The organism is Rhizobium rhizoryzae (genome assembly GCF_011046895.1).
GTDB classification, from domain to species: domain Bacteria; phylum Pseudomonadota; class Alphaproteobacteria; order Rhizobiales; family Rhizobiaceae; genus Neorhizobium; species Neorhizobium rhizoryzae.
This window is the reverse complement of the sequence record NZ_CP049250.1, coordinates 2609666-2666575: the sequence shown is the minus strand read 5'-3', so window position 1 is coordinate 2666575 and position 56910 is coordinate 2609666. Positions and strand designations below refer to the sequence as shown.

Annotated in this window: 55 protein-coding genes and 1 tRNA gene (2 of these 56 only partly in view); 14 read left to right on the top strand and 42 right to left on the bottom strand. The window is 58.6% G+C overall.

Annotated features, from left to right (window positions below):
• Window positions 1–705, top strand: partial view of an HWE histidine kinase domain-containing protein gene (locus tag G6N80_RS18680; RefSeq protein ID WP_165135991.1) — the 3' end only. 1848 nt of this gene lie to the left of the window's left edge; the window shows 705 of its 2553 coding nt (coding positions 1849–2553); the start codon falls outside the window, past its left edge; it ends in the stop codon at window positions 703–705.
• A 48-nt stretch (window positions 706–753) separates the two neighbouring features.
• On the opposite strand, the gene parE is transcribed toward G6N80_RS18680, so the two are convergent.
• Window positions 754–2817, bottom strand: a complete 2064-nt coding sequence (gene parE, locus G6N80_RS18675; RefSeq protein WP_062554484.1) for a DNA topoisomerase IV subunit B — start codon at window positions 2815–2817, stop codon at window positions 754–756.
• A 207-nt stretch (window positions 2818–3024) separates the two neighbouring features.
• Here parE and G6N80_RS18670 point away from each other — a divergent pair, with 207 nt between their 5' ends.
• The 4 genes from G6N80_RS18670 to pyrG all read left to right on the top strand — a co-directional run bounded on the left by G6N80_RS18670 (window position 3025) and on the right by pyrG (window position 7095).
• On the top strand, window positions 3025–3909 hold the full coding sequence (locus G6N80_RS18670; protein ID WP_343048809.1) for an alpha/beta hydrolase: 885 nt from the start codon (window positions 3025–3027) through the stop codon (window positions 3907–3909).
• A 148-nt stretch (window positions 3910–4057) separates the two neighbouring features.
• The gene (tpiA, locus tag G6N80_RS18665) at window positions 4058–4828 is read left to right on the top strand and encodes a triose-phosphate isomerase (RefSeq protein ID WP_165135985.1); all 771 of its coding nucleotides are present in this window, start codon (window positions 4058–4060) and stop codon (window positions 4826–4828) included.
• Between the two features lie 104 nt (window positions 4829–4932).
• Window positions 4933–5331, top strand: coding sequence for a preprotein translocase subunit SecG (gene secG / locus G6N80_RS18660; protein ID WP_062554481.1), 399 nt, complete (start codon window positions 4933–4935; stop codon window positions 5329–5331).
• 135 nt (window positions 5332–5466) lie between these two features.
• Window positions 5467–7095, top strand: coding sequence for a CTP synthase (pyrG, locus tag G6N80_RS18655; RefSeq protein WP_062554480.1), 1629 nt, complete (start codon window positions 5467–5469; stop codon window positions 7093–7095).
• A 76-nt stretch (window positions 7096–7171) separates the two neighbouring features.
• On the opposite strand, the gene G6N80_RS18650 is transcribed toward pyrG, so the two are convergent.
• From G6N80_RS18650 to G6N80_RS18600, 11 genes are all read right to left on the bottom strand, one after another.
• Window positions 7172–8632: a cryptochrome/photolyase family protein gene (locus G6N80_RS18650; protein ID WP_165135982.1), complete on the bottom strand. Its 1461-nt coding sequence runs from the start codon at window positions 8630–8632 to the stop codon at window positions 7172–7174.
• A gap of 59 nt (window positions 8633–8691) precedes the next feature.
• Window positions 8692–9921 (bottom strand): molybdopterin molybdotransferase MoeA, encoded by a 1230-nt coding sequence (locus G6N80_RS18645; protein ID WP_165135979.1) that lies wholly within the window; start codon window positions 9919–9921, stop codon window positions 8692–8694.
• A gap of 9 nt (window positions 9922–9930) precedes the next feature.
• Window positions 9931–10419, bottom strand: coding sequence for a cyclic pyranopterin monophosphate synthase MoaC (gene moaC / locus G6N80_RS18640; protein ID WP_062554477.1), 489 nt, complete (start codon window positions 10417–10419; stop codon window positions 9931–9933).
• Window positions 10416–11231, bottom strand: a complete 816-nt coding sequence (gene trpC / locus G6N80_RS18635) for an indole-3-glycerol phosphate synthase TrpC (RefSeq protein WP_165135976.1) — start codon at window positions 11229–11231, stop codon at window positions 10416–10418. Before trpC ends, moaC begins: the two co-directional genes overlap by 4 nt.
• Window positions 11232–11237: 6 nt before the next feature.
• Window positions 11238–12254 carry an anthranilate phosphoribosyltransferase gene (trpD, locus tag G6N80_RS18630; RefSeq protein WP_062554475.1) on the bottom strand — a complete coding sequence of 339 codons (1017 nt, stop codon included), beginning with the start codon at window positions 12252–12254 and terminating at the stop codon, window positions 11238–11240.
• A 47-nt stretch (window positions 12255–12301) separates the two neighbouring features.
• Window positions 12302–14188: a peptidylprolyl isomerase gene (locus G6N80_RS18625; protein ID WP_165135973.1), complete on the bottom strand. Its 1887-nt coding sequence runs from the start codon at window positions 14186–14188 to the stop codon at window positions 12302–12304.
• A gap of 297 nt (window positions 14189–14485) precedes the next feature.
• Complete coding sequence (locus G6N80_RS18620; protein WP_165135970.1) at window positions 14486–15436, bottom strand: lysylphosphatidylglycerol synthase transmembrane domain-containing protein; 951 nt, start codon at window positions 15434–15436, stop codon at window positions 14486–14488.
• A 199-nt stretch (window positions 15437–15635) separates the two neighbouring features.
• On the bottom strand, window positions 15636–17153 hold the full coding sequence (locus tag G6N80_RS18615) for a tripartite tricarboxylate transporter permease (protein ID WP_062554472.1): 1518 nt from the start codon (window positions 17151–17153) through the stop codon (window positions 15636–15638).
• A gap of 10 nt (window positions 17154–17163) precedes the next feature.
• Window positions 17164–17655 (bottom strand): tripartite tricarboxylate transporter TctB family protein, encoded by a 492-nt coding sequence (locus tag G6N80_RS18610; RefSeq protein ID WP_062554471.1) that lies wholly within the window; start codon window positions 17653–17655, stop codon window positions 17164–17166.
• Window positions 17652–18596, bottom strand: a complete 945-nt coding sequence (locus G6N80_RS18605; RefSeq protein ID WP_137135964.1) for a Bug family tripartite tricarboxylate transporter substrate binding protein — start codon at window positions 18594–18596, stop codon at window positions 17652–17654. Before G6N80_RS18605 ends, G6N80_RS18610 begins: the two co-directional genes overlap by 4 nt.
• A gap of 215 nt (window positions 18597–18811) precedes the next feature.
• Entirely contained in the window at window positions 18812–19864 is a 1053-nt protein-coding gene (locus G6N80_RS18600) for an ABC transporter substrate-binding protein (protein ID WP_165137190.1), read from the bottom strand.
• Between the two features lie 142 nt (window positions 19865–20006).
• On the opposite strand from G6N80_RS18600, the gene G6N80_RS18595 reads away from it, so the two are divergent.
• Both G6N80_RS18595 and G6N80_RS18590 read left to right on the top strand, forming a co-directional pair.
• Window positions 20007–20684: a response regulator transcription factor gene (locus G6N80_RS18595; RefSeq protein ID WP_062554803.1), complete on the top strand. Its 678-nt coding sequence runs from the start codon at window positions 20007–20009 to the stop codon at window positions 20682–20684.
• Complete coding sequence (locus G6N80_RS18590) at window positions 20681–22063, top strand: sensor histidine kinase (RefSeq protein WP_165135967.1); 1383 nt, start codon at window positions 20681–20683, stop codon at window positions 22061–22063. Before G6N80_RS18595 ends, G6N80_RS18590 begins: the two co-directional genes overlap by 4 nt.
• 191 nt (window positions 22064–22254) lie before the next feature.
• Here G6N80_RS18590 and G6N80_RS18585 read toward each other — a convergent pair whose 3' ends face one another.
• The 5 genes from G6N80_RS18585 to proV form a co-directional block, all read right to left on the bottom strand.
• Window positions 22255–22392: a hypothetical protein gene (locus G6N80_RS18585; protein ID WP_162249561.1), complete on the bottom strand. Its 138-nt coding sequence runs from the start codon at window positions 22390–22392 to the stop codon at window positions 22255–22257.
• Between the two features lie 221 nt (window positions 22393–22613).
• Window positions 22614–22979: a helix-turn-helix domain-containing protein gene (locus G6N80_RS18580; RefSeq protein WP_165135964.1), complete on the bottom strand. Its 366-nt coding sequence runs from the start codon at window positions 22977–22979 to the stop codon at window positions 22614–22616.
• Window positions 22980–23067: 88 nt separating this feature from the next.
• Window positions 23068–23952, bottom strand: a complete 885-nt coding sequence (locus G6N80_RS18575; RefSeq protein ID WP_165135961.1) for a glycine betaine ABC transporter substrate-binding protein — start codon at window positions 23950–23952, stop codon at window positions 23068–23070.
• Between the two features lie 75 nt (window positions 23953–24027).
• On the bottom strand, window positions 24028–24930 hold the full coding sequence (locus tag G6N80_RS18570; RefSeq protein ID WP_062554466.1) for an ABC transporter permease: 903 nt from the start codon (window positions 24928–24930) through the stop codon (window positions 24028–24030).
• A 14-nt stretch (window positions 24931–24944) separates the two neighbouring features.
• Window positions 24945–26177, bottom strand: coding sequence for a glycine betaine/L-proline ABC transporter ATP-binding protein ProV (proV, locus tag G6N80_RS18565; RefSeq protein ID WP_062554465.1), 1233 nt, complete (start codon window positions 26175–26177; stop codon window positions 24945–24947).
• Between the two features lie 523 nt (window positions 26178–26700).
• Here proV and G6N80_RS18560 point away from each other — a divergent pair.
• Window positions 26701–26850, top strand: a complete 150-nt coding sequence (locus G6N80_RS18560; RefSeq protein WP_165135958.1) for a hypothetical protein — start codon at window positions 26701–26703, stop codon at window positions 26848–26850.
• Window positions 26851–27046: 196 nt separating this feature from the next.
• Here the strand turns inward: G6N80_RS18560 and G6N80_RS18555 are convergent, their stop codons facing one another.
• From G6N80_RS18555 to G6N80_RS18520, 8 genes are all read right to left on the bottom strand, one after another.
• A complete protein-coding gene (locus tag G6N80_RS18555; protein ID WP_062554464.1) occupies window positions 27047–27529 on the bottom strand; it encodes a DUF2938 domain-containing protein in 483 nt (160 codons plus the stop codon).
• An 18-nt stretch (window positions 27530–27547) separates the two neighbouring features.
• On the bottom strand, window positions 27548–28375 hold the full coding sequence (locus G6N80_RS18550) for an MBL fold metallo-hydrolase (protein WP_376748569.1): 828 nt from the start codon (window positions 28373–28375) through the stop codon (window positions 27548–27550).
• Window positions 28376–29161: a TatD family hydrolase gene (locus G6N80_RS18545; protein WP_165135955.1), complete on the bottom strand. Its 786-nt coding sequence runs from the start codon at window positions 29159–29161 to the stop codon at window positions 28376–28378. It abuts the gene before it with no gap.
• Window positions 29162–29169: 8 nt separating this feature from the next.
• Entirely contained in the window at window positions 29170–30729 is a 1560-nt protein-coding gene (gene metG, locus G6N80_RS18540; RefSeq protein WP_165135952.1) for a methionine--tRNA ligase, read from the bottom strand.
• Window positions 30730–30813: 84 nt separating this feature from the next.
• Window positions 30814–31842, bottom strand: coding sequence for a DNA polymerase III subunit delta' (locus tag G6N80_RS18535; RefSeq protein ID WP_165135949.1), 1029 nt, complete (start codon window positions 31840–31842; stop codon window positions 30814–30816).
• Complete coding sequence (gene tmk / locus G6N80_RS18530) at window positions 31839–32516, bottom strand: dTMP kinase (protein ID WP_165137188.1); 678 nt, start codon at window positions 32514–32516, stop codon at window positions 31839–31841. The genes G6N80_RS18535 and tmk overlap by 4 nt, the downstream gene beginning before the upstream one ends.
• A gap of 91 nt (window positions 32517–32607) precedes the next feature.
• Window positions 32608–33777: a D-alanyl-D-alanine carboxypeptidase family protein gene (locus G6N80_RS18525; protein WP_425503934.1), complete on the bottom strand. Its 1170-nt coding sequence runs from the start codon at window positions 33775–33777 to the stop codon at window positions 32608–32610.
• Window positions 33778–33842: 65 nt separating this feature from the next.
• Complete coding sequence (locus tag G6N80_RS18520; protein ID WP_246251438.1) at window positions 33843–34988, bottom strand: septal ring lytic transglycosylase RlpA family protein; 1146 nt, start codon at window positions 34986–34988, stop codon at window positions 33843–33845.
• A 413-nt stretch (window positions 34989–35401) separates the two neighbouring features.
• Here G6N80_RS18520 and G6N80_RS18515 point away from each other — a divergent pair.
• Window positions 35402–35491: transfer RNA gene (locus G6N80_RS18515), tRNA-Ser, on the top strand.
• 67 nt (window positions 35492–35558) lie between these two features.
• Here the strand turns inward: G6N80_RS18515 and G6N80_RS18510 are convergent.
• Window positions 35559–36491, bottom strand: coding sequence for a LysR family transcriptional regulator (locus G6N80_RS18510; protein WP_165135943.1), 933 nt, complete (start codon window positions 36489–36491; stop codon window positions 35559–35561).
• 198 nt (window positions 36492–36689) lie between these two features.
• Between G6N80_RS18510 and G6N80_RS18505 the strand changes: the two genes are divergently transcribed.
• Window positions 36690–37700 carry a VOC family protein gene (locus G6N80_RS18505; protein ID WP_165135940.1) on the top strand — a complete coding sequence of 337 codons (1011 nt, stop codon included), beginning with the start codon at window positions 36690–36692 and terminating at the stop codon, window positions 37698–37700.
• On the opposite strand, the gene G6N80_RS18500 is transcribed toward G6N80_RS18505, so the two are convergent.
• The 5 genes from G6N80_RS18500 to G6N80_RS18480 form a co-directional block, all read right to left on the bottom strand.
• The gene (locus G6N80_RS18500) at window positions 37591–38340 is read right to left on the bottom strand and encodes an ABC transporter permease (protein ID WP_165137182.1); all 750 of its coding nucleotides are present in this window, start codon (window positions 38338–38340) and stop codon (window positions 37591–37593) included. The two genes, G6N80_RS18505 and G6N80_RS18500, sit on opposite strands and share 110 nt — an antisense overlap.
• Window positions 38340–39275 (bottom strand): ABC transporter ATP-binding protein, encoded by a 936-nt coding sequence (locus tag G6N80_RS18495; RefSeq protein WP_165135937.1) that lies wholly within the window; start codon window positions 39273–39275, stop codon window positions 38340–38342. The genes G6N80_RS18500 and G6N80_RS18495 overlap by 1 nt, the downstream gene beginning before the upstream one ends.
• On the bottom strand, window positions 39272–40438 hold the full coding sequence (locus tag G6N80_RS18490; RefSeq protein ID WP_165137179.1) for an ABC transporter permease: 1167 nt from the start codon (window positions 40436–40438) through the stop codon (window positions 39272–39274). Before G6N80_RS18490 ends, G6N80_RS18495 begins: the two co-directional genes overlap by 4 nt.
• Window positions 40439–40512: 74 nt before the next feature.
• Entirely contained in the window at window positions 40513–41427 is a 915-nt protein-coding gene (gene osmF, locus G6N80_RS18485) for a glycine betaine ABC transporter substrate-binding protein OsmF (protein ID WP_062554455.1), read from the bottom strand.
• A 165-nt stretch (window positions 41428–41592) separates the two neighbouring features.
• A complete protein-coding gene (locus G6N80_RS18480) occupies window positions 41593–42843 on the bottom strand; it encodes an MFS transporter (RefSeq protein ID WP_165135934.1) in 1251 nt (416 codons plus the stop codon).
• Window positions 42844–43100: 257 nt separating this feature from the next.
• Between G6N80_RS18480 and dinB the strand changes: the two genes are divergently transcribed.
• Entirely contained in the window at window positions 43101–44141 is a 1041-nt protein-coding gene (gene dinB, locus G6N80_RS18475) for a DNA polymerase IV (RefSeq protein ID WP_246251513.1), read from the top strand.
• Between the two features lie 167 nt (window positions 44142–44308).
• Here dinB and G6N80_RS18470 read toward each other — a convergent pair whose 3' ends face one another.
• Together G6N80_RS18470 and G6N80_RS18465 are read right to left on the bottom strand one after the other, a co-directional pair.
• Window positions 44309–44872, bottom strand: coding sequence for a J domain-containing protein (locus tag G6N80_RS18470; RefSeq protein WP_244484738.1), 564 nt, complete (start codon window positions 44870–44872; stop codon window positions 44309–44311).
• Between the two features lie 79 nt (window positions 44873–44951).
• Window positions 44952–46172, bottom strand: coding sequence for an MFS transporter (locus G6N80_RS18465; RefSeq protein ID WP_062554453.1), 1221 nt, complete (start codon window positions 46170–46172; stop codon window positions 44952–44954).
• A gap of 220 nt (window positions 46173–46392) precedes the next feature.
• Here G6N80_RS18465 and G6N80_RS18460 point away from each other — a divergent pair, with 220 nt between their 5' ends.
• Window positions 46393–46818: a DUF4864 domain-containing protein gene (locus G6N80_RS18460; RefSeq protein WP_165135931.1), complete on the top strand. Its 426-nt coding sequence runs from the start codon at window positions 46393–46395 to the stop codon at window positions 46816–46818.
• A 22-nt stretch (window positions 46819–46840) separates the two neighbouring features.
• Here the strand turns inward: G6N80_RS18460 and G6N80_RS18455 are convergent, their stop codons facing one another.
• The 6 genes from G6N80_RS18455 to coaD all read right to left on the bottom strand — a co-directional run bounded on the left by G6N80_RS18455 (window position 46841) and on the right by coaD (window position 53047).
• Window positions 46841–47125 (bottom strand): hypothetical protein, encoded by a 285-nt coding sequence (locus tag G6N80_RS18455; RefSeq protein ID WP_165135928.1) that lies wholly within the window; start codon window positions 47123–47125, stop codon window positions 46841–46843.
• 1957 nt (window positions 47126–49082) lie between these two features.
• Entirely contained in the window at window positions 49083–50204 is a 1122-nt protein-coding gene (gene tgt, locus G6N80_RS18450; protein ID WP_165135925.1) for a tRNA guanosine(34) transglycosylase Tgt, read from the bottom strand.
• Window positions 50201–51289: a tRNA preQ1(34) S-adenosylmethionine ribosyltransferase-isomerase QueA gene (queA, locus tag G6N80_RS18445; RefSeq protein ID WP_165135922.1), complete on the bottom strand. Its 1089-nt coding sequence runs from the start codon at window positions 51287–51289 to the stop codon at window positions 50201–50203. Before queA ends, tgt begins: the two co-directional genes overlap by 4 nt.
• 122 nt (window positions 51290–51411) lie before the next feature.
• Window positions 51412–51927 (bottom strand): peptidylprolyl isomerase, encoded by a 516-nt coding sequence (locus tag G6N80_RS18440; protein WP_062554448.1) that lies wholly within the window; start codon window positions 51925–51927, stop codon window positions 51412–51414.
• Window positions 51928–51960: 33 nt separating this feature from the next.
• The gene (locus tag G6N80_RS18435; protein WP_062554447.1) at window positions 51961–52527 is read right to left on the bottom strand and encodes a peptidylprolyl isomerase; all 567 of its coding nucleotides are present in this window, start codon (window positions 52525–52527) and stop codon (window positions 51961–51963) included.
• Window positions 52528–52552: 25 nt separating this feature from the next.
• Window positions 52553–53047, bottom strand: a complete 495-nt coding sequence (gene coaD / locus G6N80_RS18430; protein WP_165135919.1) for a pantetheine-phosphate adenylyltransferase — start codon at window positions 53045–53047, stop codon at window positions 52553–52555.
• 423 nt (window positions 53048–53470) lie between these two features.
• Here coaD and G6N80_RS18425 point away from each other — a divergent pair, with 423 nt between their 5' ends.
• A complete protein-coding gene (locus tag G6N80_RS18425; protein ID WP_244484722.1) occupies window positions 53471–53626 on the top strand; it encodes a hypothetical protein in 156 nt (51 codons plus the stop codon).
• 33 nt (window positions 53627–53659) lie between these two features.
• The gene (locus tag G6N80_RS23510; protein ID WP_280139178.1) at window positions 53660–53794 is read left to right on the top strand and encodes a hypothetical protein; all 135 of its coding nucleotides are present in this window, start codon (window positions 53660–53662) and stop codon (window positions 53792–53794) included.
• A 67-nt stretch (window positions 53795–53861) separates the two neighbouring features.
• Here the strand turns inward: G6N80_RS23510 and G6N80_RS18420 are convergent, their stop codons facing one another.
• From G6N80_RS18420 to G6N80_RS18410, 3 genes are all read right to left on the bottom strand, one after another.
• Window positions 53862–55268 (bottom strand): YncE family protein, encoded by a 1407-nt coding sequence (locus G6N80_RS18420; RefSeq protein WP_165135916.1) that lies wholly within the window; start codon window positions 55266–55268, stop codon window positions 53862–53864.
• Window positions 55269–55352: 84 nt separating this feature from the next.
• Entirely contained in the window at window positions 55353–56129 is a 777-nt protein-coding gene (locus tag G6N80_RS18415) for a 2,3-dihydro-2,3-dihydroxybenzoate dehydrogenase (protein WP_165135913.1), read from the bottom strand.
• A protein-coding gene (locus G6N80_RS18410) for an amino acid adenylation domain-containing protein (protein ID WP_246251436.1) crosses the window boundary here: on the bottom strand, window positions 56129–56910 show its 3' end. The gene runs 3121 nt beyond the window's last position; only the last 782 of its 3903 coding nucleotides appear in the window; its start codon lies off the right edge, out of view — the gene reads right to left on this strand; it ends in the stop codon at window positions 56129–56131. Before G6N80_RS18410 ends, G6N80_RS18415 begins: the two co-directional genes overlap by 1 nt.

Here is a 56910-nt window from a genome sequence, read left to right as displayed (position 1 = left end):
ATGTCTACGAATGCGGCCAAGTATGGATCCCTGTCCGAAGTCGGCGGTCGGCTCGACGTGAACTGGAAGCGCACCGAGGCGGGAGATCTGGAGATTTCCTGGCGCGAGTCTGGCGGACCACTGGTGAGAAAGCCCAGTCGCGCCGGTTTCGGTACAGTTCTGATCGAGCGTAGCATTCCGTACGAACTCTCTGGCGACAGTTCGGTTGAATATCTGGAAGGTGGACTAAACGCGCGGTTTCTGGTTCCTGCAAAGCACGTTCAGGGCGGCGAGGGTGCCGAGACGGTCTCGGATGCGGATCTCAACTCCGCCTCGACGCGAGAGATCAATGACACCTTGCAGGAGATCGAAGTTCTGCTGGTTGAAGACCAGATGCTGGTCGCTGCTGACGTCGAGATCATGCTGGCAGAGAACGGTGTGCACAACGTCACGACCGCACCCTCGGTTGATGAAGCGATGAAGCGGCTGAAGAATTTTACGCCGGATGTCGCCATTCTCGACGTCAATCTCGGTACCGGTACCTCGCTTCCCATTGCAGAAGAACTTGAGCGGCGTGGCGTGCCATTCATCTTCGCCACGGGCTACAGCGATCGTTCCGTCGTTCCGGCCAGCTTCTCGGCTCCGGTCGTGCGCAAGCCTTACGAGGCGACAGCTCTTGTCGGCGCGGTTCTGCGCGTTCTTGCGGCACGAGACAATGTTCACTAGGTCCGTATCGGGTTGTTGAAACCCGATACGGACGTTTTCACGAAATCATCAGATATCGAGATTGTCTGCGAAGGCAGCCCGCTCCTGAATGAAGCGGAAGCGGGCGTCCGCCTTGGTACCCATCAGGTTATCGACGGCTTCGCGTGTACCTTCAAAATCTACCTCATCGATCGCCACGCGCAGCAACGTGCGTTTGGCGGGGTCCATGGTGGTTTCCTTCAACTGGGCGGGCATCATCTCGCCAAGGCCTTTGAAGCGACCGATTTCCACCTTCTTGCCTTTGAACACGGTCTCCATCAGTTCCGCACGATGCACGTCATCGCGGGCATAGACTGTCTTCGCACCCTGACGGATCACGTAAAGCGGCGGCACCGCGAGGAACAGGTGTCCACCGCGCACCAGCTCCGGCATCTCCTGATAGAAAAAGGTAATCAGCAGCGAGGCGATATGGGCGCCGTCGACGTCCGCATCGGTCATGATGATCACGCGCTCGTAGCGAAGATCCTCGTCCCGGTATTTGGTTCGAGTCCCGCAGCCCAGTGCCTGAATGAGATCCGCGATCTGCTGGTTTGCCGATAGCTTTTCGCGGCTGGCGCTACCCACGTTTAGGATCTTGCCACGCAGCGGCAGAATGGCCTGGTTCATGCGGTTGCGGGCTTGCTTCGCGGAACCGCCAGCCGAGTCGCCCTCGACGATAAACAATTCCGCACCTTCCGCCGTGTTCTGGGAGCAATCGGCCAGTTTGCCGGGAAGGCGCAACTTGCGAACGGCGGTCTTGCGGTTGACTTCCTTTTCCTTGCGGCGACGCAGGCGCTCTTCCGCGCGCTCGATGACCCAGTCGAGAAGTTTGGCTGCTTCGCCGGGATTGCCTGCGAGATAGTGATCGAAGGGATCGCGCAATGCATTTTCGACAATCCGCTGTGCTTCTACGGTGGCAAGCTTGTCCTTCGTCTGGCCAACGAATTCCGGTTCGCGGATGAACACCGAAAGCATGCCAACAGCCGAGATCATCACGTCGTCGGTAGTGATGTCCTTGGCACGCTTGTTCTGCGTCAGTTCCGCGTAATTCTTCAGACCCTTGAGAAGAGCAATGCGCAGGCCCGCCTCATGCGTGCCGCCTTCGGGTGTTGGAATCGTGTTGCAGTAGGAGTGGATCTGCGGGTCGCCGCCATACCAGGTAACCGCCCATTCCAGTGCACCATGACCACCGGTCTTTTCCGTCTTGCCTGAAAAGATCTCACGGGTGACGGTAAAGTCCTTGCCAAGTGTCGCGGAGAGATAATCCTTCAGCCCGCCCGGAAAATGGAACACGGCCTTATCTGGTATTTCACCGCCGGCGACAACGACGCCCGGATCACAGCTCCAGCGGATTTCAACGCCGCCGAAAAGATAAGCCTTGGAGCGCGCCATGCGGAAAATACGGCCCGCATCGAACTTGGCATGCTCTCCGAAAATCTGCGGGTCGGGATGGAAGCGCACGCGCGTGCCACGACGGTTGTGCACATCGCCCAGCTCTTCCAGGCCACCCTGCGGAACGCCGCGGGAAAAACGCTGGCGATAAAGCTTGCGATTGCGCGCAACCTCTACTTCCAGCACATCCGACAGCGCGTTGACGACGGATACGCCGACACCATGCAGACCGCCGGATGTCTCATAGGCCTTACCGTCGAACTTTCCGCCCGCATGCAGCTTGGTCATGATGACTTCAAGCGTGGATTTGCCCGGCACCTGGGGATGATTTTCCACCGGAATGCCGCGACCGTTGTCAGTGACCGTCAGGAAACCCTGAGCATCCAGATGCACTTCGATGAAGTTGGCGTGACCTGCCACAGCCTCGTCCATCGAGTTGTCGATGACTTCGGCAAACAGGTGGTGCAGCGCCTTTTCATCCGTGCCGCCGATATACATGCCAGGGCGCATGCGGACCGGCTCCAGACCCTCCAGAACTCGGATCGACGAGGCATCATAGGTGTCGGGGTTGGTCGCAGGGGAAGGTGCCGCAGTGCTTGCCGCAACCGTCGCGGGCTTGGCGGTAGCCTCGGTCTTGCCCTTCGGCTCTGACGGCTTTGCCGGCTGCGCGGGGAGACTGGCAAAAAGGTCGTTATTATCCATATGGGTTCGCTGGCCTTGCCTTGAATGGATGGCATGCTGAACGCAGTCGCGTTGATTGCCCTTATCGGCTTTCGAATCGCTGGCGAGTGTGCCAGATAAAACGGCGTCTCGCGACCTGTTCGTTCACGAATGGTTCGCATCAGGATTTGCGCCGCAGCGATGAAGAACGCAAGTCGTGCTGCTTCAAGGAAACGAAACCGGTCGCCTATGTCCACAGATCATTTGAGTTTGCGCGTACTGGTGGCCCTCTGCCTGTGCTTGTTCGCGTCCGCTACGGCAGCGGCAGACGGGCCGGTTCGCCCTTTCAAGGATGCCTTGTTCTCTTCCCAAGCGGTCCTGAAGACGGAGGATGAAGGTGCCTTCAAGGTGCTCGATTATCAGGAACTGCGCGACATCAACCAGCGCGATGAGGAGCCGGAGCGTCGCGTCAAGCGAGACTATGTCGATCTTGGAGTGCGGGAGTTTCAGGCCAACGAAACGCTGACGATTGCCTCCAGCCGCCTCGATGTTGCGCGGGTCGGGCGCATGCGTGACGCCACATTCACCATCATCTTCATTCATGGCAGGGGCGGGGATCGCCGCCTGGGTGTGAACGACTACACGTTCGGCGGCAACTTCAACCGGCTGAAAAATCTCGTCGTGCAGAGCGGCGGTGCCTATTACGCCCCCTCGGTCAAATCCTTCGATCCCAATGGCGCGGCCGATATCGCCGCCCTCATTCGGCATGTTTTTGAATTGTCGTCCGGTCGTCCTGTCATTCTCGCCTGCGCCTCCATGGGCAACTTCATCTGCCAGAGTGTGACGCGTGACAAGGAAGCCGTTCGATATTTGAAGGGTCTGGTCGTCATGGGCGGCCCGTCGGATCCGGGATTTTTGACGACGCCTGCGGCCAAGCTGAAGATTCCGGTCTATTTTTCACATGGCAGCGCCGACAGCGTCTACAAGGCAGAGCAGCAGATCGCTCTGTACCGAAAGATGCGAAAGGCCGGTTATCCGACGATTTTCCGGCTGTTTCAGACCGGCGGCCATGGAACGCCGATCCGGATGAGCGATTGGCGGGAAATTCTCAATTTTATGCTCGCGGCAGGTTGATCCTTCGACCGCATACGCTAAACCGACATTCCTGAAACGGATCCTCTGAAAGCAATGGGCTTGCGGCCGCATTGCGGTTATGACGGTTCGATCAGGTCAACGGGGTGGCCAGCGACTGCTGGCCGGGAGCATAAGGGAATTCGCAGATATGACGCCGGATGTTCGTCCGCTTGTAGCGGGAAACTGGAAGATGAACGGAACGCGGGACTCGCTCGATCAGATCAAGGCGATTTCTGCCGGAGTGAGCGGCCCGCTGGCTGAGAAGGTTGACGCGCTCATCTGCCCTCCTGCAACGCTTCTCTATGTGGCGACGGCCTTGTGCACCGACAGCCCGCTGATGATCGGCGCGCAGGATTGCCATCAGAACAAATCCGGCGCTCATACCGGTGACATCTCCGCCGAAATGATTGCCGATTGCTTTGGCACCCATGTCATCGTTGGTCACTCCGAGCGTCGGGTGGACCACGCCGAGACCGATCATCTCGTTCGCATCAAGGCCGAAGCCGCCTATGCAGCCGATCTGACCGCCATCATCTGCATTGGCGAGACGGCCGATGAGCGCAAGGCGGGCCAGACGCTGGAGATTCTCAAGCGCCAGCTTGCAGGCTCGGTGCCTGACGATGCCAATGCCGAGAACACGGTCATCGCCTATGAGCCTGTCTGGGCCATCGGTACTGGCCTCACGCCGACCGCTGACGATGTCGAAAAGGCGCATGCTTTCATGCGCGATGAGCTGAAGAGCCGCTTCGGTGCGGAAGGCGCGAAATTCCGCATTCTCTATGGCGGATCGGTGAAGCCTTCCAACGCCGCGGAACTGATGGCTATCAGCAATGTTGATGGTGCTCTCGTTGGCGGCGCCAGCTTGAAAGCCGCAGACTTCCTCGCCATCTATGGCGCGTATGAGGCATTGGTGCGTTAAATCGCGTTTAATCGGCACTAGCCCCTTGGAATGCCGGTCCGGCTGAGCTAAAGGACCGGCAAAGCTTTATATGTGCCGCAACCCGCGCGCAGGACTGGACTGATATGCAGACCGTATTGATCGTTATTCATCTCATGATCGTGCTTGCGCTTGTTGGCGTGGTGCTGATCCAGCGTTCCGAGGGCGGTGGCCTTGGCATTGGCGGCGGTTCCGGCTTCATGTCGGCGCGCGGCACGGCAAATGCTCTGACCCGCACGACCGCAATCCTGGCGACATTGTTCTTCGTGACCTCCATGGCGCTTGGAATCATGGCGCGTCACGAGTCTCGCCCGACGGACATTCTGAACCGCATCCCGGCAACGCAGCAGGGTCAGGGCAACGGAATCCTCGATTCGCTCGGTCCGGCGGCAACGCCTGGTGCACCGGCAAATGGCACAGCGCCTGCACCGGGAGCTCCGGCCCCGGCTCCGGCAAATCCGTCTTCTGTTCCGACCGGCAACTAAGCCGCGTCAAGCTCCCATCATCCGGCAGGTCGAAAAGCCTGCCGGTTTTCTTTTGTTCAGATTCCACAGCTTTAACCGTCCCGAAGAATTTTTGGGCTGGCGGAATCGATCGTGAAAAGGTATCCGGTGACTCCCATGGCGCGATATGTATTCATCACAGGCGGCGTGGTTTCTTCCCTCGGAAAAGGAATTGCGGCCGCAGCCCTCGGAGCCTTGCTACAGGCGAGAGGTTATCGGGTTCGGCTACGTAAGCTCGATCCTTATCTCAACGTTGACCCGGGCACCATGAGCCCGACTCAACACGGCGAAGTCTTCGTGACCGATGACGGTGCGGAGACCGACCTCGATCTCGGTCACTACGAGCGTTTCACGGGGCGCTCTGCGACCAAGACCGACAACATCACCACGGGTCGGATCTACAAGAACATCATCGACAAGGAACGGCGCGGGGATTACCTCGGTGCGACGGTTCAGGTCATTCCGCACGTCACCAACGAGATCAAGGATTTCGTGGTCGAGGGCAATGACGACTATGATTTCGTGATCTGCGAAATCGGCGGCACCGTCGGTGACATCGAGGCGATGCCCTTCGTGGAGGCGATCCGTCAGCTTGGCAACGAACTGCCGCGCGGAACTGCCGTCTATCTGCATCTCACCCTGATGCCGTACATCCCGGCTGCTGGCGAGTTGAAGACCAAGCCAACGCAGCATTCGGTCAAGGAACTGCAGGCGCTCGGCATTGCGCCCGATATCCTGCTGGTGCGTGCGGACCGCGAGATTCCGGAAGCGGAACGCCGCAAGCTTTCGCTGTTCTGCAATGTTCGTCCGTCCGCCGTCATCCAGGCGTTGGACGTTTCCAACATCTACGACGTGCCGATGGCCTACCACAAGGAAGGCCTGGACTCGGAAGTCCTGGCGGCATTCGGCATCGAGCCGGCACCAAAGCCGCGTCTGGAGCCTTGGGAAGAGGTTTCGAACCGCATCCGTACGCCGGAAGGCGAAGTCACCATCGCGATCGTCGGCAAGTACACCGGCCTGAAGGATGCGTACAAGTCGCTGATCGAGGCGCTCTATCACGGTGGCATCGCGAACCAGGTCAAGGTCAAGCTTGAGTGGATCGAGTCGGAAATCTTCGAGAAGGAAGATCCGGCGCCCTACCTCGAGAAGGTCAACGGCATCCTGGTGCCCGGTGGCTTCGGTGAGCGCGGCGCACAGGGCAAGATCAACGCAGCCCGCTTTGCACGTGAGCGCAACGTGCCATATTTCGGCATTTGCTTCGGCATGCAGATGGCGGTTCTGGAAGCAGCGCGCAATCTCGCTGGCATTGAAGACGCAAGCTCTACCGAGTTCGGTCCTTCCAAGGAGCCGGTTGTTGGTCTCATGACCGAATGGGTCAAGGGCAACGAGCTGCAGAAGCGTTCGGCGGCCGGCGATCTGGGCGGCACCATGCGCTTGGGAGCTTACAAGGCGGCGCTGAAGCGCGACACGAAGATCGCCGAGATCTATGGCTCGACGGATATCTCCGAGCGTCACCGTCACCGTTATGAGGTGAACGTGGACTATAAGGACCGTCTGGAAAACTGCGGCCTCGTCTTCTCCGGCATGTCCCCCGATGGGCTGTTGCCGGAAACGATCGAGTATCCAGACCATCCTTGGTTCATTGGCGTTCAGTATCACCCTGAACTGAAGAGCCGCCCGCTGGATCCGCATCCGCTGTTCTCCAGCTTCATCACGGCGGCGCTGGAACAGAGCCGACTGGTCTGATCAGGTACCAGATTGAAATCAAAAGGGCCGGTGGTGATTATCCTCCGGCCCTTGTCACATCTAAACGGTCGAATGCTCAATCGCGTGGATCTGCGTCACCGCTGCGGCCCGTCACATCTGCGTAGGCGGCTAGTGCCTTGTCACGCGCCTCACCGTGATTGACGATGGGCTTGGGATAGGTCTCGCCAAGTTTGATCCCGGCACGCTCCAGAACTTCCTTTGGCGCCTCGAAGGGTCGATGGATATATTTCTTCGGCAGCTTGCGCAGTTCCGGCACGAAACGGCAGACATAGTCGCCGTCTGGATCGAACTTCTCGCCCTGCAGGATCGGGTTGAAGACCCGGAAGAAGGGGGAGGCATCAGCGCCGGATCCCGCGACCCACTGCCAGTTGCTGGCGTTTGAGGCTGGGTCCGCATCCACGAGCGTGTCCTTGAACCATTCCTCGCCCTTGCGCCAATCGATCATCAGATCCTTGATCAGGAAAGATGCGGTGATCATGCGAACGCGGTTATGCATGTATCCATGGCGCCAAAGCTGGCGCATTCCGGCATCCACGATCGGATAGCCGGTCATGCCTTTGGTCCAGGCAGAAAATTGTGCCTTGCTGAAATGCCACGGAAAGGCATCGAACTTATCGTTCCAGTTATCGGTGGCAAGCTTCGGAAACTCGACGAGAAGATGGTAGGAAAATTCCCGCCAGACCAGTTCCTTGCGGAAATGGATGACGTCATTCGTTGCCTCCAGCCCCTTGGTCTCATGCCAGATCCGGGCGGGCGAAATCTCGCCGAAGGCGAGGTGAGGGGAAAGCAGCGATGTCGCATCCTCAAGACCGGGGTGATCGCGATCGCTCTTGTAGGTCTGTATCGGCTTCTTCAGGAAGCGCTTCAGTTTCTTGTGCGCGCCTGCTTCCCCCGGTTGCCATATCCGTCCGAACTCGGTCGCCCAGTCCGGTTTCGTCGGCAGCAGGCTCCAGTCCTTGAGCGCCTCCGATTTGGGGAAAGAGCCCGGCGCGGCGATCTTGGATGGAGCCGACACCGGATCGCGCGGCTCACCATCCTTCTCCAGCGCGCGCCAGAACGGCGAATAAACCCGGTAAGCGCCACCAGAACCGGTCTTCATCGTCTCTGGATCGTGCAGTAGCTGGCCACGAAAGCGCTTGATCTCCAGCCCTGACGACTTCAGGGCACCGACGATATCCTTGTCGGCCGCATCACGCTCATAGTGACGGTTATAAAAGAGCGCTTCGGCCTGCGTCTCCTTGGCCAGTCCGGAAAGCACCTTGGCTGCTTCGCCGCTCCGCAGTATCAGCCTGTTGCCCTTGTCGGCAAGCGCTGCAGCCAATGCATCCAGCGAGTGATGCAGCCACCACTCCTGAGCACCGCCCAGCGGACCGATGCCATCCTGTTTCGGTTCGCGGATGTAGACGCAGACAACAGGCCGGCCGCTTTCGCAGGCCTGCGACAGCGCACCATTGTCGTCGAGACGGAGATCCTTGCGAAACCAGAGAAGGATTGGCGGCTGATGATCTGACGACAAGGCGTAAACTCCGGTTATCGAATAATTACCGGTATTTACGTCTCAACATCAAACGCGGATCACCGATCGAAATCCCTCAGCAGAAGGATAGGGCAGGGCGTCAGTGCGGCAAGTTCCGGTGCATGCGGGGGGCGCACGATAAGGCAATCCGAATGGGCAAAAATCTTCATCATCGAAGAATCCTGCTTGTCGAAAGGTTCAGCAATCAGACGGCCGTCAGCGTCACGGCACAGCCGTGCCCGAAGGTAGTCCTGTCGCTGGTCATTGGCGGCAAGCGGCTTTCCGGCAAGGGCTTCGGCCATCCGCGCCTTCGGTCGTGTGCCGGAAAGCTTGGCGACGACTGGCTCAAGAAACAGCGTGCCGCAGACAAGGCTCGCAACCGGATTTCCCGGAAGGCCCAGCACGCGCATATCTCCCAGCGAGCCCACCATCAATGGCTTGCCCGGGCGCATGGCGATACGCCAGAAATCGAGTGACATGCCTTGCGCTTTCAGGCTGGCCTGCACCAGATCGTGGTCGCCAACCGATGCCCCGCCCAGCGTGACCAGCACGTCGACCTTTTCCGCCACAGCCTTGGCAATCGCATTCTCAATCAGATCCTGGCGATCTGGTATGATTCCGAGATCGATGACTTCGCCACCGTTGGCGCGAATGAGGGCGCTGATGCCAAATGTATTGGATGCGATGATCTGTGAAGGCTGCAAACTGCTACCGGGGTGCACCAGCTCATCACCGGTCGCCAGCACCGCAACGCGCGGCCGACGCAGAACCTCGACCTGCGGGTGGTTCATCGCCGCTGCAACGGTCAGATGGGCATAGTCGAGCCGGACACCAGCGCGCAGGACCGTCTCGCCTTCAGCAAAATCCTGCCCGCGCGGGCGAATATGGCGCCCGACCGTTACCGGAAACTTCGTGCGAATTCGGCTTTCAGACAGTCGCTCCGCATCCTCCTGAATGAGAATGCTGTCGGCACCTTCTGGCAATGGAGCACCGGTGAAAATGCGCACGCATTCTCCCGGTCCTACCTGGCCGTTGAATGCATGGCCCGCCGCTGCCTGGCCGACGACCGTCAGTTCTGCCCCAAGATCTGGAGCATCGGCGGCGCGAAGAGCATAGCCATCCATGGCGGAGGCGTGAAATGGCGGCTGTGTGAGTTTCGCGACCAGATCAACGGCCAGAATGCGGCCTGCTGCCTCATCAAGGGGAACGCTCTCGGTATCCGCAACCGCTCGCACCGGTTCCAGCAAACGTGTCAGAGCTTCGGAAACGGGAAGGAGAGGTGACGCCACAGTCAATTCCTAGGTTTTTCGCCAGTCGCCGGATTTTCCGCCGCTCTTGGCAAGCAATTGAATACCGCCGATCTCCATGCCTTTGTCGGCGGCCTTCGCCATGTCGTAGATGGTGAGACAGGCAACGGACACCGCCGTCAGCGCTTCCATCTCGACGCCCGTCTTGCCGGTCAGCTTTGCTGTCGCCGTGACCCGCAGGCCGGGGAGATCCGCGTCTGCCGCTATATCAACGGATACCTTGGTCAGCATCAGCGGATGGCAAAGTGGAATGAGACTGGAGGTTTGCTTGGCCGCCATGATGCCCGCCAGCCGGGCCGTACCGATGACATCGCCCTTTTTGGCATCGCCCTTGCGGATGAGTTGAAGCGTTTCCGGCAACATTCGCACGAAGCCTTCGGCGGTTGCCTCACGCACCGTCTCAGCCTTGCCGCCCACATCCACCATGTGAGCCTCGCCGCTTTCGGTAATATGCGTCAGGCCCTGCTCGGTCATGCTCATTCTGCTGCCTGGCTTGCGCTCTCACCGGTCAGCAACAGCCTTGTTGCAGCCGAAACATCCTGCTGACGCATCAGGCTTTCACCGACCAGATAGGTGGAGATACCGACTGCCTTCAGACGCAGGCAATCCGCATTGGTGAAGATGCCGCTTTCGCCCACCAGCAACCGGTCCGCTGGCACCATTGGGGCCAGCCTTTCGCTGTTCGTGAGGCTGACTTCGAAGGTACGCAGATTGCGATTGTTGACGCCGATCATGGGCGAGGCGAGCTTTAACGCACGCTCGGTTTCCTGTTCGTCATGCACCTCGATCAGAACGTCCATACCAAGCGAAAATGCTTCATCCTCAAGACGCTTCGCATCGTCGTCGGTCAGCGATGCCATGATCAGGAGAATGCAATCGCCGCCCCAGGCGCGAGCCTCATGCACCTGATAGGTCTCAAACATGAAATCCTTGCGCAAGGCCGGAAGCGAGCAGGCATTGCGTGCTGCCGTCAGAAACTCGGGCGCACCCTGGAAACTCGGAGCATCCGTCAAAACGGAAAGGCAGGCCGCACCGCCAGCCTCATAGGCTTTGGCCAGCATTGGAGGATCGAAATCCGGGCGGATCAGTCCCTTCGATGGACTCGCCTTCTTGATTTCGGCTATCAGGCCAAGTTCGCCGCGCGCACGACGGTCCGCGAGCGCTTTGTAAAAGCCGCGTGGCGCAGGCTGATCCTGTGCCATGGCCTTCAGGTCTGCCAGGGTAACGCGCGCTTTGGCCGCTGCGATTTCTTCGCGCTTGTAGGCCTCGATTTTCTGCAGAATGTCGCTCATGACAGCTTAGATATCCTCGTTCGAGACGGCGACAAGCTTGTCGAGCACAGAGGCCGCGCTGCCGCTTTCAAGTGATTGCGTCGCAAGGATCATGCCCTCCAGAACATCGGCTGCCTTGCCCGCGATGACCAGCGAGGCCGCAGCGTTGCAAAGCGCGATGTCGCGATAGGCGTTCTTTGCGCCGCCAAGGACAGCCCGCAACGCCTTGGCATTCACTTCGCCATCACCACCCTTCAACTCATCGATCGTTGCACGCCCAACGCCAAAATCTTCCGGTGTCAGCTCGAAGCTGCGGATCTGCCCGTTCTCGAGTGCGGTGACATGGGTCACGCCCGTCGTGGTGATTTCGTCCATGCCATCGCCATGCACGACCCAGATCGCCTCGGAACCGAGATCACGCATCACCTCGGCGATTGGCTGCAGCCAGCGAGGCGAGAAGACGCCCAGCAATTGCCTCTTGGCACCCGCCGGATTCGAAAGCGGACCGAGCAGGTTGAAGATCGTGCGTGTTCCAAGCTCCACGCGGCTGGGACCGACATGTCGCATGGCGGCGTGGTGCACCTGAGCGAACATGAAGCCAATCCCGGCCTCGGAAATGCATCGTGCGATCTGCTGCGGCGGAATATCAAGTTTCACGCCCAAGGCTGTCAGGGCATCTGCCGTGCCAGACTTGGAGCTGAGCGCACGGTTGCCATGCTTGGCAACGGGAACCCCGGCACCCGCCACGATGAGAGCGGCGAGGGTCGAGATATTGTAGGTGCCAAGCCCATCGCCGCCGGTCCCGACGATGTCCATGACGCCTTCAGGCGCCGCAACCGGCAGCATCTTCGCCCGCATGGTCGAAACCGCACCGGCAATTTCCTCGACGGTTTCGCCGCGAACCCGCAGAGCCATGAGAAAGCCACCGATCTGCGATGGTGTAGCCTCACCCGACATCAAGATGTCGAAAGCGGCGCGCGCCTCCTCGCGCGAGAGCGGATCTCCCGTCGCCACTTTGCCGATAAAGGCCTTCAGATCCGGCATTGTTCAGTTCCCCCTAAGGCCAGCCACCGACCAGGTTTTCCCCGGCGTTAGCGAACCATTGCCTGTTCGGCGAGCGCGCGATTGATGGAAACGCCATAATCGTTTTGCAATTGCACGACCATCTGATCCAGAAGATCGTCACCTGCCGCGCCTGCAATCTGCTTGATCTGCTGATCATTGGCATCGAGCGCGTCGGACGGCTGCTGCTGCACGTTGGTCACGTGCATCAGAAGACGCGATTCGCCATCGGCTGCCAGTGCCGTGGCATAGATTCCATTCGGACCCGAGAAGGCCGCTTTGGCTGCGTCACCGCCCAGGATTGCGTCATTGCTCTGGCGGCGCAGACCCGTCTTGGTTTCCACGGTCAGGCCGAGTTCGGTCGCAATGGCGGCCAACGTCAATCCGCCCTTGTCCAATTGCGCCTTCAGGTCCGTCGTCTTCTTCGAAAGCGCTTCGCGCTGCTGTTCTGCTGTCCAGTCGGCAGTGGCGCGCTCACGCACTTCGCTCAGCGCACGATCACGCTCAGGAATGACTTCGCGCACATCAAACCAGACATAGCCGTCATTGCCGAGGTTGGATGGAATGGACTCAGCGCCCACATCCGTCCGGAAAACATCGGTCAGAAGTGTGTCGGCAGGCGGCAGGTCGATCGTTTTTCCGTCGCCATCATGGCCGGTACGATCGCTCGCTACTGTAACAGTCTTCAGCTTCAACTGAGACGCAGCTTCTTCGAGCGACGAGCCGGAGCCGCGCAAGTCTTCGAAACGGTCATGTACGGATTGAACGGCCTGGCTTGCGGCAGCAAGCGCCAGTGTCTTGCGAACCTCGTCCTTCACTTCATCGAACGACTTCGTGGTTTCGGCGCGCACATTGGTCACACGCAGCATCACCGGACCAAAGGAGCCCTGAATGATGCCGGTCGTGCCACCAGCGGCGGGCACCGCGAATGCCGCATCAGCAATCGTCTGATCCGGAATCTGGTCCTTGGTGAAGTCACCGAGCATCACGTCCGCAGCCGTCTTGCCCTGATCGGCAACCAGCTGGTCAAAGGTCAGCTGGCGCTCCTTCATCTGCTGAAGCGCTGCAACGGCCATTTCCTTGCTCGGGAAAGCCAGCTGCTCGATGGTGCGGGTTGCCGGTGTCTTGTAGGCATCCTTGCGACGATCATACTCCGCGCGAACCTGCTCATCGGTCACGGCTGCCGGGTCGGCAACATCCGTCGGCTGCAGGGTCACGTAAGCGAACCGACGCAGTTCCGGTGCGCGGTACTTGTTCTTGTTGGTCTGGAACCATGCGGCAAGAACGGCCTCGGTCGGCGCCTTGATCGGATCGATATTCGCATTGGAGAGAACGAGGAATTCCAGATCGCGGCTTTCGTCGCGGTACTTTTTGAGCGCATCGACCATGACTGTCGGAGCCTGGAAGCCGTCGGCGATGGCGTCCACCACCTGGCTGCGCACGGCGACCTTGCTTCGTTCGGTAATGTAGTCCTGTTCACGCAGTCCGGCATTGCGCAAGCGCGCACTGAACACGTTGCGATCGAACTGGCCGTTGTTTCCGTGGAATGCAGGATCTTCTGCAATCAGGTTGGCAAGCCGGTCCTGAGACAGGCCCAGGCGCATCTTGGAAGAGAGTTCATCCAGCGCGGCACCGGCAGAAAGCTGCGAGAAGGTCTGCTGTTCGATGCCGAAGGCACGTGCCTGCTCAGACGTCAGCTGCATACCGAGCTGACGGCTGATTGCGCCCAGCTGCCTCTGATAGGCCAGGCGGAACTCTTCAGGTGAGACGCGCTGGTTGCCCACCGTCATGACCGAGTTGCTGGCACCACTGAATATCGATGCAGAGACGCCCCAAATGGCGAAGGAAACCACGAGCAGCATCAGCAGCAATTTCGCGACCCAGGACCGGGCGGCGCTTCTAAGCGTATCAAGCATCGATCGACATTACCTTGCAAAACATACGAAAGCCGCCATTCCGGCGGGTCTGGAGCAATGTCTCTAGAACAAACTGCACGAGAATTGAAGGTATGTCCGACCAAAAGAAGCGTGAGAATTCATGTGTGGGAGCGGAAAAGGAACAGGTTCTCCGTCAAATCAACTTGCACAGCAGGCACTGCATTCGCAGCGTCGCGCCAATGGGAACAGGATTTCATCCCATACAGATCCCGATTCTTGCTCTCCGTGGGCGGAACCCGATCCTGTAGCCTATCGGATACCGTCCAGACATGAACCTCAGACAGATGCGGCGGGTTCAGTCTTATCGCGTCCCTTGCGGGCCCGAAAGACCGCTTCACCAATCAGCGAAATCGGCAGTGCCACGAAGAATGGGATGAAGAAGTAGATAACACGAAACGCAACCAGCGCACCGATGGAAGCCTGCTCGCCCATCACATGGCGAACCGTTACTTCCAGAACACCGAGCCCACCTGGCGCATGGGTGATGAGAATAGCAATATTGCCCAGCACGAAGGCCGTTGCAGCCTTCAGGTAGCTGACGTTTTCAGTCGCCTGCATCAGCTCCATCAAACAGGCAGAAACCAGTGCGAAGTTGATTGTACCGATCACGATCTGTGCGACCGCTAGACGCGCCGTCGGCATCTTGAACGTCCACTTGCGGATCTTCACCGGTGCTCGGGCAAACGCTGCCAAAAGCACATAACCGACTGCCGCGAGCAGAAGCCCGATTCCGATCAGCAGAACCGCGGAGGGGCCGATTTTCAGGATCTTCGCCGTGTCATCCGGGTTCAGGACCATCACGATTCCGCCCAGAACCATGAGCCCGAGGCCAACCGTCACGCCCGACAGAAGAACGATTTTCGCAACATCCTCGGTCGAGAGGCCCCAATGGGCGTAGTAGCGATAGCGGATGGCGCCGCTGCTGAGACCTGCGAGCCCGATGCTCTGGCCAAGGCCCAAGGCAACGAAGGATGCGAGTGCGATCTTGGGGTAGGGCAGGTCGCTTTTCACATAGCGAACGCCTGTCCAGTCGAACCCCGTCAGGCAGATATAGGAACCGGCACAATAAGCCAGCGCCAGAAGCAGGTTCTTCGTCGGAATCGCAGTAACAGACTGGACGATTTCATCCCAGGTAAACTGGCTCAGGCCGCGATAGAGAAGATAAGCGGCTATTGCAAAGCCGAACACCATTGTGCCGTAGGTGAAGAGGCGCTTTTTGCCGCTCATTTTCCGCACCTCGCGCTATGCCGAAGTGTGCAAGTTGCAATGCGCGTCGAGCGAAGGAAAAAAGGCGCCGCAAGGCCTGTCATGTATGCTGTCCCCAATGATCCGCCTAAACGCGACCCTGGGACAATGGTTCCGTATTTGCGGCCTCGAACGGAATTACCCCCCGCTCAATTTAAGCGAGGGGGTAATCGGTTTTGGATCAATCCTCGTTGGCAGCCATTTGGGAGAGAACTTCTCCGCGACCGCGTGCCCGCAGGATAAGCGGTACGATCAGCGCCAGCGCGGCAATGGCAAGAAGTACGGCCGCAATCGGTGATGTGAAGAGCACTGTGAAGTCACCTTGGCTGATCGCCAAAGCGCGACGCAACTGCTGCTCCGCAAGAGGCCCGAGGATCAGGCCAACGACGACCGGTGCGATTGGGTAGCCCAGAACGCGCATGATGTAGCCCATCACGCCGAACGCAAGCAGCATGCCCAGTTCGAAGACGGAGGGGTTCGCACCGATGGTTCCGAGTGTGGCAAACACGAGGATGCCTGCATAAAGCCAGGGCTTCGGGATTGTCAGCAGGCGGACCCAGAGACCGATCAGCGGAAGGTTCAGCACCAGCAGCATGAAGTTGGCAATCAGCAGCGAGGCGATCAGGCCCCAGACCAGTTGCGGATTGGTGGCAAACAGCAGTGGACCCGGCTGGAGACCATATTGCTGGAAGCCCGCAAGCATGATCGCGGCAGTCGCAGTCGTCGGAAGGCCCAGCGTCAACAGCGGCACGAGCGTTCCCGCAGCAGATGCATTGTTGGCAGCCTCCGGCCCGGCAACGCCTTCGATTGCGCCGTTGCCGAACTCTTCCGGATGTTTCGTCAGTCGCTTTTCGGCGGCATAGGAAAGGAACGTACCGATTTCAGCGCCGCCCGCCGGCATTGCGCCGATAGGGAAGCCAATCGCTGTGCCGCGCAGCCACGGCTTCCAGGAACGCGCCCAGTCATTCGCGCTCATCCAGATCGAGCCTTTGACAGCCTCGACCTTATCAGGACCAAACGACCCCTGCGCAGCGATAAACAGCGTTTCGCCGATGGCGAACATGGCAACCGCCAGCGTGGTGACCTCGACGCCGTCCAGAAGGTCGGGCACGCCAAAGGCGAGGCGGGTCTGTCCGGTCAACTGGTCGATGCCGATCAGCGACAGGGCAAGACCGATGAAGAGCGATGTGAGGCCTCGCAGCGTGGAGTCGCCGAATGCGGAGGAGACCGTGATGAATGCGAGCACCATGAGTGCAAAATATTCGCGGGGGCCGAAAACCAGCGCCAGCTTGACGATGTAAGGAGCAATGAAAGCAAGGCCGACGGTGGCAATGAGGCCCGCAACGAAGGAGCCGATCGCCGCTGTCGCCAGCGCAGGCCCGCCGCGTCCGGCCCGTGCCATCTTGTTGCCTTCAAGCGCAGTGACGATGGAGGCACTTTCTCCTGGCGTGTTGAGAAGGATCGACGTTGTCGAACCGCCATACATGCCGCCGTAATAGATCCCGGCGAACATGATGAGAGAGCCGGCCGGGTCCAACTGGTATGTAACTGGCAGCAGAAGGGCGACCGTCAATGCCGGACCGATGCCCGGAAGCACACCGACAGCCGTGCCGAGCGTAACGCCGATCAAGGCGTAGAGCAGGTTCATGGGTTGCATGGCAACCACGACGCCCTGCATGAGGAACTCAAAAGTGCTCATGGCAATACCTTTACTGGAAGAGGCGCTCGAGCGGACCGGCAGGAAGCGAAAGCTGCAGCAATCCGGCAAAGATCAGCCATACGACAAGACAGAGCACGATCCCGATGGGCAGTGAGATCCAGATCTTGCGCTTGCCGAAACCGGCAGCAGTCGCGGCAAACAGGATGCCGGTCGCAATGGAGAATCCGGCCGTATTCAGGAGAAGCATCTGTGCCGCAAGGCCGCCGATCACCCATACAACCGGCTTGATTTCCTGCTTTTCACGCTCTGGAAAATCGCCTCGGAAGGCTGCAATGATGGTCCAGATGGCCAGAAGAACCAGACCGATCGCGATCCAGTGGGGAACCGTTGCGGGACCGACCGGAGAATAACCGGTCACTTCGCGCAGCCGTGCAGCATCGAAAAAGATGACGCCAGCAATGGCAATGAGGATAGCGGCGATAACAAGCGCCGCCCAATCGGGGCGGCGCTGTTCTGCCTTGATCAAAGGCTCTTGGCTCATTTCACCAGACCGATATCTTTCAGGATGCCTTCGGTGGCGGAGATGTCCTTGGCAAGCTGCGCCTCAAAAGCCGGGCCTGCGAGGAAGGTGTCCTGCCAGCCCTTGGTCTTCAGCGTTTCCTGCCAGGTCTTGGAGGTTGCCAGCTTCTGCACGTCAGCCGTTACCTTTGCCTTCTGTTCTGCGGAAAGGCCAGGAGCTGCGGCGACCATGCGCCAGTTCTGAACGGCAACATCCACGCCGGCTTCCTTCAGCGTCGGGGCATCTACGCCCGGAATGCGCTTCTCGCCAGACGTGGCCAGCAGGCGAAGCGTTCCGGACTTGACCTGGCTTTCGAATTCACCGTAGCCGGAAATGCCGACGGTCACCTGCGAGCCGAGGATTGCAGCAAGCGCTTCACCGCCGCCGGAAAACGCGATGTAGTTGATCTTGGTCGGATCAACGCCGGAAGCCTTTGCAATCAGGCCGGCAGCGATGTGGTCCACGCCGCCTGCGGAACCGCCACCCCAGGAAACCTTGCCCGGATCCTTCTTGAGGGCAGCGACGAGGTCGGCCATCGACTTGATCGGCGAGGATGCAGGAACGACGATCGCTTCGTCTTCGCCGGTCAGTCGTGCGATCGGGGTAACGTCCTTCAAGGTGACCGGGGACTTGTTGGTCAGGATTGCGCCAACCATGACGTAGCCGCCGACGATCAGGGCGTTGTCCTTGCCCTTCTGCTGGCTGGCGAACTGTGCGAGACCGATGGTGCCGCCGGCGCCCGGAACGTTCATGACCTGTACGTTCTTGGAAATGCCTTCCTGCTGGAATGCCGTCTGCAGAGAACGCGCCGTCTGGTCCCAGCCGCCGCCTGGCGCTGCGGGAGCCATGATGGTGTAGTCAGCGGCATAGGCCGGAAGAGCGATGGAACCTGCAATCAGGGATGCGAGAAATACGTGTTTCAAGTGTTATCCTCCGTTGGCGCACTGGCTGCGCATGTTCTGGCTGTGCCGGAAGGAGAACGGTTCACGTCATTCGGCCAATCCTGGCTCGGATCGGCTCACTCCCCCCAGTCACATCGGGAGCGCCTCCACGATCCCGAATGCCATTAAGCGACCACATTATCCTGACATTTAACTGACGTTTAACAAATTCCCCTGATACGCGAATTACAATTACTTTATTGCAATCTCAGGACGTCGTTCCACTTCGCGATGAGTCGCGAGCGCTTGACCTGATCCAAGTAGACCATGAGGCCGGGGCTGACTGGTACCGGCTTCAACTGACCTCCCAGCATTTCGCGCATCGTCGTCGCCGTATTTCCAACCGCAACGTCAGGATTAACGGCCGGGATCTGGAGTTCCTGTGTCAGGATGGTCTGGCCCTCCCGCGACATGAAGAAATCGAGAAACTTGCGCCCCAGTTCCGGTGTGGCTGCCGCCTGCGGAACAAGCCCGATTCGTGACATGACGACGGTGTAATCCTTTGGCAGGACGATGCCGACATCGGGGTGACGTGCCGCCCAATCAGCGGCGTAGGAGCCCAGGATATTGTAGCCCAGCACGAAGCGCCCGTCCGCAACCCGTTCCAGAATCGCCTGGCTTGTAGAATAGAGCTTCACGCCCGCTGCGCCCATTGCCTTCACGACGGACCAGATATCGTCAAACTGTTCCTGATCCCGAGACATGAAAAGAAAACCAACGCCGGATCTCTCGATATCGTAGGTTGCGATGCGCCCGTGTACGGCATCGCCCTGGCTCTGCAGGAACTGAATGAATTCGGCGCGGGTTGAAGGCACCGTCAGGTCCTTGAAGCTCGGCTTGTGATAGACGAAGACAGCAGGTTCGAAGGTCAGCGCATAGGCGGTATCACGCCAGTTCGCCCAGTTCGGCCACCGAAGGCTCATCGGCAGATGGCTCGCCTGCGCATAGCCATCATTGGCCAGTTTGACCTGCAGGTCCATGGCCGATGAAAACGCGAAATCCGCCGTTTTCCGCCCGGCGTCCGTTTCCTGTACGATCCGGTCGTAGATGACACCGGTCAGCATATCCTCATAACGGACGGCAATGTCGGGGTTCGCCTGCTGGAACTTCACGATCATCGGCTTCGCGAGTGGTTCGTCCAGCGAGGAATAAACCACCAGTTCCGGCGCATTGGTCCGTCCGGAAATCGCCGGAAACAGTGTGACTTCCGCATGCACGACCGATGCGGAGAAAAAAAGTGCGATGAACATGGCAAGGCGTGAGGCTTTCATGCTGGCCATGATGCCGAACGCCATCGCTATCCACAAGCGGAAGCTCGCGAATCTGGGTCACCGCGGCGTGACAGGCGCTCATTTCGCCTCTATCGTGATGCTTATCGAGGGGGAGATTTCTTTGCGAATTCTGCTGGTTGAAGACAACGCAACGCTTTCGGAAGGTCTGGCGACAATCCTGCGCGGCAGCGGCTACACGGTCGATGTCGTGGGTGACGGTCTCTCGGCAGAATCGGCCGCTAGAGCGGAAGCCTTCGATCTCATCATCCTCGATCTGAACCTTCCGGAGATGGATGGGCTGGATGTGTTGCGCTCTCTTCGCTCGCACCAGAATCAGGCAGCCGTCATCATCGTTACCGCGCGTGGCGCGCCTGAAGAACGGGTGAGGGGGCTGGATCTTGGCGCAGACGATTATCTCACGAAGCCGTTTGATGTTTCCGAGCTTGAAGCGCGCATTCGCGTCCTCCTCAGGCGTCAGGCGGGTTTGCGCAGTTCGCGTGTCGAGTTTGGAGCGCTGGCTTTCGATCTGACATCGCGCAGCTTCACAAGTGCAGGGCGTCCGGTAGATATTCCGGCGCGTGAACTGGCTCTGCTGGAGCTTCTTTTTTTGCGGGCTGGGAAAGTGGTCAGCAAGGATGCCATCATCGGCTCGCTCTCCGGTTTCGATGATGATCTGTCCGCGAATGCGATCGAGCAATATGTCAGCCGCCTGCGCAAACGGCTGCAAGCCTATGGGCTGACCGTGAAGACGGCCCGCGGGATAGGGTATTACCTTGATCAGGCCCAGACCGAGACATGAGGTCGGTCACGCACTCCATCCGCGGACGCCTGCTTCTCTGGCTGCTGGCCGGTACGGCGGTGCTCGGCAGCATTGCTCTGGTCGATACCTGGAGAGAGGCGCAGCAAACGGCCAACGAGGTATCTGACCGCGTTCTGGCTGGCTCTGCGCTGGCAATTGCCGAGCGGGTGGTCGTTGCCGAAGACGGCTCGTTGGAAGTGGATATTCCCTACGTTGCGTTGGAAATGCTGACATCCGCTGCGCAGGACCGTGTGTTCTACAGGGTTGATGGCCCATCGGGCAGTTTCATCACCGGCTATCAGACCTTGCCGACGCTTCCCCAGAAGGAAGGGCAGGCGGCGGTCTTCGACAATTTGCAGTTCCGGGGCGATCCGATCAGGGTGGCGACCCTTGCCCGCTCTGCCTCCACGGGCATTTCCTCCGTCCCCTTCACGGTTACGGTTGCGGAAACAACGATTGCGCGGCGACAGCTGGCGCGGTCGATCCTTCTGCACTCGGCGTTGCGGCTGATCCTGATGATGTCTGGAGCGGCTGTCATCGTTTGGGTGGCGGTTTCTCTTGCCTTGCGACCGCTCAATCGTCTGGGAGCGGCCATTGCCCGGCGCAATCCCGAAGATCTGGAACCCATTCAGGAGACAGTCCCGTCAGAGGTCGAGGGCCTCGTGGAGACCATCAACTCCTTCATGATCAGGCTTCAGTCCTCGCTGGAGGCGCTCCGCCACTTCACCGGCAATGCCAGCCATCAGCTGCGAACACCGCTCGCTGTGGTGCGAACGCAGCTTGCTCTGGCCGCCAGGTCGAATGATCCGACCGTTGCACGAGAGGCCATCGAGCATGCCGACGCGGCAATCGCTCGTGCCGAACGGGTGCTTGCGCAACTGCTGACCATGTCGCGGCTCGACGCAACCGCATCTTCCATTGCCAAGCTCGAACAGGTCGACCTTGTTCATCTGGCCCGCGATGTCACGGGCGAATACGTACCGGCGGCAGCAGAAGCCGGAATTGATCTGGGTTTTGAGGGCGAGGGGGAGGCGTTCATTCGGGCAGAACCGCTTCTCATCGCTGAACTTCTGAAGAACCTCATTTCGAACGCGCTGCTCTATGCCGGGCAGGGCGCCGAGGTCACAACGCGCGTCATACGAACCGAGCGTTTCGTTCGATTGGAGGTCGAAGACAATGGACCGGGAATACCGCAGGACAAGATCGAAACCGTCATGAGACGGTTCGACCGGGCAGACCGGGCTGATGATCGTGGCACGGGTCTCGGCCTCCCCATTGTCGAGGAAATAGCCACTGTGCACGGTGGGTCTGTTTCATTGTGCTCGGGGTTAAACCAGCGTGGCCTGATCGTGAAAATTGATCTTCCCGCCTCACTGTAGGATAAGGTTTACCCGCTTACAGGCACCCAGGCAAAGCGCTGGAACTCTTTATCGCCGTACACTCAAATGCACGGCGATGGACCGGTCAAAACATGTCGTAGCCAACAGTGTGCAGCGGTTTTGCGATAACGACATGCGTCAAAACAAGGAGCTAAAGCGTCAGGAGCGAACCTGAAAGATCGCGACGCGCTTTAGTGGAGGGTTTCGCGCCCGGCATCTTCCTGCATCAGGCGAAGGGCGTCATCAAGCGCAGCAACGAGGATATCAGTCAGCCGGTCACCGTCGTTCTCTTCGAGGTAGAGTGCGAGTGCTGCTTCTTGTGAGTCCATATGTTGTTCCAAGTCGGTCATATCATTGCCCCTTTCTGCGCCCGGTTCATCCTGGCTGTGACATAAGGGTTACCACCTCATGCTTGCGTCTGGCTGGAATCCGCCCCAGCCATCACGCCGATCTACATCGACAAAACGTCCCAATTTGGGTCACGGTTCCAATTTGGACCGGACCAAATCAAGATTCGGATTCGTCGGTGCGAGGAGGCGAGAGATAGCCGTTAACGACGAGCAGTCAACCGGCTTGACGGGAAAAAGATATCGACCAGAGGGGAAGGCTCCATCGCTTGCCAGCAGCACTCCAACGTAGAGGGCGAAATCTCAATGAGATCCTGCCAACGCGGCCCGACACCACGTCCAGTCAACAGCCAGTAGAGGGTCACCTGCAGGGTCTCGGCAATACGAGCCAGCATTTGCGGTGGTGGCTCGCTGCGATCGCGTTCCCAGTCAGACCAGACGGCTGGGCCGACATCCACTGCCCCGGCGGCTTCGATTGGAGAAAGGTCCAGCGCCTCACGGGCGAGCGAGATACGGCCGCCGATCGTGTCCTGTTCCGGCTCGTCACCCGCAGTACCGTTGCATCTCATTTTCCGCTCCCTTGGCTCCATTGAGGCGCTGTCATGCAGACTTCCTGCCACCGAAAAAAGGTCGGCACGAATGCCGACCCTCGAAAGCTTAACCTTCCTGGCCAAGCCACGATTTGATCTGGTCCGGGTGTTCGGAAATATATTTGTCGACGGCCTTCTCGTAGGATGTCTCCTGTGCGTCAAACATTGCTGCTTCAAGGTCGGCGATCGGAAGCTTCATCCGCGACATGAATTCTGCAACTTTCGGATTTTCGGTCTTGAACTCCTTGCGCGCCAGAACGTCGACATGTTCCGCCTCGCCAAGCGCACTCTTTGGATCCTTCAGATAACGAAGTTCGTACTTCCCGAACATCCAGTGAGGGCTCCAGGAGGTTGCGACGAACCATTTCTCGCCACGATAGGCGCGATCGACCGTCGTCAGCATCCCGGCTTCGCTCGAGATCTGAAGCTTGTAGTCCTTCAACGCATAGGTTTTCAGCGCTTCGTCGGAAAGGCGTGTCAGCCCCGCACCCGGATCGATACCTTGAACCGTTCCAGACAGCTTCTTCTGGACGTCTTCCTTCTTGAGATCCTCTATCGAGCCGATCTCGCTCTCAGGAATATATTTGGGAACGACCCAGCCGAGCTTGGCCCCCTCATACACTGTGCCGAGCGTCTCCACCTTGCTCTCAACGCGCTTGTAGTAGTCCGCATGTGTTTGCGGCAGCCAAGCCATCATCATGAAATCGATGTCACCGCGGCTGACACCCTGATAGAGCGGCGCCACATCCGTCTGGACGAGTTCAACCTTCTGACCGAGCTTGTCCTCGATCAGCTTTGCCGCGAGCTTGGTGACGAATTCCGCATCAGACCAGGCAGCCCAGCCGATCTTCACCGGCTTTGCGTCCTGCGCGACCGCTGCTGTCGATGCGCCGAAGGCGACGCTGGCGGCAAGGGTGAGGGTAGCGCCGAAGGACGCGAGCGATTTCAACATGGTATCTCCTTTCGGGAGGTTTGCATTTGCGGGTTCAGCACCCGCCATAGTCAGCTGACCTGATGGCCAGCGTGATCAGGTCGTTGGGTTGAGGACTGCGGCAGCCTGTGCCTCGCTTCCGGTCCGGGTAGGCCGGAAGGCGAAGAGCCGGGTCAAGGTTGCGGGCTTTTTGCCAAGGCTCTGCGTGATGCGGTCCAAAATGACAGCCAGGATCACGACCGCCAGACCGCCTTCGAAACCGGTTCCCACGTCAAGGCGCTGGATGCCGGTGAGAACCGTGTTTCCAATACCGCCTGCTCCGATCATCGATGCGATGACCACCATGGAAAGCGAGAGCATGATCGTCTGGTTGATACCGGCCATGATGGAAGGCAGGGCATTCGGCAGCTGTACCTTGAACAAAAGTTGTGACGGCGTGCAGCCAAAGGCGTGACCGGCTTCGATAAACTCCGGATGCACCTGCCGGATGCCGAGATTTGTCAGGCGAACGACAGGAGGCATCGCGAAGATGACCGTTGCAATCGTACCCGGTACTGCACCCAGCCCGAAGAACATGGCGGCCGGGATGAGATAGACGAAGGCAGGCATGGTCTGCATCAGGTCCAGGATCGGCCGAACACCGGCCGCAACACTATCGCGCCGCGCCATGGCAATTCCGAGCGGAAGGCCGATAAGCATGGCGATGAAGGTCGATGCCACGACCAGCGAAAGCGTCTCCATCGTTGCCTGCCAAAGCCCCATATGCTGCACGAGCCACAGTGCGATGACGGTGAAGACCGAAAAGCCGACACCGACGCGCCACAGCGAGAGCGCTGCAAAGATGGCGATCCCCACCGGCATGGGAACGGCGGTCAATGTGTTCAGAATTCCATCCGTCACGAAGCCGATGCCTGCGGCGATTGCGTCCAGCATCGGACCGAAATTGTCGAGAATATAATTGACGACGCTATCCACGCCGCTACCGATTTCAAAATCCATGATGGGCTTTCTCCTCAGTTGGTGCGGTCAAGCGTTTCGAGCAAGGTGGACTTGCTGATGGAGCCCAGATAGCGTTTGTGCTCATCGATAACCGGAACGGGCCAGACGCTGCCCGCCACACGACCGAGCACATTCGACAGCGGTTCGTCAGCGGCGATTGGATCGATGTCTCGAAGAAACGCGCTGCGATAAGGATCCGGATCCTTCGCCTTCAGCTTCTCGATCAGGGAATTGCGGGAGACGACACCGTGATAGGTCTTGTCGCGACCGAGGATGATTGCATAATCGCGGTCAAAGCTCTTCATCCGCTCCAGTGCTGCCGCGGCTGTCACACCCTGGCGCTCGATGATCGTTACCTGCGTCTTGCGCGCAACATCGCCTGCCTTGAAGACGTGAGAAATATCCACATTGCGGAAGAATGAGCGGACATAATCATTGGCAGGCTGGGTGACGATCTCGTCGGGCGTGCCGACCTGGATCACCTCGCCGTCCTGCATGATGCAGATTCGGTCGCCGATGCGCATGGCTTCATCGAGATCGTGGCTGACGAAGACGATTGTGCGGCTGTGCTCTGCCTGAAGACGCACCAACTCATCCTGCATCTCGGTTCGGATAAGCGGATCGAGCGCCGAAAAGGCCTCGTCCATCAGAAGGATTGTCGGCTCACTTGCCAAGGCTCGCGCCAGCCCGACGCGTTGCTTCATGCCGCCGGAGAGCTGGTCCGGCATGCTGTTGGCGTAACCGGAAAGCCCCACGGCCTCAAGTGAAGCCATGGCGCGCTTGTTGCGCTCGGCTTCTGCCATGCCTGCTACTTCCAGACCAAAGGCTGCATTGCTGAGAACAGTCCGGTTGGGGAGAAGCGCAAAGGACTGAAACACCATGCTGATTTCGCGCCTGCGCAGTGCAATAAGCTCCTGTCGCGACATGCGCGTAATATCGATTCCGTCGACCTCGATCGCGCCAGATGTGGGCTCGATCAGACGGTTCAGCAGGCGCAGCAGCGTGGATTTACCAGAGCCGGAAAGCCCCATGATGACGAAGATTTCGCCGGCGTGAATGTCGAAACTGGCGTTGGAAACACCAATCGTGCTGCCTGTGGCCTTGTGCACTTCGGCTTTCGATTTGCCTGCTTTGAAAAGGTCAAGCGCCTTGTCGGCACGCTCGCCAAATACCTTGTAAACGGATTTGAGACTGATCTTGGGCGTCACGCTTTGCAGCGAAACGTCAGCTTCAGCGATTATGGTCATAGGTTATCCAGCCCCCGGCTCGACAGCCGGGAGAACGCTCCTTCTAGAGGGACGCAAATGCGCCGCCTGCGGTGAATGCAGGGCGCAAGAGGTCCGGTTATTGTAACGCGGCGAGAGGACGCCGCACCTGAGCTGAGTTGTTTCCTGACCTGCCGAAGGCGATGAGTCGGGAAAAGTCGATAAGGATCGGAAAGCGACATGGCCTCTGGATCGACGTTCAATTTCTTTCTACATATAGGCTATATGCAGGAAAGTCCATAAAAAAATCTAGATTTTGTATATCGCGTTTGCGACACGTGATGTTTTTACACCCTCTTTGTTTCAAGCGGGGTAGGGTGCGGCCCTGCTCCGTGTCTCGAATTTGGATATTGCGGTCTCTGAATTGTCCTGTGCATCAGTGATGTTGCCATGAACGATACAGGCCTTAGAATGGCGAACAGACCGGAATCATCACACGAATTGCCGATACGGTGCGACAGCATCGGCCGGACAAACGCAACAGATCAGGAATACGGAATTTCTTATGGGCGACGTCATCAAGTTTAACAAGCCGAAGCCGGTCAAGCCTCCGCGCCAAACGCCACCTGCAGCCAAGAAGGCGCTGATTGTCGTGGGTGTCATCGCAGCCTTCGTTTTGGTCTGGGCCTATTTCCAGTATGTCGGCGGTGCCTGAGCCGTCATGTCCCGCAAATGCGATGCCGTTCAATAGGCTCGGTTATAGATCTACCGGCACTCGGTTCATCGCATTTGCCTCCCATATCCAATCAAGTTCCATAATCTTCCTTATCTGATTTCAATCAGTGGTTGTTAAAGAATATATGATTGGTTGTGCCCTTTTCTTCCTGGGTTCGGCAATCCTCTGATCATCGCTATGCGATCAGGATCAGCGCGCTCACATACATGCCCAGCGCAAACACCGTGTGAGCTGCAAAATTCAAGAGACGCACCTTGTTTGGATTGGGTGTCTTCGACGCAGCTATCCCAAGCCCCATCCCTGGCTGCATGATGAACCAACCGGCGCCGATGGTCACGATCCCGAAGATCCAGGCCGGGATGAATGTTGGCGCTGCGAACCAGACAGGCCCGACGATCAGCGCGAAGATGATCCCGTAGGCAACGCCAACCGCGTAATGACCAAACCAGCCGACTGCCTGTTCCTGAGGAAACGCTTCGATTGCGCTGAGATCCTGATGCAGGAAATGTCCGCGCGCGACGCGGTGAAACCAGCGCCCCGCTGGCGCCCAGTTTGGCTTGTTCTGCTTGAAAACCAGATGCAGGATGAGTGCCCAGATATCCATCGCGACGGTCGCCGCCAATCCGATCACAATACCGTTCCAGATCAGCAGACCCATACGCTTCAATCCTTAGCTTCAATCGTGTCCGTGCACTTCGAAACTCAGCCCGTCATAGGCCGGTTCGACATGGTCGGGAGTTTCCTGCTGCACCGTCCAGTAGTCCAGCGGAATATGCATATGCGTCAGCAAGGCCTTGCGTGGCTTGAGCCTGTCGATCCACTCCAGCGCTTCGCTCAGGGAATAATGGCTGGGGTGCGGACGATACTGAAGTGCATCAATGATCAGCGTATCGAGATCCTGCAGCTTTTCCGGCGTTTCGAGTGGAAAACCGCTCACATCGCTGCAATAGGCCACATCGCCGATGCGATAACCGAGAGACTCGATGTCTCCATGAAGCTGGCGATGCGCGACAAACGGGATCGCGCCCCCCGGCCCTTCAACGATAACTGGTTGATCGAGATCGGTTATCAGGTTCGGCGTCACGATTGGCGGATAATTGCCGCCCGCCGGTGTTTCGAGGCAATAACCGAAACCGGCCCGGATGCGATCCATCGTGAACGGGTCCGCATAGATCGGAATCCGCATCCGCTGAGAATGAAAATAGCCGCGAATATCGTCGATACCGTGCAGGTGATCGGCGTGCGCATGCGTGTAGAGCACGGCATCGATCCGCTTCACGCCAGCCGAAATCATCTGTTCGCGAAAGTCCGGCCCGGTGTCGATGACGACAGTGGTCATCTCGCCATCCGGGGCAATCTGCTGGACAAGGAACGAAGCGCGCCGCCTGCGGTTTTTCGGTTCCAGAGGGTCGCACGCGCCCCAGTCACCATCCAGGCGCGGCACGCCGGGAGACGACGAACATCCCAGTATGGTGAACCGCCGCCTGTAACCCTTTGCCAGCACTTATGCGACCTTCTTCATCTTCGAAAAGCAGCGGAACGCATTCTCCGTTGTGACGCGCGCCATCTCCTCGTAGGAGATGCCCTTCACCTCGGCCAGTACTTCCGCTGTGTTGACGACATAGGAAGGCTCGTTGCGTTTCCCACGCCAGCGCTTCGGCGCAAGGTACGGCGCATCCGTCTCCACCAGCAGCCGGTCGAGTGGGACCGTTTTCGCAATCTCGCGGATGTCCTCGGACTTCGGGAATGTCAGAATACCGGAAAAGGAAACATACCCGCCGAGTTCGACACCCGCATCGGCAAGCGCCTGACCTGCGGAGAAGCAATGGAGAATGAAGGGAAAGTCCCCCTTCTCAGTCTCCTCACGCAGGATGGCGGCCATGTCTTCATCAGCGCTGCGACTGTGGATCACCAGTGGAAGCTGTGTGCGTCGCGCCGCCTCGATGTGGCGGCGAAGGCCCGTCTGCTGGTCTTCCGGCTTCTGCGTGTCATAGAAGTAATCCAGACCCGCCTCGCCGATCGCCACGATCTTCTCGTGGCTTTCCGCCAGCCGCACGAGATCGTCGGCGGTTACGTCCAGTTCTTCAGCAGCATTGTTCGGGTGCGTGCCCACGGAACAGAATACGCTGTCGTAGCGCTCGGTCAGATCCAGCAAGGTCTGAAGTTTGCGCACGCGGGTCGAAATCGTCACCATCTGCTTGACACCTGCGGCATGCGCGCGAGCCACAAGCTCGTCACGCTCCGCGTCGAAGTCGGCAAAATCCAGATGGCAATGGGTATCAATCAGCATTTCGACTATCAGGCCTTGTCTGCTTCCGGGGCAACGTAGCGCGGGAAAACCGGGCTCGGCGCTTCCAGCGCGGTACCGGGCTTCAGGCGACCCGCCTCGCCCAGTTTGTCGAAGGTGCGGTCTCCCTCTGCAACAGCCACCAGATCAAGGATCTTGGCTGATGATGCAGGCATGATCGGCTGGAAGAGAATGGCGATCTGACGCACGACTTCTGCCGTCACCCACAGCACCGTGCCCATGCGGGCGACATCCGTCTTGCGCAGAACCCATGGCTCCTGCGCCGCGAAATAGCGGTCGGCTTCGTTGACGATGTTGATCACCGCAGCCACGGCCTTGTGGATCTGCTGGCGGCCCATTTCCTCGCGGCAGATGGCGATTGCCTCGTCTGCCGTTGCCAGAATGGCCTTGTCGGCATCCGTCAGCGGGCCGGGTTCAGGGATCTTGCCCTCGCAGTTCTTGGCAATCATCGAAAGAGAACGCGATGCCAGGTTGCCGATGCCATTGGCGAGATCGGCGTTGATGCGGGTTGCAATCCCCTCCTCCGAATAGCTGCCGTCCTGACCGAACGACACTTCGCGCAGGAAGAAATAGCGCACCTGGTCGAGACCGAAATGGTTCACCAGATTGACCGGATCGACCACGTTGCCCACCGACTTCGACATCTTCTCGCCCTTGTTGAGCAGGAAGCCGTGTGCATAGACGCGTTTCGGCAGCGGCAGGCCCGCCGACATCAGAAAGGCCGGCCAATAGACGGCGTGAAAGCGAATGATGTCCTTGCCGATGATGTGCGCATCCGCAGGCCAGTATTTCGCGCGCGGACCGTTCTCATCTTCCACATAGCCGGTGGCGGTAATGTAGTTGGTCAGGGCATCGACCCAGACATACATCACATGCTTGTCGTCTCCGGGTACCTTGATGCCCCAGTCGAATGTGGTGCGCGAAATCGAAAGATCCTTGAGGCCGGATTTGACGAAAGAGATGACCTCGTTGCGGCGCTCGTTCGGGCCAATGAAATCCGGCTGGTCTTCGTAAAGCTTCAGCAGCTTGTCTTCATAGGCGGACAGCTTGAAGAAATAGCTCTCCTCCTCCACCCATTCGACAGGCGTTCCCTGCGGACCATAGCGCAGGCCATCGCCACGCAGTTCCGTCTCTTCTTCCTGGTAGTAGGCTTCATCGCGGACGGAGTACCAGCCTGCGTAGCTGTCCTTGTAGATGTCGCCGTTCTTTTCCATCCGGCGCCACACTTCCTGCACGGTCGCGTGGTGACGCGCCTCGGTCGTGCGAATGAAGTCGTCGTTGGAGGAGTTCAGCAGCTTGCCCATCTCGCGGAATTCATTGGAGTTCCGCTCGGCCAGTTCCGCAGGCGTAATGCCTTCATTGCGCGCCGTCTGCTGCATTTTCTGGCCGTGTTCATCCGTTCCGGTGAGGAAGAACACGTCCTTGCCGTCCAGCCGCTGGAAGCGTGCCATGGCATCGGTCGCGATCAACTCATAGGCATGGCCGATATGCGGCTTGCCGTTGGGATAGGAAATGGCGGTCGTAATGTAGTAGGGCGTTTTTGAGGACATCAAAGCCAGCGTTCAGTTCGTGATTTCTATCGCCCGCGTCTTACCCCATGTTTCGGCATCGCGAAACAAGCAAGTTGCGTAATCTCAGCGGGCAATGTCTTCGAGCAGTGAAAGGATGGTCTGCTTGCGGTCGAGATTGTACCCTTGCGAGATCGAAATGCGCTCCCTGACCTCCGAGACCAGACGGGATACACGATCCGCTTGCCTCAGATCTCCCGCGAGAGCCGCATCGCGCGCACGTCGCATCAGGTGGGTAGAAATGTGATCGAGGAAGAATCCGAAGATTACGTCATTGTCCTTGCCGGACAGGACATCGGCCAGTCTGTGCATTGCGCGTCGGGCCGAAGGTCCTTCCGCGGCAAGGATATCATCGAAGGCCGAGACGATCTCCGTGCCGCCATAGTTCAGGAGCTTCAGCGCCTGCGATACGCTACCGCCAGCAGAGGCAAGCACGTTCAACGCAGTTTGACCACCGTCCAGCTCGATCCGTAGGTGACCGAGCGCGTGCGTCAGATCTTCCGTTGAGAGGGGGTCTAGTTTCAGCGGCAGGCAGCGCGAGCGAATGGTGGGCAAAAGCTTGCCCGGCGCGTGACTCAGCACCAGAAACAATGAGCGCTTGGGCGGCTCTTCGAGGATCTTCAAAATGGCATTTGCAGCATTGCGATTGAGATCGTCGGCTGGATCGATAATCACGATACGCCAATTGCCGGTACCGGAGGTCTGCGAAAAGAAGTGCCCTGCCCGCCTCACCTCGTCAACGGTAATGGCGGTCTTCGTCTTGCCGGTTTTTTCGTCAACGGGTCGCGCAAGATGCAGCAGATTGTGCGATGCGCCCGATGCGATCTGTCGACTGACCATACTGTCGAGGTCAGGATCGGCCAGATGATCCGGCGCCTCTTCAGGGTTGGGATGAGAGAGCACGTGATTCGCAAACCGGAAGGCAAGCGTAGCCTTGCCAATCCCCTCGGGGCCCTCGATGAGAATCGCGTGATGACTGCGCCCGGACTTGTAGAAGCGCGCCAGAAATTCCTCGGCCTGTTCATGCCCGAACAAACGGTTGTTCAGTTGCGGTGGGATTGCCCCATCCAGCACCGCGCCGCTCGTCTCGCTCATTGTTCCATGCCCGTGCCGCCGCGCTCTTGCATCATAGCATCCACGATCGCCATGATCTCGCTTGCGACCTCCTCTTCGGTCCGCTGCGCATCGATCAGGCGACAGCGTTCTGGGGCGGCTTCAGCAATTTCGCGAAACGCCTGCCTGCGCTTTTCGTGAACTTCGACCTCTTCCTTTTCAAAGCGATCCGGCGCGCCCGATGCGCCTTCCGCCTCGCCTCGCTGGCGTGCTCTGGCAAGGCCAACCGAAGCCGGAAGATCCAGAATGATCGTCAGATCGGGACGAACTCCATCGATTGCGATTTCTTCCAGCGCATCGACGAAAGCAGCATCCAGATTGCCGGTTATACCCTGATAGACCCGCGACGAATCGATGAAACGATCACACAGCACCACCCTGCCCGAGTTCAGTGCTGGCCGGATGACCTGCTCCACATGGTCGTTGCGTGCCGCTGCAAACAACATGGCCTCCATGCGAACGCCAAAGCGTTCCGCGCCACCGGACAGCAGCACATGACGCACGGCTTCCGCACCCGGCGATCCGCCCGGTTCGCGTGTCACCAACACATCATGGCCCTTGTCCTTCAGGCTCGCGGCAAGCCGGCGAATCTGGGTGGATTTGCCAGCCCCTTCCCCGCCTTCGAATGTCACGAACAAGCCAGTGGCTCCAGTCACGGTCATCATGTCTCCGGTGGCGCTGGTCGGTGCGTCGTCCTGTACCGGCTGCAACCACGCCAAAATTGAATTTGATCGACTGGCCGCAAGATCACAGCCAGAAGAACATGAGTTCCAGTACGGCATCCGTGGCCTTCGACACAAGTCCGCCGACACCAACGGATTGATTTGCGTAGAGAGGAACCGTCTTTATCTCGCGTTCGCCTTCCGAAATCCGGAGCGTTCCGATCTGCTGTCCCTGCTCGATGGGCGCACGCAAAGGCCAGTGATAGACGATACGCCCGGATAGCCGCTCCGGGTTCTTGGTCGGCACATAGACATCCACCGAATCCTTGGCCACCAGATCCACGTGCGAACGATCACCACCATAGACGGCGGCCTGTCCGATGATTTCCTGTGCCTTGAAAACAGTTCTGGTTTCGAACGAACTTAGAGCCCATTCCAGGATCCGGCGCGACTCCTCGGAACGTTCCTTGTCGCTGGCAAGCCCGCCGAGCGCCATGAACAGTCGCGTGCCGTTGCGTTCCACCGATGCAACGGCTGCAAAACCGGCACCTTCGGCATAGCCTGCTCCCAGTCCGTCTATGCCAATGCCCAGCGCAAGAAGCGGATTCTTGTTTCGCTGAAAAATCTTGTTCCAGGTAAAGTCCGGCTGACTGTAGAGCTTGTAGAAATCCGGATATGTCGTGTGGATGTGGCGGGCAAGTTCAACCAGGTCGCGCGCCGTCGTGCGGCTCTCCTGTTCGGGCAAACCAGTCGAATTGCCGAAGGTGGTGCGCGTCAGCCCAAGGTCTCTCGCCCTGGCAGTCATCCGGGCAGCAAAACTCGCCTCATTTCCAGAGATGCCTTCTGCAAGGATGATACAGGCATCATTGGCATTATGAACCACGACCCCGCGCACCAGATCCATCACCGGGATCTGGGATCGCAAAGCGGCAAACATGGTCGTCGTGCCAGACGGTGCCCCGCCGGTTCGCCACGCGTTTTCCGAAACGGGTAAGGTCTTGTCCGGCTGTAGCTCACCCTGCTTGAGTGCTTGGAACACCAGATCCATGGTCATGAGCTTGGCAAGCGAGGCGGGCGGGAACGCCTGGTTCTCGTTCTGGGCAAGGAGCACCGTCCCGCTTTTAGATTCAACCAGATAAACCTGCTTCGCCTTCAGGTCGGTCAGGCCCTGCGCAACCGAAGGACTGGCAGTCAACAGGCCGCCAGCCATGGCGGCGACCATCAGAAGCGTCGAACGGGTATAGCCGCAAATCATGGTAAAACTCGTCAAGCGCATGCTTGCATAGCTAGCAGTGCAGTAGCGCCTGCGCAACCAAAGGATCAGCGCTTGGCAGGCTTTTGCCCTGCGGAATCGTTGACCTGTTGCATCATTCCGTCATCGCGCAGAATGACGTTTCCAAAAACCACCTGCGGCCCGCTTGGTGCGCGCTTTGCCGGTGCCGCATAGGCAGTTTCAGACGTGTAGGCCGGCGCAGCACTGCGCTTGACGGGCTGCACTGCGTTCTTGGGCTGAGTTGCGGCAACCGCCACTTGGGCCGGCTGAGGAGCATGAACTGGTGCCGCCACCGGCCTGGACGTTACTGGCGCAGCAACGGGAGCGGCAGCCGCGATTTGCGGACGTGCATTGGGAAGATTGGCCGGTCTGTCACTCGGCTTCGGTGCGGAAAGTGCCGCAGTCTGAACCGGCTTCGGAGCAGAAACAGCGGCGGTCTGCGCCATCACAGGCGCGGCGGGCATGCGCATTTCCGGCTTTGCTGCTTTGGGCGTATTGGGGCGCGCCGCTGGGGTGGTCGTACCGCCATTGCGGGCAAAGCTCTGCAACTGGTCGCCCAGCGGCTGGTTGGAAGCCACCATCACGCCTGTTGCAATCTGCGGATCAGGATAGATACCCGGCAGGCGATTTCCCTTACGCACATAGGATGCCATCAAGTACGGCATGTCATGGCCGCTGAGATCCGCCTTGCCGACGTACTGAACATTGACGCGTGCCGTACCGATCCGCTTGAAGTCCAGCAGTTCAGCCGTCTTGTCGGAGACATCGATGATACGACCCGGATGGAATGGACCGCGGTCGTTCACACGAACAACAACGGAGGAGCCGGTGTCCATATTGGTCACGCGGGCATAGCTCGGCAGCGGAAACGTCGGGTGCGCCGCAGACAGGTGTTCGCTGTCATACACCTCGCCGTTAGCCGTGTACCGCCCGTGGAATGCGGAGCCATACCAGGAAGCCAACCCGGTCTTGTTGTAGTTGGGATCTTCCTTGGGAACGTAGACCTTGCCTTTGACCTCGTAAGGATTGCCCACCATGTAGCGGCCGCCACCCTTCGGTACGGGTTGGCCATCTGCTACCACGCGCGGACTGGCCTTCACGCCATATTCGCTCTCCGCAAAGTATTCCTTGCTTTTGGGCTTGTTCTTTTTCGCCGCCGTCGGCGTGTTGGATGTCGAAGCGCAGGATGCCATGCTTGCACAAACAAAGGCGACGCCAAGCCACTTTGCACCCAAAACGAGCTTATTCTTTCGCGAACTCAAACTCTTGCCCCACGCATAACACACTACAGGCGCCGTCCCAAAACGGCGAGCAAGCAAGGGCCGAGACCCTGTCGCTCTCATGTGCCCGAAGTTTTGCCCTCAACGTGGCCAAATTGCGATCCAAAAGAGTGGATAATTAAAATTACTCGCAAATATGGTTAACATTTGACTAAAATCCCAAGGGCGCGTCGCGACTGTTTGAGCCACTGTTCCGCTCGGCTGCGCGCCAATGTCTGACGATCACGTAAAATCCGTTGCGTGCTGTACGAGTGCAGTTGACGCAACCCATCACATCACTATAAACCGCTCCAAACCGGGCCGTCGCGCTTTGCGTCGGCAGACATGGAAGAGTGTCCGAGTGGTTTAAGGAACCGGTCTTGAAAACCGGCGTGCGTGAAAGCGTACCGTGGGTTCGAATCCCACCTCTTCCGCCATATTCGCCTCCTGTCTGGGAGTGCACGGAATGGTGTTCAAAGCGTCACGTAATCCCTGGTTATCTTGCTACAATGAGCCCGATTCCGAAGTTGTTTCATCACCGTTGATCAACCAGCCGAGATTGCTGCGATGGCGGATGAAATCCAGGAATGTTCTGATCTTCGCCGGAAGATAGGCGCTGGAAGAGTAAACCGCATAAAGGGGTGGAGCAATGTTGAGGACGCTCGGCAAAACACGCTCCAGCCTGCCGTGAGAGAATTCCTCTTCTGCCAATATGGCGGGCAGGAACATGAACCCCATTGCTTTCCTGGCGCATTGAAGAAGTAGCTGCTCGTGGTCGCTGCAAAACACCGGTTTGAACTGGAGATCCACAATCCTATTGCCGTCCTCATAACGGATACGACCATCTGTCCCGTACGGAGAATAACAGAGAAACGGTTTGTCGTTCAGATCGGAAATCTGTGCTGGCCGACCCAATTTTTCGAGCAGGCACGGTGCAGCGGCGAGATGAAACGGCACATGTCCCAGCTTGCGCGCGATCAATCCCTCGTCAAGCGAGTAGCTTGTCCGCAATGCGATGTCGAAACCTTCCGCCGCAAGGTTAACCACCCTGCCCTCCAGATCGATATCCATTTTCACGTTTGGATAACGCTGTGCATACTCGACAAGGCATTGCGAAAAGCCAGGATTTGCAAGGTATTGCGGCGCGCTGATCCGCAATGTACCTCGGGGTACCTGTCGGCTCTCGCCAATCTGGGCCTCCACGTCGTCAAGGCCCTCGATAAGCCGTCGAACCCGCTCAAGATAGATGACGCCGTCTTCCGTCAGGCTCACGCTCCGGCTGGTTCGATGCAGCAGTCGCGTCGCGAGCCGTTGTTCAAGCTTCTGAACATGCTTGCTGGCCATGGCTGCAGAAAGTTCAAGGCGCTCTGCGGCGGCGGCGAAGCTCCGCAATTCGGCAACGGCTGCGAAAACCCGCAAGCTGAGCAGACTGTCCATCATCAACACCTGAGAAATCGAGCATTCACAATCTAGATCATGATCACATGAGAATAAAGAGATATTTTCGATCAACACGAAGCAAATCTCTGAACTAACCTCTGTTATCTATTCGGATGCCAATAATGAAAATTGCGAATATTTAGAAGTGACGAATTAAATCGTATTTATTTATTCTATGTTCCTGGGAGGGTGACATTGGAAATTTTGGCAAACCACAATGCAACCGTGTCTCCTCTTTCGTTGACCGAGGAGACGACATTCTATGGATGCGTTCATCTGGAGGTGACGGATTTTGAGCGTGCAATTGCATTCTGGCAGGGTGTCGTCGGTCTGAAACCTCGGAGACTCGGCGCGGTCGCAGAGCTCGGTACAGCGTGGCGCACGTTGATCGTGCTCCACCCGTGCGCAAAGGTTGCCGCGCAAGAAGGTTTTGACGGACTTCATCATCTTGCGATCCATGTTCCGTGCCAGGCAGAGTTTTCCCGTATCTTCAGGCGTCTCCTCGGCAAGAATGTAGAGGTGGAAGCAACCGACCGGGTCATCGCTAAATCATTGTATTTCACGGATCCTGACGGATTAGGTGTGGAGGTCACTCTGGAAACTCCGGAGCGGCGGCGCACGGAGCTCGACGCAGGGTCCCGCTTCGCAGCGACTGGTGTTTCGGATCGCCCTCTCGGTCCTCCTCTTCCACTCGATGTTGAATGGGAACTGGCGCAGGTCTGCGATCTGGCCGCGGTCGCTCCTGTTTCCGATCTCGCCTATATCGGCCATCTTCATCTCGATGTTTCCGGTTTGGAAACAGACTATGCCTTCTTCAAGTCGCTTGGCTTTCGAGAAAACCGTTTCCTGCCGGATAACGGCTTTGGCGATCTGAGTGCAGGCGGCGAATTTACCCATCGTCTGGCCTTGCAGGTTCGCCGCGATGGTGTCCGGCGCCCGGCTCCGAACGGAATGGCGCGCATGCGCGAGTTTACGCTTTATGTGCGGGACGACTGTCGTTTGCCCGTCTACCAGGATGGCAGCGCCGACGGCGAGTCGGTTGACCTGCGCGACGGGATCTGTTTGCAGGCGCCCGGAAACGCACTGGTTCGTATCTTCATTCACTCAAGGGGCGTCGAAGCCGCTGCACCCGGTATTCCACGATCATCAGGGTATCATGGATCAGCAAAGCCAGTGCCGCCACAAGCACTCCTCCCTGGAGAATGAAGGCGTAATTGTAGCTCTGCAGGCCTGCAAAGATGACTTCGCCCAACGTCTTTGCCGCCACCGTGGAGCCGATCGTGGCCGTCGCAACGCTGATGACTGCGGATAGTCGGATGCCGGATATGATTAAGGGCATGGCGAGCGGCAGTTCAACTCGTATCAGCTTCTGCGGCTCGCTCATCCCGCTGCCTCGTGCCGCCTCCAGAACCGCCGGATCTATCGTGCGCAGCGCTGTCAGCGCATTCTCGAAGATTGGAAGAAGGCCGTAAAGGATGAGTGCTACGAGGGTGGGTCCGTTGCCGAACCCCAGAACGGGCACGCAAAGGGCCAGAACTGCAACGGGCGGAAAGGTCTGGCCGATTGAAACGATGCTGCGGGAAATCGGCAGAAAATCACTACCGACCGGCCGCGTGACGAAAATGGCGGCGCTGACAGCCAGGATGGCAGCTACCATTGTTGCGGCAAGAACCAGGGCCAGATGTTGAAGCAGAAGAGACAGCAGATTGCCCTGAAGGTAGATGACCGGCATGTTCTGATCGACAAGCAGCCGAAGAGCCGGTTCAAACCATTCCGGCCTCACAAGAAAGGCCAGAATGCCGAGGCCGAATAGCGCTCTTGTCAACGAACCCGCCGTGATCTGCATCATCGCTCCGCCGCCGCCGCAAGCAGACGCGACAGTGTTACCCGCCTTGGGGCCCGCCCGTCCGGCTGGGCAATAGGCGCCGCATCACGTCCGCTCCAGAGAAGGTCTGACAAGGCTTCGCGCTGGGTCAGATCCGCGGGCAAAGCTGCGCCAGCGGCCTGCCCATCTTCGGCAATCGCATCCACGCCATTCAGGGACAATAGGCGGAAAGCGCGCTCTGCCTGCCCCACCATTTCCGCCACGAAGGAATCCGCTGGATGCGTCAAAAGCGTTCGCGGTTCTGCATACTGCAGCAGCTTGCCCGCATTCATCACGGCAATCCGATCGGAAAGACGAAATGCTTCGTCCATATCGTGGGTCACAAGCAGAATCGTCGTGCCGAGTTTGCGCTGAATATCCCGCAAATCGCTTTGTGCCTTGGCCCGGATGATCGGATCGAGCGCGCCGAAAGGTTCGTCCATCAGCAGCAGGTCGGGCTCTGCCGCAAGGGCGCGTGCTACACCGACGCGTTGCTGCTGACCGCCGGACAATTCATGCGGATATCGCCGTGCGAAGCTGTCAAACTCCAGCTGAAAAAGGGCAAGCAGTTCGCGCACCTTTTGCTCGATCTTTGCTCTGTCCCATTTCAGGAGACGCGGTACCGTCGCGATATTGTCGTAGACCGTTTGGTGCGGGAAGAGGCCGTGTCCCTGGATGGCGTAGCCGATTCGCCTCCGCAATTCGTGGGGCTGTGTGCATGTTATATCCTGCCCGTTGATTTTGATCTTCCCGGAGGTGGGGTCGATCAGGCGATTGACCATGCGCATGAGCGTGGTCTTGCCGGAGCCGGATGTGCCCACGATCGCGGTGATCGTCGACGCTGGAATCTGCATCGAAACCCGGTCCACGACAGCGCGCCCATCGTAAAGTTTGGAGATCTCGTCTATCTCGATCATGCGGTAGCAATCTCCTTGCGAGCGCGGGTGGCAAGTTCGGTCAACGCGTCCATGATCACGGCGGCACTAAGCGCAAGCGCGACAGTTGGCAGCGCCCCAAGCAGCACAAGATCCGTCGCAGTCTGCCCTATTCCGTGGAAAACGAAGACGCCGAAGCCGCCACCGCCAATCAGCGCCGCGATCGTCGCCATGCCGATGTTTTGCACCAAGACAATGCGAATGGCCGTGAGGATGGCGGGCATGGCAAGCGGCAACTCTATCCGTCGCAGGATCTGTCCATCGGTCATGCCAAGGCCTTTGGCAGCATTGCTGACGGCAGTATCCACGCCGACCAGGCCGCTCACCGTATTGGCCACGATGGGAAGCAGCGCATAGAGAACGAGCGCGATGAAGGCGGGTGCGGCTCCTATACCCCGGATGCCGAGTTCCGATGCGCCAGGCAGATTTGCCGCTATCCAACCGAGCGGCGCGATCAGCAGTCCGAAGAGCGCGATCGATGGGATGGTTTGGATGACATTGAGAACGTTCAGTATCGCGGCTCTCAAACGCTCGACCCGATAGCACAGAATGCCAAGCGGCAATCCCATGGCAAAGGCAGTCACGAGCGATCCGACCGCAAGCGCCAGATGTCGCCACGCTTCGCGCCAAAAGCTGTCAGCTCGGCTTGAAAACTCCTTCAAGAGAGAAAGCTCGTTCCAGACGCCGCTCCGCGCAAGCAGTCCCAACAGCACGAGGCCGGCCAGGAGAAGGAAAATTCGGACCAGTGGTCTTGGACGCAATCGGGCCAGTGCATCAATCAGCAGCATCGAAAACGCAAACAGCAGCATCCAGAAACCGCTCGCCGTCGAGACGCGCGCAAAACTGTTGCCTTCCGGCGTGAGAAAGCTGGCTGCGAGGCCGATCGCGACGAGTACCGTGACAAGACCAAGGCATGCCGCGATCATTCTGACCAGCACGCCCGCTTTCAAGATCGCGCTTACGAGCACCGCAACGACCACCAGCGTCAAACAGGCGGCGGCCCATGCAGGCAAGGCCGAGAAAACCCAAACCGGCTGTCCCTGTACAATCCGGTTGGCCTTGAACGTGACGAACGGGACAAAGAGGAGCGCTGGCATGGCGATGAGCGCGATGACAACCCCCAGTTTGTCGATCTTTTGTTTGATCAAATCCGCCCTGCCCGTTTCACGCTTCCCGACCGGAGCCGGAAGACGATCCGGCTCCCCGATCAATCATAGGATTACTTCAGAAAGCCGTTCTTCTTCAGAAAATCATCGGCCACTGCCTTGGCAGGTTCGCCACCCAATTGAACGCGTCCATTCAGTTCCTGCAAAGTCACGAGATCTAGCTTTGCGAAAACCGGCTTGAGGATGTCCTCGATTTTAGGGTTCTTCTTGAGAACGTCTTCGCGAATGACCGGCGCCGGCTGGTAGACCGGCTGCACGCCCTTGTCGTCTTCCAGAACCACAAGCCCGGATGGCGCAATGCCACCGTCGGTCCCGTAGACCATGGCAGCATTTGCGCCATTGGTCTGATTGGCCGCCGCCGCGATTGTCGCGGCCGTATCGCCACCGGAAAGCGTGATCAACTGGTTGGGCTGGAGCTTGAAGCTGTAGGTCGTCTGGAAGGCTGGCAAAGCTGCAGCGGAATTGACGAATTCCGCAGACGCTGCGAGAACGACCTGCCCGCCACCGGTCACATATTTCCCGAAATCCGAAAGCGATTTCAGTTTGTTCTTGTCGGCCACATCCTTGCGAAGGGCAATTGCCCAGGTGTTGTTGGCCGGTGAAGCTGAAAGCCAGACCACCTTGTTCGCGTCGTAATCCAGCTTCTTTACGGTCTCGAACGCCTTTGCCGCATCCTTCCAGGCAGGATCGTCCGCCTTGTTGAAGAAGAAGGCGCCATTTCCCGTATACTCCGGGTAGATGTCGATTTCGCCTGCCAGAAGCGCCTTGCGTACGATCGGCGTTGCACCCAGTTGCAGACGATCGGTTGCTTCGATGTTGTTTGCCTTCAGCATGCTGAGAATGATGTTGCCCAGCACGCCGCCTTCAGTGTCGATCTTCGAGGAAACGACGACCTGGGCCTGTGCCGCTGTGACCGATAGTCCAAGCGCCACGACGAGCGCGCTGATGTGTTTGCGGATGGCAGTCATTGAAAATCCCTTCCCCGGATCAAGCCATGAAAAAACGTGTACAGACGAAAACGCACAGACTGGCGCCAGCGGATCTGGACCGGGCTTCATCTAGTGCAAGGATTGCAACTGGCGAGGCGCAGTGAGCGAATTTCCGATCCTCCTACGCGGGATCCATCGCAATTGTTACGCAACGCCTTTACGCGGCTCAGGCGCAATCGCCTTTGCGCCAAACATGAAGAGGAGGAGCGCGAAGGCGGCAACACCACCGTGGACGAAATAGGCGAGCGAATAGCCACCCTGATCCGTCAGCCATCCGGCCACGATATTGCTCAGCGAAGCGCCAACCCCCTGCACCGTCATCACCGCTCCAAGCCCGACATTGAAGCGCCCGGTGCCGGACAGAATTCGTTCTGCCGCCAGCGGTGTCGCAATGCCGATGAGACCCGCTCCCACCCCGTCGAGAAACTGCACGGGATAAATGGCTGCGAAGTCAGAGAAGCTCCCTGCGATCACACCGCGGATCGGAAGAGCCATCAGCGCGACCACGAACACGAAGCCCAGCCCGAACCGGGTGATGAGCCACGGTGCGATCAGGGCCATGACGATCATGGAAACCTGCGATATGCCCGTCGTAATGGCCGTCGTACGAAAAGGGCTGCCTAGCTGGATCGAAAAATCCTGCGCAATCAGCCGGCTGATCGGCGCGTTTCCGAAGTGGAAAATCATCAGCACAAGCGCCAGCAGGATAAGGCCCTTGCTATGGGTGAGTACGGAAAGACCGGATGGCCCATCGTCCTGCTCCTTTGCTCCCATACCGCGCGCCACACGGTTGTCAATGTGCGCAGGGTTGATTGCCAATGTCGCGATGATCGCCGCCAGGGCCGTCAACAACATCAGGCCCACGACCCCGTTCAGGCCGAAGTAGAGACTTCCGATATAGATTGCCCCAAGAGAGAACACATTGCCTGCATGGTTCCAGAACTCGTTGCGCGACACTTGATCCGAGAATCGTTTTTCGCCAACGAGCCCGAGCGTCAGCCCCATCAGGGCAGGCCCGATCACCGCGCCAACGACAGCCGTTGCCGATTGCCCGCCGAAGACAGAGAAATTGTTGGGCGTGGCCAGCGTCCAGAGCGCCATGGCGGTCACAAGCACCACGGGCAGGATGATCAGCGTTCGCTTTCGAGAGGAAGCATCGACGAGCGCGCCGAAAAGCGGTGTCGCGACCATGCCGAGCACGCCGCCGATTGTCGCCAGGAGGCCCAGCGTGAAGGGCTCCCATCCGCGGGTGGCCAGAAATCCGTCCAGAAACGGTCCCAGTCCATCTCGGGCATCGGCCAGAAAGAAGTTCAGCGCAGCAAGCGCATAGATGGAGCGGCGAAGATCGGAAGATATGGGAGCGGTCACGGAAAGCCCTCGATGTACGGCTCGCATCAATCACAAGACCCCCGCTCCGGTTCCGTCACTCTGCGACTCCTCGGTTGCTTTCCATGGGGAGTTGAAGGAACATTCTCCACAACCGCTAAATTCGTCTTCCAACATCAAGGCAGGGCTGATATGTTCCATATTTGTTCCGGCCATGAGAGATGATGGAATTCGCCGTGCAGACCTCTGCAGAAAACCAGTCCGTCGAGTTGTCCAAGGCGGCGCCGATATCGACATACGCGATCCGCAAGATCATCCATGTCGATATGGATGCCTTCTACGCATCTGTGGAGCAGCGCGATAACCCGGATCTGAGAGGCAAGCCGGTTGCAGTTGGCGGGGCAGCGGCGCGCGGTGTCGTGGCCGCCGCCAGCTACGAGGCGCGCAAATTCGGCGTCCATTCCGCCATGCCCTCGGTGACGGCGGCGCGCAAATGTCCGGACCTCATTTTCGTCCGCCCGCGCTTCGAGGTCTACAAGGCCGTGTCGCAGCAGATCCGTGAGATCTTTGCGGAATATACGCCGCTCATCGAGCCGCTCTCGCTGGATGAAGCCTATCTCGATGTGACCGAGAACCTGAAGGACATGCCGATCGCGACGGAAATTGCTCTGGAAATCCGCCAGAAGATCAAGGCTGTCACCGGCTTGAATGCCTCGGCGGGCATCTCCTACAACAAGTTTCTAGCCAAGATGGCGAGTGACCTGAACAAGCCCAATGGTCAGGCCGTCATCACGCCCCGCAACGGCCCGGCATTTGTGGAACAGCTTCCGGTGAAGAAGTTTCACGGCGTCGGTCCTGCAACGGCGGAGAAAATGCACCGGCTCGGCATCCATACAGGCGGCGACCTCAAGACGAAATCGCTGCCCTTCCTGACCGATCATTTCGGCAAGTCCGGCCCCTATTTTTACTGTATCGCGCGGGGCATCGACAACCGTCAGGTGAAGCCGGATCGCGTGCGCAAATCCATCGGTTCGGAAGATACGTTCGCGGCCGATATCAGCGACCTTGGTGCTGCAAAGGCGGAACTTGCGCTGCTTGTCGCCAAGATCTGGGCCTATTGTGGCGCCCGCAACATGACCGCCAAGACAGTCACGGTGAAGGTCAAGTACAGCGATTTCCAGCAGATTACCCGCAGTCGCACCCAAACATTGTGCTTTGTGAACGAGGCAGAAGTTCTGGGCATATCGGAATCGCTTCTGGAAACCGTCTATCCGTTTCGCAAGGGTGTGCGATTGCTCGGCGTCACGCTGTCCAGCCTCAGCGAGGAAGCAACAGAAACGTCCGCCCAACTCCCGCTTTTCATGTAACTGGTCTGGAACAGTCTGGGGTTGTGCCGGTTTGGCTATCGAACCCGGGCTGTGTCAAGCGGACGCGACAGGGATGGAGAACATAGGCATTTTTCCGCTTTCTGCCTATGGCCAACGAACAGGCAGGCGAGCTTCCCACCTGTCCAGCCCGGGATCACCCTTCCGTATTATTCCGCAGCCTTGGGAAGTTCCACTTCCAGCTCATAGGTATAGCCGTCGAGCATGGAATAGGCCTGTTCAATCACCTTGATCTCACCCTCGGCTTTGGTAATGGCATCGGCAATCGTATCGCAACGGGCGGTCAGCATGCGGCCTATGACGTCGCTGTCCGGGCGCCTGCCCATGCGGTCCATATGGTTGCGAATACGACCGCGATGGCGCTCCAGCTCCAGAATATGAAAACGTGTATTGACGATCCGGTCTGTCAATTTGCGGCGCATGGCGGCAATCGGGTCGAAGCTGCCGGGTGCCCGCTCATCCAGTATGATCTCGTTGACCAGCGTGTCGAGGACCAGCAGTCCCTCCAGATCCTTGCTGTCGGTGAGTTGCGGATCATAACCCGTGTCATCGTAAACCTTGCGGCGCACGGGATCGAGCAGCAGTTCATAAGATGCCGTCAGCTTCGAAAATGCGTCCACATCACCGCCTGCATCCGGATGTGCTGTCTTTGCGCGGGAGCGGTAGGCGGTTTTGATGGCTGCGCCGTCTGCATCGCGCGCCACGCCCAGCATCTTGTATGGGTCGATCACGGTTCCACCTGGTGCAAGATTTTCCAAGGTCACCCTCTCGTACTGCGTCACATCGCTCGCCTCAACCCCTCGCCGCATCTTGTGGCGAAACAGCGGCCAGCACCTCTTTTTCCCCATCATTTGCAGCAACAGGCACACGCCCTGCCAGCAATCGGGGCACCCGTCCCTGAGCGACGGGCGCCATGATGAAGCTTATGACCAGGAAGGGCAAGAGCACAGCAAAGCTTGCCGGAAGCCCGGCATGTTCCGCAACGAACCCGAGGAGTGGTGGAACGCCGATATTCGAAAGCAGAAGCGTCAGCGATAGCGCGGCCAGATTGTCCGCAGGCTGCCCCTGCCCCCGTTCGATCGCCGTGGCCACGGCCAATGGAAATGCAAGCGCAACACCACATCCGATCAGGAAGAGCGCAATGCCCGCCTGCCAAAGGCCCTGCGCAGACAAGAGCAGCGCGATCCCAACAGCGACGCCGCCTGCAGAACCTCGCACCAGCGTCTTGGCACCGAACTTCTCCCGCAGCTTGTCACCCACCAGTCGCGTGGCGCCCATGCCGACGGTAAACAGCGCATAGAGAATGCCGGCGGTGGAGGCATCGGCGGAAAGAACTTCCCGTAGGTAGAAAATCCCCCAGTCGTACACGGCCCCTTCGCTGATGCAGATGCCGAAGACCATCACGCAGATGAGAATGATGATGCGGTCCGGCAGCACGAAAACCTGTCGCTTTCCCGCCGTCGCCGTAAACTGCATGTCGGGCGGCGCGATGCGCCAGACCGTAAAGCAGCAGAGGAAAACCACAAGCACCGCACCGGACTGGTGCAGGAACGGGCTGAGCCCTGCTTCCGCCAGATACCCCGACGCCAGCGAACCGATCAGAAGACCGATCGACCAGAAACCATGGCTTCGCGAAAGCACCTTCTTGCCCGTCCGCTGCTCGATCCCGGTGGCAATCATGTTGGCTGCGACATCCTGAATGGTGCGCAAAAAACCAAACAGCAGGAAGCAGAGAAAGAAGCCCCAGAAAGGAGCGATGGTCAGGAATGGCGTCGTCAGCGCCGCAGCCGAAAGCAGAAGCGGTGCAGCTACACGAGGGGTCAGCGCGTTCACCACGCGCCCTGCAACGGGCAGCGCCAGAAAAGTGCCAATCGGCGCGCCAAGAAGCGCGAGGCCAAGCCACGCCTTGTCCACGCCCAGGCTTTGCTGGATCGCAGGCAGACGGGTGAACAATGTAACGAAGACAATGGCGTTGCAGAAAAACAGCAACGCCGGAGCGCCAAGGATTTTCATGTCGAGATAACCGGGAGGGAGTGCGAACCAACGAATCTCACTTCGCTGTGGCGGAAACAAGATCGCCGCCCAAACCAATGCATGATCGGATTCTGAATTATCGCCGTAGTTGCGTCTCGGAAACAGTTTGTGTCGGCTTTGTGAAGGTATGCGCGGTTTCCCCTCTTCACCTCGGCAAAATCTGGATTATCCTGTCACTCCATCTTCGAGGAGAACGCGCATGGCATTTCGACTCGCATTCGCTCTTGTTGCCCTCGTCCTTGCTTTCGTGCGCCCGGCTTCGGCGGAAGATCCGGTGGCGGAAGCGCAGAAAATCATCGCTGATCAGATCGAGGCTCTGAAAACCGATGACGCGCGCACCGCCTACTCCTTCGCATCGCCCGGCATCCGCAGCATGTTTCCCGATGAGCGGGTTTTCCTCACCATGGTGCGTGAGAAATACGAGCCGCTTTATCACGCCGTGAACTACGCGTTCGGTCGGTCAAAACTTGTCGGTGGCGGCGAGGTCGTGTTCCAGGAAGTCATTCTGACGGGTCGCGGAACGAAGGATTCTACAGCGATCTACGACATGCGCCTGCAGGATGATGGCACCTACAAGGTGAATGGCGTTCGAATGCTGGCCAAAACCACCAGCCAGGGAATCTGAACTGTTTCGCTCATTGCTCTCATCAATCGCGTCTATCCCGCAGCGGCTGGTCAATGACGCATGCGAGGTTTGGCGCCGAAAGATGCGTAATCGCGAAAGGCTCAAGATCAAGCTGGGCAGTTGAAGGGGTTGCAGCGCCTTGATCAATAATCTTCGCTGGTAGTCGCGCCGCCTTTCGTCCTGAAAGCAGCAGTTTGAGCACCGCAAATGCAAAGCCCGGCGGCACGATCAACCATAGCGCCTTGATGATATCCGGCGAGGCTCGGAAGGTGGCCAGCAGGTCGGCAGCGAGATTGTAATTGTCCATGGCTTTGACGCCTCCCGGTCTACGCGTCTTGAAGGCGTGGAGCGCGGGCAGCCAGTGGACGACCAAAGCCCGCCCACCGACACGCCGCATCGCATCATTTGAAACGGGGGGATGGCGCGCCAAAGGCCAAGTTGCTTGGAAGCCTCTGGCGGCCGGGGAGTTCGAAAATCGCGTACGTACGACTGCCCTGACCTTTAGGTGCAAGCACCTTGGACATGCGTCAGGGCCTCCCCAGCCATAGAAGGTGGAGAGCTTATAAGCCAAGCTCAAGCGCTCAGCCACCAACCGGTGACTGAGAGGACATCTCGTTTAGCGGATGCCAGCCCAACGTACGAGAGGTTTCGACACCCCGGAACCGGCCCGTTACTTCCGGTTCCGCGGTCAGTCTATGCCGCCGAGGTTGCAGCTGCAATTGCAAGATGTGGGGGATTTATTCCGTGCATGCGCATGCAATCAGCCGCTTTACCTTTGGAAGTAAGTTCGGGCGATGCCCATAGGGCGCGGACGCCGCATACCCCCCTCTGTCCTGCCGGACATCTCCCCCTGGAAGCGGGGGAGATCGATTCGTGGTTAGCCCTTCGCTCCAAAATCCTGACTTGTTGGGTGCAGGAAAGTCCCACAACGGAAGATGGGTAGTGAATGTCTACCGTTCTGCCGATCTCCCCCCTTGAGGGGGAGATGTCCGGCAGGACAGAGGGGGGTAGAGCCCCGGATAGAGACTGTGCGAGATGCTCGCGCACCATCTCCCGTCAATGGAGCTTTGCTAAGCACGATAGGGCCAGATCTGGAGCGAAGGTCTACCGTTCTGCCGATCTCCCCACTTGAGGGGGAGATGTCCGGCAGGACAGAGGGGGGTTGAGCCCCGGATAAAGACCGTGCGACATGCTCGCGCACCATCTCCCGTCAATGGAGTTTTGCTAAGCACGATAGGGCCAGATCTGGAGCGAAGGTCTACCGTTCTGCCGATCTCCCCCCTTGAGGGGGAGATGTCCGGCAGGACAGAGGGGGGTTAAGCCCCGGATAAAGGCTGTGCGAGATGCTCGCGCACCATCTCCCGTCAATGGAGTTTTGCTCCACACGATAGGGCCAGATCTGAAGCGAAGGGCTAGCCACGAATCGATCTCCCCCCTTGAGGGGGGAGATGTCCGGCAGGACAGAGGGGGGGGGCAAGCCCCGGATAAAGACTGTGCGAGATGCTCGCGCACCATCTCTCGTCGATGGAGTTTTGCTAGGCACGATAGGGTCAGATCTGGAGCGAAGGGCTACCCACGGATCGATCTCCCCCCTTGAGGGGGAGATGTCCGGCAGGACAGAGGGGGGTTAAGCCCCGGATAAAGACTGTGCGTCGAGCACTCAAGTCCGATCCGACCCACCTACGTTCGAAAAAATCGTCGCCGTCTCAAATATTTTTCGCCCCTCACTCCGCCACCCTATTCCACTCATGTTTCACTACTCCCGTTCCGCAACGGTTACACCGGCAGGCGTGCTGGCGATGCGGGACCGGCGCGGGCGTGAAGGGGTAGACGCAAAACCTTCACCTCCGGGTTCGCGGAAAATGGTCTCCCTCTGACGACACGGGGGAAATGGCAGGGCATCGGATCTAACCCTCCATTTCATCTCCGAACTGGCGCGTCAGGCGTGCCTGTGTGGCACACATGGGGAATGGTGGTTTGGGCTTCGCCGCTTGTGGTCCGTCCGGTTTCATCGGGCAGGCGGCGGTTAAAGGGCTCAAATCATCATTCTAGGCAGAGAGACCGAAGTCGCGAGCATAAACCGCTGAACGGGGCGCTGAGAGGTGTCACTTACTACTACCATATCGAGGCAGCTTTCAGTGCCCCGACCGCATACCCCGTACCCCTGACACGGATACGGCCCGAACTGACCCTCACACCACGGGCAGGTTCTGCCGCGTGAGCGCGAAGTCGCGTCTGCTCTTTGACAATCGGTCTCAGACTTATCAATCGTCGCCGCGCGCCCAGGCTTCCTGCGTTTCAGCCATGAAATCCTCGAAGCGCCCTTCGGCAATCGACTTGCGAATGCCCTGCATCAGCTCCTGATAATAGGAAAGATTGTTCCAGGAGAGCAGCATGCCGCCGAGCGCTTCATTGGAGCGCACGAGGTGGTGCAGATAGGCGCGGGAATAATCGCGCGTCGCCGGGCAGCTGGATTGTTCGTCCAGCGGACGCATGTCCTCGGCGTGCTTGGCGTTGCGGATGTTGACCTTACCCTTGCGGGTGAAGGCCAGACCGTGGCGACCGGACCGGGTCGGCATGACACAGTCGAACATGTCGATACCGCGTGCCACCGATTTGATGATATCGTCCGGCGTACCGACGCCCATCAAGTACCGCGGCTTCTCGGTAGGCAAGACCGGCAGCGTGATGTTCAGCATGTCAAGCATGACATCCTGCGGCTCGCCAACGGCCAGACCGCCCACCGCATAGCCCTTCAGGTCGAGCTGTTTCAGGCCTTCGGCCGAACGAATACGCAGGTTTGGCTGATCACCGCCTTGCACGATACCGAACATGGCCTTGCCAGGCTGGTTGCCGAAGGCCACCCGGCAGCGTTCTGCCCAGCGCAAGGACAACTCCATGGCGCGTTCGATTTCCTTCGGCTCAGCCGGAAGCGCCACGCATTCATCAAGCTGCATCTGGATATCGGAATCCAGCAGGCCTTGGATCTCGATGGAGCGTTCCGGCGACATATGATGCAGCGAGCCATCGATATGGCTCTTGAAGGTCACGCCCTGCTCATCCAGCTTGCGCAGGCCGGAAAGCGACATGACCTGGAAGCCGCCGGAATCGGTGAGGATCGGTTCCGGCCAGCGGATCAGTTCGTGCAGGCCACCAAGGCGCGCCACCCGCTCCGCGCCGGGGCGAAGCATCAGGTGATAGGTGTTGCCGAGAATAATATCGGCACCGGCGTCCCGCACCTGATCCAGATACATGGCCTTGACCGTGCCAACCGTACCGACAGGCATGAAGGCGGGCGTACGGATGGTGCCGCGCGGCATGGTAATTTCGCCAAGCCGCGCCTTGCCGTCAGTGGCCTTGAGGTTGAACGTGAAGTTCTCGGTCATCGTGAATCGTTCCGGAAAAGCAGGCTGGAATCGCCATAGGAATAGAAGCGATAGCCTGTGGAAATCGCATGATCGTAAGCCGCGCGCATCGTCTCGTAACCGGCAAAAGCGGAAACGAGCATAAACAGCGTCGAGCGCGGCAGGTGGAAATTGGTCATCAGCGCATCGATGATCTTGAAGCGGTAGCCGGGCGTGATGAAGATATCCGTCGCGCCGCTCCAGGCCTTCAGGCTGCCATCGTCAGCTGCGGCACTTTCCAGAAGACGCAGCGATGTCGTGCCAACGGAGACGATCCGCCCGCCCCTCGCCCGCACCGCGTTCAGCGCATCGGCTGTCGCTTGCGAAACATAACCGATTTCGGAATGCATCTTGTGTTCGGTCGTATCATCCGCCTTGACCGGCAGAAATGTTCCCGCGCCCACATGCAGCGTCACGAAATGCCGCTCAATCCCCGCCGCATCGAGCGCCGCGAAAAGATCCGGCGTGAAGTGCAATCCGGCGGTCGGGGCAGCGACAGCGCCCTCTTCCCGCGCATAAATCGTCTGGTAATCCTTGCTGTCCTGCGCATCTTCCGGTCGCTTGGCAGCAATGTAGGGCGGCAGCGGAATATGCCCCACGGCCATGATTGCCTCATCCAGCGCCGGACCGGACAGATCGAAGCGCAGCGTTACTTCGCCGCCGTCGCCCTTGTCTTCCAGCGTCGCGTCCAGGCTGCCGAGAGCACAGGTTTCCGCCGAATGGCCGAAGTGAATGCGGTCACCGATCTTCAGGCGCTTGCCCGGCTTGGCGAAAGCCTTCCAGACATCCGGCTCGGTGCGCATGTGAAGCGTCGCGGAAACGGCGATATCGGGCGCGCCTTCGCGGGTTCGAACACCTTCAAGCTGGGCGGGAATGACTTTGGTATCGTTGAAGACCAGCGCGTCTCCCGCTCTCAGAAAGCGCGGCAGATCACGCACGATCTGGTCCGACAACACGGTTTCACCCTGCGGCTGAACCAGAAGCAGCCGCGCGCTATCCCGCGGATTGGCGGGCCTGAGTGCGATGTTTTCTTCTGGCAGATCGAAATCGAATAGATCGACGCGCATGTGCAAAGGCCGTTCGTTGGATAGGAGACGCTCAAAATCAGGCACGCTGATAAAGGCATCATCCCAAAAAGAAAAGCGCCCCGGCCACACCGGAGCGCTTCAATTCGCTCACGATGGGGAGATCAGGCCGCGATATCGGCAGCAACCTTCATCGAAACGATGGAGTCCGGATCGGAAACCGGCTCGCCCTTCTTGATCTGGTCGATGAAGTCCATGCCTTCAATGACCTGACCCCAGACAGAGTACTGCTTGTTGAGCCACGGAGCATCGGTAAAGCAGATGAAGAACTGCGAGTTGGCGGAGTTCGGGCTCTGCGAACGCGCCATGGAGCAGGTGCCGCGAACATGCGGAACAGCCGAGAATTCGGCCTTCAGGTCCGGCTTGTCGGAGCCGCCCATACCGGCACGAGCCGGGTTGAAGCTCTCGCCGCCCTTCTTGCCGAACTTCACGTCGCCGGTCTGGGCCATGAAGTCTGCGATTACGCGGTGGAAGACAACGCCGTCATAGGCGCCTTCACGTGCCAGTTCCTTGATGCGGGCAACGTGGCCCGGTGCGAGATCCGGCATCAGAGCAATGACAACCTTGCCCTTTGTCGTTTCCATGATGATGGTGTTTTCCGGATCCTTGATCTCGGCCATAGTCACTCTCCTTCTATGCGGAATGTCCGCCCTTTACTTGCCGACGGTGACCTTGATCATCCGGTCGGGATCTGAAACTTCGCCATTGCCGCCTGCGCCGCGCTTGATCTTGTCGACATTTTCCATGCCGGAAACGACCTTGCCGATCACGGTGTACTGACCGTTGAGGAACGAGCCCGGTGCGAACATGATGAAGAACTGCGAGTTTGCGGAATTCGGATCCTGCGAACGCGCCATGCCAACCGTGCCGCGCTCGAATGGAACCTTGGAAAATTCGGCAGGAATATTCGGCAGATCGGAACCGCCCATGCCGGCGCGGCGGGCGTCAAAACCCTTCGTCAGGTTGCCGAACTTCACGTCGCCGGTCTGCGCCATGAAACCGTCGATCACGCGGTGAAAGGCAACATCGTTATATTTGCCTTCTGCGGCCAGCTTCTTGACCTGCGCCACATGCTTCGGTGCGATTTCCGGCATCAACTGAACGACCACCGGACCATTCTTCAGCTGGATTGTCAGGAAATCGTCGGCAGCCGCAAAGGCTTGTGAAGCGAGCGAGGCTGCGGCCAGTGCGCCAGCAAATGCGAGAGAAAGAAGCTTCATGGTGAACTCCGTTTGAAAAAGATCGTCAGCTTGCGAACCGGGATGCCAAGGCACCTGCGACGCAAGCTGGTACGAACGAGCCTACATCGCCGCCCATTTTCGCGATCTGGCGAACCAATGTGGCCGTTATGGGTCTGGACGAAACACTCGCTGGCAGAAACACGGTCTGGATGTCCGGCGCCATCTGCGCATTCATGCCGGCCATCTGCATTTCGTAGTCGAAATCTGTCCCATCGCGCAGCCCCCGGATCAGCAGGCGCGCATTGTGCGCTCTCGCTGCATGGATCACGAGACCATCGAAGGAAACCACCTCCAGCGAAGCCGCACGGTCCGGCAGAGCCTCCGTCAGCGAGCTGCGGATCATGGCGGCACGCTCTTCGAAGCTGAACAAAGGCACCTTGCCGGGATGGACGCCGATGCCGACAATGACGCGCTCGGCAACATTCAGCGCCTGAACAAGCACATCCAGATGGCCGTTTGTCATGGGATCGAAGGATCCGGGATAGAAAGCGCTCGTCAAGCATACCTCCAGCGTCGCGTTCGCCTTGTGTCATGGACTGCCGCAAATCGCAAGACAGCGCACCCCGCAGCGGTTGAACGCCAGATGAATGCAGCGTTCAAGGCCGTTTCAGACGCCCTCTGGTTAAGTGGGATCATCCAAGGCAGAGGCAAGGACGCCCTGACTGGAGATGGGGAAAACGATGTTGATCTTGCTGATGGCTGTCGCAGTTCTTGTTTCATTTGCTGTGGAACTCGCAATCGAGGCGATCCGTGAGAACTGGAACGAGGTTGAATCCTGAACGCCAGATGAACGGCGCTTTCAGGGTCGCTTCAGAGCCCGTCGTTTAACCATTCTTTCATACTGGTGCGGAACCGGTTCGCGTTTAACGCGTTCTGGTCATGAAAAAGGAATTCGGAGATGTTCGCCAAGAAGAAAACGGCAATGCCGGACACCATTACGATGATCAACCTCGTATGGACCGCCGTTATCGCAGTCATGATGACCGCTACTGTGACACTCTACCAGGACAGAAATGAAACTCAGGCTGTGAAGTACACGCAGCTGACCAGTCAACACTACGGACAGCCCTATTACTGAGAATAGGGCTCCTTGATCAGAAGGGAGATGCCTATGTACGTTACGATGATTGCACTTGCTGGATTGATCAGCACCATGTTTGTAGCGACAGTGGCATCCACCATCAGCGAGTTGCGCCGAGAGCAAGCCAATCTCCGAGCCTTCGCAAAGCGCCATAGCGCCTTCTGAGCAAACAATGATGTTGAGTCTTATTTAGAGGCTCCGGCACGATGAGCGCCGGAGCCTTTTCCGTATCTTACTTCGCGGTGATGAGTGTGACGCGGTCGCCGTTTGGATCGTCCGGGTTCATGGACTTGTTGACCGCGTAAACGCCGCCCTTACCGTCTGCCACCACGTGGTTTGCGAAGGGTGCGACCGGAAGGTTGGCGACGATCTTGCCGTTTGCATCAACGACAGTCACCGTTCCCGCATCGCGGCTGCTGACATAAGCATGCTTCTTGACCGGTTCGAAAGTGACGTTGAGCGAACCAGCGCCCACTGCAACATTGTGCAGCGTCTCGCCCGTCTTCCCATCGAGAATCAGCAGATTATCGCTGCCTTGCCCGGCCACGAAAATGCGGTCGTCGGCTGCATCATACGCGATGCCGATGGTAGAAAGACCACCCTTCACCGGCAGAACCTTGTCCACCTTGCCAGCGACCGAATCGATGATTGCCACCTCATTGGTCGAGAGGCTGATGACGAACACCTTGCCGCTGGCCGGATCGAAATCGATGCTCGCGGGGGAGAACTTCTCGCCGCGAACCTTGGACTCGATCTTCACCGAAGGTAGTTTTTCAAGCGTGTTGGTATCGAAGACAGCAACTTCCGGCTCTCCGACTTGGCTGACATAGGCCTTGCCATTCTTCTCATCGATTTTCACGTCACGCGCATGCTGGGCAAGCCCCGGCTCGAACTGCTTGACCAGCGAAAGGTCTGACTGCTTGTAGACGGCAACTGTGTTCTGGCGGGTATTGGTCACCCAGACCGTCCCCTTTGCATCGTCCACACCCAGACCGTAAACTGCGTGTACACCGCCGTCTTTTGCGTCAGCAGGCTTTCCCCGCGCAACGACTTTCAGCGTCTCAGGATCCAGTTTGAGGATCTCAGATGTTTTGACGGGTGGGCGACCGACCGCGGACGTAACAAAGACCGCATTGCTCTTTTCACTGATGCCGATCTGGTAGAGACCCGGCGAAAGCTTCTCGGACGAAAGCGTGAACTTGTCCTCACCGGACAGCGAGACCTTCGGCGAGATCTTCAGCTTGGTAATGTCTGCGTAATAAGGCGAATCGGTCGTCACGATCAGCGGATAAGTTCCAACGACTGCATTTTCCGGTAGTTTGAATTTGCCTTCGAACTTGCCTTCCTGGTCGGCAGTGAAACCGTTTTCGCTCAGCGCAACCGCACCTTTCAGCAACTGTACCTTTTGCCCCGGTTTGAAGTTCTGCCCCTGCACAGACACTTCCCCGCCCGAGAACAATGGCTGGCCTCGCGTTGCGGAACCAAGCCGGACCTGACCCTTGTAGTCTTTCTCCGGCTGCTCAAAGGCGACCTGCGCAAAGGCGCTGGTCATGCCGAACAACATGGCACTCGTGAGGATTGCCACCCGTGCCACTCCGGTGCGCAGGGTGATTTGGCTTGATCTCGAAAGTTTCGTCATTGGTTTTATCCTGTGATGACTGTGATGGATCGAAGGAAATACGGCATGGGTTGAACCCTGCCCGACAGCTTGAGATGCCTGCGATCAGGCCCGCATAGTCGCGCCACCATCGACATAAAGATCCGTCATGGTGATGTGGCTGGCCTGATCGGACAGAAGAAAGAGGACCGAATGCGCGACATCTTCGGGTGTCGCGAGTTTTTGAAGTGGAATGCCAGTCTTGAACTGCTCCGGCAGTCCCGCAATCACGCGCTCTGCGCCACGCTCGTCTGCCCACATGCCCGTCTGCATCGGCGTGAGGGTGGAACCGGGCGCGACGATGTTGCAGCGGATGCCGTGCGGAGCGAGCTCGAGGCCAAGGCATCGGGTAAACATTGTGGCCGCCGCCTTCGAGGCTGCATAGGCCGCCATTGCCTGCCTTGGAATTCCGGCGGCATTGGAGCTGACTGTGACCATTGCTCCGCGTTTGCGAGGCAGCATGACACGCGCAAGAGCGCGCGAGACATGAAAAACGCCATCCGTATTGACCGCAAAAATGTTCCGCCAGGATGCATCATCCGTGTCTACCACCTTGGTCGTGGACAGTATTCCGGCGACGTTGATCCCGAGATCGATGGGTCCAAGCTGATCCTCTATTTCATTGACCAGCACATCGACGGCCGCACTGTCTCGAACATCGAGTTCAAGCAGCGTGACGTCGCTCGTATGTTCTGGTCCGATTTCAAGCGGATGATTGGCATTGTGATCGGTGGCGACGACATGAGCGCCCGCTTGTACGAGCAGTTTCACGACTGCAGCTCCGATGCCGCCAGCTGCGCCCGTGACAAGAGCGCGTTTTCCCTGAATGCCTGTCAACTGCATCAGGCGGTTCCTTTCTTTTCAAGCAATGTGAGGCTGGACAGGATTTCAGGCGCGATCGTCTGAACAGCGCCGGCCGAGGTCATCTGCGGATGAAGGCATGCGACATCGACTGTCTCGACTTCCGCGCAATAGGCAGCCCAGAGCGCCGGAGTCAGGTTCTTGTCCTTGTGATCCAGCGCTGCGCGGAAATGCGTGAGCGTGCCATCGAAACGTTTGTGGTAGTGTCCCCGGACCAGCCGATTCGTATCGAGGACCGACCGGATAACTCCGTCCAGGGCAGCGTCCGGCAGTCCGCCCAGCGAGCTGCCGTCCTGTTTCAAGAATGCGATGATCGCGTCCTTCGTGATGAGTTCCGGGTGTTCAAGCGGATCATGACCGGCAATGGCCAGCAGCGCCCGCAGCGCTGCCGTTTCATCAGGCTCCGGCTCCGCGCGCCAGCAATCACAAGGATAGCTGTCGAGAAGCGCAACGAGGCCAACATCGAAACCTTGCTGCTGAAGCTCTACGGCAACCGCTTGCGCAAGAATGCCGCCAACCGACCAGCCTGCAAGGTGATAGATGCCTGTGTGGTTCTGCCGGATCAGCTCCGCATAGGATGCGGCAAGCGATGCCAGGCTTTCCGGCGAAGCCGCCTCTTTCGAAAGCCTCGGAGACTGGATGCCGTAGACAGGTCGGCGACCGAGTTGCTGGGCCAGATGACGGTAACCCCAGGCAATGCCACCTGCCGGATGAATGAGAAAGACGGGTGCCAGTGTCTCGTCGCCCCGCACAAGACGGATGA

Coding starts and splice junctions, on each gene's coding strand:
- parE (WP_062554484.1), bottom strand. CDS start 2,817: ATGGATAATAACGACCTTTTTGCCAGTCTCCCCGCGCAGCCGGCAAAG.
- G6N80_RS18670 (WP_343048809.1), top strand. CDS start 3,025: ATGTCCACAGATCATTTGAGTTTGCGCGTACTGGTGGCCCTCTGCCTG.
- tpiA (WP_165135985.1), top strand. CDS start 4,058: ATGACGCCGGATGTTCGTCCGCTTGTAGCGGGAAACTGGAAGATGAAC.
- secG (WP_062554481.1), top strand. CDS start 4,933: ATGCAGACCGTATTGATCGTTATTCATCTCATGATCGTGCTTGCGCTT.
- pyrG (WP_062554480.1), top strand. CDS start 5,467: ATGGCGCGATATGTATTCATCACAGGCGGCGTGGTTTCTTCCCTCGGA.
- moaC (WP_062554477.1), bottom strand. CDS start 10,419: ATGAGCATGACCGAGCAGGGCCTGACGCATATTACCGAAAGCGGCGAG.
- trpC (WP_165135976.1), bottom strand. CDS start 11,231: ATGAGCGACATTCTGCAGAAAATCGAGGCCTACAAGCGCGAAGAAATC.
- trpD (WP_062554475.1), bottom strand. CDS start 12,254: ATGCCGGATCTGAAGGCCTTTATCGGCAAAGTGGCGACGGGAGATCCG.
- G6N80_RS18625 (WP_165135973.1), bottom strand. CDS start 14,188: ATGCTTGATACGCTTAGAAGCGCCGCCCGGTCCTGGGTCGCGAAATTG.
- G6N80_RS18620 (WP_165135970.1), bottom strand. CDS start 15,436: ATGAGCGGCAAAAAGCGCCTCTTCACCTACGGCACAATGGTGTTCGGC.
- G6N80_RS18615 (WP_062554472.1), bottom strand. CDS start 17,153: ATGAGCACTTTTGAGTTCCTCATGCAGGGCGTCGTGGTTGCCATGCAA.
- G6N80_RS18610 (WP_062554471.1), bottom strand. CDS start 17,655: ATGAGCCAAGAGCCTTTGATCAAGGCAGAACAGCGCCGCCCCGATTGG.
- G6N80_RS18600 (WP_165137190.1), bottom strand. CDS start 19,864: ATGTTCATCGCACTTTTTTTCTCCGCATCGGTCGTGCATGCGGAAGTC.
- G6N80_RS18590 (WP_165135967.1), top strand. CDS start 20,681: ATGAGGTCGGTCACGCACTCCATCCGCGGACGCCTGCTTCTCTGGCTG.
- G6N80_RS18585 (WP_162249561.1), bottom strand. CDS start 22,392: ATGGACTCACAAGAAGCAGCACTCGCACTCTACCTCGAAGAGAACGAC.
- G6N80_RS18580 (WP_165135964.1), bottom strand. CDS start 22,979: ATGAGATGCAACGGTACTGCGGGTGACGAGCCGGAACAGGACACGATC.
- G6N80_RS18575 (WP_165135961.1), bottom strand. CDS start 23,952: ATGTTGAAATCGCTCGCGTCCTTCGGCGCTACCCTCACCCTTGCCGCC.
- G6N80_RS18570 (WP_062554466.1), bottom strand. CDS start 24,930: ATGGATTTTGAAATCGGTAGCGGCGTGGATAGCGTCGTCAATTATATT.
- proV (WP_062554465.1), bottom strand. CDS start 26,177: ATGACCATAATCGCTGAAGCTGACGTTTCGCTGCAAAGCGTGACGCCC.
- G6N80_RS18560 (WP_165135958.1), top strand. CDS start 26,701: ATGGGCGACGTCATCAAGTTTAACAAGCCGAAGCCGGTCAAGCCTCCG.
- G6N80_RS18555 (WP_062554464.1), bottom strand. CDS start 27,529: ATGGGTCTGCTGATCTGGAACGGTATTGTGATCGGATTGGCGGCGACC.
- G6N80_RS18545 (WP_165135955.1), bottom strand. CDS start 29,161: ATGCTGATTGATACCCATTGCCATCTGGATTTTGCCGACTTCGACGCG.
- metG (WP_165135952.1), bottom strand. CDS start 30,729: ATGTCCTCAAAAACGCCCTACTACATTACGACCGCCATTTCCTATCCC.
- G6N80_RS18535 (WP_165135949.1), bottom strand. CDS start 31,842: ATGAGCGAGACGAGCGGCGCGGTGCTGGATGGGGCAATCCCACCGCAA.
- G6N80_RS18525 (WP_425503934.1), bottom strand. CDS start 33,777: ATGATTTGCGGCTATACCCGTTCGACGCTTCTGATGGTCGCCGCCATG.
- G6N80_RS18520 (WP_246251438.1), bottom strand. CDS start 34,988: ATGGCATCCTGCGCTTCGACATCCAACACGCCGACGGCGGCGAAAAAG.
- G6N80_RS18510 (WP_165135943.1), bottom strand. CDS start 36,491: ATGGACAGTCTGCTCAGCTTGCGGGTTTTCGCAGCCGTTGCCGAATTG.
- G6N80_RS18500 (WP_165137182.1), bottom strand. CDS start 38,340: ATGCAGATCACGGCGGGTTCGTTGACAAGAGCGCTATTCGGCCTCGGC.
- G6N80_RS18495 (WP_165135937.1), bottom strand. CDS start 39,275: ATGATCGAGATAGACGAGATCTCCAAACTTTACGATGGGCGCGCTGTC.
- osmF (WP_062554455.1), bottom strand. CDS start 41,427: ATGACTGCCATCCGCAAACACATCAGCGCGCTCGTCGTGGCGCTTGGA.
- G6N80_RS18480 (WP_165135934.1), bottom strand. CDS start 42,843: ATGCGAGCCGTACATCGAGGGCTTTCCGTGACCGCTCCCATATCTTCC.
- dinB (WP_246251513.1), top strand. CDS start 43,101: ATGGATGCCTTCTACGCATCTGTGGAGCAGCGCGATAACCCGGATCTG.
- G6N80_RS18470 (WP_244484738.1), bottom strand. CDS start 44,872: ATGCTGGGCGTGGCGCGCGATGCAGACGGCGCAGCCATCAAAACCGCC.
- G6N80_RS18465 (WP_062554453.1), bottom strand. CDS start 46,172: ATGAAAATCCTTGGCGCTCCGGCGTTGCTGTTTTTCTGCAACGCCATT.
- G6N80_RS18460 (WP_165135931.1), top strand. CDS start 46,393: ATGGCATTTCGACTCGCATTCGCTCTTGTTGCCCTCGTCCTTGCTTTC.
- G6N80_RS18455 (WP_165135928.1), bottom strand. CDS start 47,125: ATGGACAATTACAATCTCGCTGCCGACCTGCTGGCCACCTTCCGAGCC.
- tgt (WP_165135925.1), bottom strand. CDS start 50,204: ATGACCGAGAACTTCACGTTCAACCTCAAGGCCACTGACGGCAAGGCG.
- queA (WP_165135922.1), bottom strand. CDS start 51,289: ATGCGCGTCGATCTATTCGATTTCGATCTGCCAGAAGAAAACATCGCA.
- G6N80_RS18440 (WP_062554448.1), bottom strand. CDS start 51,927: ATGGCCGAGATCAAGGATCCGGAAAACACCATCATCATGGAAACGACA.
- G6N80_RS18435 (WP_062554447.1), bottom strand. CDS start 52,527: ATGAAGCTTCTTTCTCTCGCATTTGCTGGCGCACTGGCCGCAGCCTCG.
- G6N80_RS18425 (WP_244484722.1), top strand. CDS start 53,471: ATGCCGGACACCATTACGATGATCAACCTCGTATGGACCGCCGTTATC.
- G6N80_RS23510 (WP_280139178.1), top strand. CDS start 53,660: ATGTACGTTACGATGATTGCACTTGCTGGATTGATCAGCACCATGTTT.
- G6N80_RS18420 (WP_165135916.1), bottom strand. CDS start 55,268: ATGACGAAACTTTCGAGATCAAGCCAAATCACCCTGCGCACCGGAGTG.
- G6N80_RS18415 (WP_165135913.1), bottom strand. CDS start 56,129: ATGCAGTTGACAGGCATTCAGGGAAAACGCGCTCTTGTCACGGGCGCA.